Annotated in this window: 46 protein-coding genes and 2 tRNA genes (2 of these 48 cut by a window edge); 18 read left to right on the top strand and 30 right to left on the bottom strand. The window is 44.3% G+C overall.

Annotation, left to right across the window (positions count from 1 at the left end; translation table 11 throughout):
* Positions 1-44: the end of a CPBP family intramembrane glutamic endopeptidase gene (locus AACS92_RS18270; RefSeq protein ID WP_099109122.1), read on the top strand. Its footprint begins 787 nt before the window's first position; only the last 44 of its 831 coding nucleotides appear in the window; the start codon falls outside the window, past its left edge; it ends in the stop codon at positions 42-44.
* Positions 45-228: 184 nt separating this feature from the next.
* Positions 229-981, top strand: coding sequence for a 2,3-diphosphoglycerate-dependent phosphoglycerate mutase (gene gpmA, locus AACS92_RS18265; protein WP_099109121.1), 753 nt, complete (start codon positions 229-231; stop codon positions 979-981).
* Positions 982-1,033: 52 nt separating this feature from the next.
* Here gpmA and aroG read toward each other — a convergent pair whose 3' ends face one another.
* Both aroG and pnuC read right to left on the bottom strand, forming a co-directional pair.
* On the bottom strand, positions 1,034-2,086 hold the full coding sequence (gene aroG, locus AACS92_RS18260; protein ID WP_099109120.1) for a 3-deoxy-7-phosphoheptulonate synthase AroG: 1,053 nt from the start codon (positions 2,084-2,086) through the stop codon (positions 1,034-1,036).
* Positions 2,087-2,475: 389 nt separating this feature from the next.
* Positions 2,476-3,222: a nicotinamide riboside transporter PnuC gene (gene pnuC, locus AACS92_RS18255; protein WP_099109119.1), complete on the bottom strand. Its 747-nt coding sequence runs from the start codon at positions 3,220-3,222 to the stop codon at positions 2,476-2,478.
* An 837-nt stretch (positions 3,223-4,059) separates the two neighbouring features.
* On the opposite strand from pnuC, the gene AACS92_RS18250 reads away from it, so the two are divergent.
* The gene (locus tag AACS92_RS18250; protein ID WP_099109118.1) at positions 4,060-5,994 is read left to right on the top strand and encodes a beta-galactosidase; all 1,935 of its coding nucleotides are present in this window, start codon (positions 4,060-4,062) and stop codon (positions 5,992-5,994) included.
* Between the two features lie 38 nt (positions 5,995-6,032).
* On the opposite strand, the gene AACS92_RS18245 is transcribed toward AACS92_RS18250, so the two are convergent.
* The 21 genes from AACS92_RS18245 to sdhC all read right to left on the bottom strand — a co-directional run bounded on the left by AACS92_RS18245 (position 6,033) and on the right by sdhC (position 25,873).
* Positions 6,033-6,108 (bottom strand) — tRNA-Lys (locus tag AACS92_RS18245).
* A gap of 31 nt (positions 6,109-6,139) precedes the next feature.
* Positions 6,140-6,215, bottom strand: a tRNA-Lys gene (locus AACS92_RS18240).
* Between the two features lie 161 nt (positions 6,216-6,376).
* A complete protein-coding gene (cpoB, locus tag AACS92_RS18235; protein ID WP_099109117.1) occupies positions 6,377-7,141 on the bottom strand; it encodes a cell division protein CpoB in 765 nt (254 codons plus the stop codon).
* A 9-nt stretch (positions 7,142-7,150) separates the two neighbouring features.
* On the bottom strand, positions 7,151-7,657 hold the full coding sequence (gene pal, locus AACS92_RS18230; protein ID WP_099109116.1) for a peptidoglycan-associated lipoprotein Pal: 507 nt from the start codon (positions 7,655-7,657) through the stop codon (positions 7,151-7,153).
* Between the two features lie 43 nt (positions 7,658-7,700).
* The gene (tolB, locus tag AACS92_RS18225) at positions 7,701-9,008 is read right to left on the bottom strand and encodes a Tol-Pal system beta propeller repeat protein TolB (protein WP_099109115.1); all 1,308 of its coding nucleotides are present in this window, start codon (positions 9,006-9,008) and stop codon (positions 7,701-7,703) included.
* A gap of 169 nt (positions 9,009-9,177) precedes the next feature.
* Positions 9,178-10,251, bottom strand: coding sequence for a cell envelope integrity protein TolA (gene tolA, locus AACS92_RS18220; RefSeq protein WP_193756886.1), 1,074 nt, complete (start codon positions 10,249-10,251; stop codon positions 9,178-9,180).
* Between the two features lie 36 nt (positions 10,252-10,287).
* Positions 10,288-10,719 carry a colicin uptake protein TolR gene (gene tolR, locus AACS92_RS18215; RefSeq protein ID WP_086953752.1) on the bottom strand — a complete coding sequence of 144 codons (432 nt, stop codon included), beginning with the start codon at positions 10,717-10,719 and terminating at the stop codon, positions 10,288-10,290.
* Between the two features lie 19 nt (positions 10,720-10,738).
* Complete coding sequence (tolQ, locus tag AACS92_RS18210; RefSeq protein WP_099109113.1) at positions 10,739-11,428, bottom strand: Tol-Pal system protein TolQ; 690 nt, start codon at positions 11,426-11,428, stop codon at positions 10,739-10,741.
* Positions 11,425-11,829 carry a tol-pal system-associated acyl-CoA thioesterase gene (ybgC, locus tag AACS92_RS18205; protein WP_169926603.1) on the bottom strand — a complete coding sequence of 135 codons (405 nt, stop codon included), beginning with the start codon at positions 11,827-11,829 and terminating at the stop codon, positions 11,425-11,427. Before ybgC ends, tolQ begins: the two co-directional genes overlap by 4 nt.
* Before the next feature lie 124 nt (positions 11,830-11,953).
* Positions 11,954-12,244 carry a cyd operon protein YbgE gene (ybgE, locus tag AACS92_RS18200; RefSeq protein ID WP_099109111.1) on the bottom strand — a complete coding sequence of 97 codons (291 nt, stop codon included), beginning with the start codon at positions 12,242-12,244 and terminating at the stop codon, positions 11,954-11,956.
* Positions 12,244-12,360: a cytochrome bd-I oxidase subunit CydX gene (gene cydX / locus AACS92_RS18195; protein ID WP_099109110.1), complete on the bottom strand. Its 117-nt coding sequence runs from the start codon at positions 12,358-12,360 to the stop codon at positions 12,244-12,246. The genes ybgE and cydX overlap by 1 nt, the downstream gene beginning before the upstream one ends.
* Before the next feature lie 13 nt (positions 12,361-12,373).
* Positions 12,374-13,513: a cytochrome d ubiquinol oxidase subunit II gene (gene cydB, locus AACS92_RS18190; protein WP_099109109.1), complete on the bottom strand. Its 1,140-nt coding sequence runs from the start codon at positions 13,511-13,513 to the stop codon at positions 12,374-12,376.
* A 14-nt stretch (positions 13,514-13,527) separates the two neighbouring features.
* Positions 13,528-15,114: a cytochrome ubiquinol oxidase subunit I gene (cydA, locus tag AACS92_RS18185; protein ID WP_099109108.1), complete on the bottom strand. Its 1,587-nt coding sequence runs from the start codon at positions 15,112-15,114 to the stop codon at positions 13,528-13,530.
* Between the two features lie 640 nt (positions 15,115-15,754).
* On the bottom strand, positions 15,755-16,630 hold the full coding sequence (sucD, locus tag AACS92_RS18180) for a succinate--CoA ligase subunit alpha (protein ID WP_099109107.1): 876 nt from the start codon (positions 16,628-16,630) through the stop codon (positions 15,755-15,757).
* Positions 16,630-17,796, bottom strand: coding sequence for an ADP-forming succinate--CoA ligase subunit beta (gene sucC / locus AACS92_RS18175; protein ID WP_099109106.1), 1,167 nt, complete (start codon positions 17,794-17,796; stop codon positions 16,630-16,632). The genes sucD and sucC overlap by 1 nt, the downstream gene beginning before the upstream one ends.
* A gap of 369 nt (positions 17,797-18,165) precedes the next feature.
* Entirely contained in the window at positions 18,166-19,383 is a 1,218-nt protein-coding gene (odhB, locus tag AACS92_RS18170; protein ID WP_099109104.1) for a 2-oxoglutarate dehydrogenase complex dihydrolipoyllysine-residue succinyltransferase, read from the bottom strand.
* A gap of 15 nt (positions 19,384-19,398) precedes the next feature.
* Positions 19,399-22,206 (bottom strand): 2-oxoglutarate dehydrogenase E1 component, encoded by a 2,808-nt coding sequence (gene sucA / locus AACS92_RS18165; protein WP_099109103.1) that lies wholly within the window; start codon positions 22,204-22,206, stop codon positions 19,399-19,401.
* A 415-nt stretch (positions 22,207-22,621) separates the two neighbouring features.
* On the bottom strand, positions 22,622-23,338 hold the full coding sequence (locus AACS92_RS18160) for a succinate dehydrogenase iron-sulfur subunit (RefSeq protein ID WP_099109102.1): 717 nt from the start codon (positions 23,336-23,338) through the stop codon (positions 22,622-22,624).
* Between the two features lie 37 nt (positions 23,339-23,375).
* Complete coding sequence (sdhA, locus tag AACS92_RS18155; protein WP_099109101.1) at positions 23,376-25,142, bottom strand: succinate dehydrogenase flavoprotein subunit; 1,767 nt, start codon at positions 25,140-25,142, stop codon at positions 23,376-23,378.
* Positions 25,143-25,490 carry a succinate dehydrogenase membrane anchor subunit gene (gene sdhD, locus AACS92_RS18150; protein WP_099109100.1) on the bottom strand — a complete coding sequence of 116 codons (348 nt, stop codon included), beginning with the start codon at positions 25,488-25,490 and terminating at the stop codon, positions 25,143-25,145. It abuts the gene before it with no gap.
* On the bottom strand, positions 25,484-25,873 hold the full coding sequence (sdhC, locus tag AACS92_RS18145) for a succinate dehydrogenase cytochrome b556 subunit (protein ID WP_099109188.1): 390 nt from the start codon (positions 25,871-25,873) through the stop codon (positions 25,484-25,486). Before sdhC ends, sdhD begins: the two co-directional genes overlap by 7 nt.
* 646 nt (positions 25,874-26,519) lie before the next feature.
* On the opposite strand from sdhC, the gene AACS92_RS18140 reads away from it, so the two are divergent.
* Positions 26,520-27,803 carry a citrate synthase gene (locus AACS92_RS18140; protein WP_099109099.1) on the top strand — a complete coding sequence of 428 codons (1,284 nt, stop codon included), beginning with the start codon at positions 26,520-26,522 and terminating at the stop codon, positions 27,801-27,803.
* 143 nt (positions 27,804-27,946) lie between these two features.
* Entirely contained in the window at positions 27,947-28,951 is a 1,005-nt protein-coding gene (locus AACS92_RS18135) for a S66 family peptidase (protein ID WP_099109098.1), read from the top strand.
* 34 nt (positions 28,952-28,985) lie between these two features.
* Here AACS92_RS18135 and AACS92_RS18130 read toward each other — a convergent pair whose 3' ends face one another.
* The gene (locus tag AACS92_RS18130; protein ID WP_099109097.1) at positions 28,986-29,771 is read right to left on the bottom strand and encodes an AraC family transcriptional regulator; all 786 of its coding nucleotides are present in this window, start codon (positions 29,769-29,771) and stop codon (positions 28,986-28,988) included.
* Between the two features lie 122 nt (positions 29,772-29,893).
* On the opposite strand from AACS92_RS18130, the gene AACS92_RS18125 reads away from it, so the two are divergent.
* Entirely contained in the window at positions 29,894-31,012 is a 1,119-nt protein-coding gene (locus tag AACS92_RS18125; RefSeq protein WP_099109096.1) for a multidrug effflux MFS transporter, read from the top strand.
* Positions 31,013-31,065: 53 nt separating this feature from the next.
* Here the strand turns inward: AACS92_RS18125 and AACS92_RS18120 are convergent, their stop codons facing one another.
* Complete coding sequence (locus AACS92_RS18120; RefSeq protein WP_099109095.1) at positions 31,066-31,809, bottom strand: type 2 GTP cyclohydrolase I; 744 nt, start codon at positions 31,807-31,809, stop codon at positions 31,066-31,068.
* 218 nt (positions 31,810-32,027) lie between these two features.
* Positions 32,028-32,231 (bottom strand): YbfA family protein, encoded by a 204-nt coding sequence (locus AACS92_RS18115; protein ID WP_099109094.1) that lies wholly within the window; start codon positions 32,229-32,231, stop codon positions 32,028-32,030.
* Positions 32,232-32,581: 350 nt separating this feature from the next.
* On the opposite strand from AACS92_RS18115, the gene kdpF reads away from it, so the two are divergent.
* The 5 genes from kdpF to kdpD are packed head-to-tail and all read left to right on the top strand — an operon-like array spanning position 32,582 to position 39,808.
* Complete coding sequence (gene kdpF / locus AACS92_RS18110) at positions 32,582-32,671, top strand: K(+)-transporting ATPase subunit F (RefSeq protein WP_099109093.1); 90 nt, start codon at positions 32,582-32,584, stop codon at positions 32,669-32,671.
* Positions 32,672-34,378 carry a potassium-transporting ATPase subunit KdpA gene (gene kdpA, locus AACS92_RS18105; protein WP_099109092.1) on the top strand — a complete coding sequence of 569 codons (1,707 nt, stop codon included), beginning with the start codon at positions 32,672-32,674 and terminating at the stop codon, positions 34,376-34,378.
* A gap of 32 nt (positions 34,379-34,410) precedes the next feature.
* Positions 34,411-36,477, top strand: a complete 2,067-nt coding sequence (kdpB, locus tag AACS92_RS18100) for a potassium-transporting ATPase subunit KdpB (protein ID WP_099109091.1) — start codon at positions 34,411-34,413, stop codon at positions 36,475-36,477.
* A 44-nt stretch (positions 36,478-36,521) separates the two neighbouring features.
* On the top strand, positions 36,522-37,109 hold the full coding sequence (gene kdpC / locus AACS92_RS18095) for a potassium-transporting ATPase subunit KdpC (RefSeq protein ID WP_099109090.1): 588 nt from the start codon (positions 36,522-36,524) through the stop codon (positions 37,107-37,109).
* Entirely contained in the window at positions 37,106-39,808 is a 2,703-nt protein-coding gene (kdpD, locus tag AACS92_RS18090; protein ID WP_099109089.1) for a two-component system sensor histidine kinase KdpD, read from the top strand. The genes kdpC and kdpD overlap by 4 nt, the downstream gene beginning before the upstream one ends.
* 300 nt (positions 39,809-40,108) lie before the next feature.
* Here kdpD and pgm read toward each other — a convergent pair whose 3' ends face one another.
* On the bottom strand, positions 40,109-41,749 hold the full coding sequence (gene pgm, locus AACS92_RS18085; RefSeq protein WP_099109087.1) for a phosphoglucomutase (alpha-D-glucose-1,6-bisphosphate-dependent): 1,641 nt from the start codon (positions 41,747-41,749) through the stop codon (positions 40,109-40,111).
* A gap of 120 nt (positions 41,750-41,869) precedes the next feature.
* On the bottom strand, positions 41,870-42,403 hold the full coding sequence (gene seqA, locus AACS92_RS18080) for a replication initiation negative regulator SeqA (RefSeq protein ID WP_099109086.1): 534 nt from the start codon (positions 42,401-42,403) through the stop codon (positions 41,870-41,872).
* A 261-nt stretch (positions 42,404-42,664) separates the two neighbouring features.
* Between seqA and ybfF the strand changes: the two genes are divergently transcribed.
* From ybfF to AACS92_RS18050, 6 genes are all read left to right on the top strand, one after another.
* Positions 42,665-43,444 (top strand): esterase, encoded by a 780-nt coding sequence (gene ybfF, locus AACS92_RS18075; RefSeq protein WP_099109085.1) that lies wholly within the window; start codon positions 42,665-42,667, stop codon positions 43,442-43,444.
* Between the two features lie 307 nt (positions 43,445-43,751).
* A complete protein-coding gene (locus AACS92_RS18070; RefSeq protein WP_099109084.1) occupies positions 43,752-44,507 on the top strand; it encodes a class I SAM-dependent DNA methyltransferase in 756 nt (251 codons plus the stop codon).
* An 801-nt stretch (positions 44,508-45,308) separates the two neighbouring features.
* Positions 45,309-46,076 carry a 5-oxoprolinase subunit PxpA gene (locus AACS92_RS18065; protein WP_099109083.1) on the top strand — a complete coding sequence of 256 codons (768 nt, stop codon included), beginning with the start codon at positions 45,309-45,311 and terminating at the stop codon, positions 46,074-46,076.
* 32 nt (positions 46,077-46,108) lie between these two features.
* Positions 46,109-46,990: a 5-oxoprolinase subunit B family protein gene (locus tag AACS92_RS18060; protein WP_099109082.1), complete on the top strand. Its 882-nt coding sequence runs from the start codon at positions 46,109-46,111 to the stop codon at positions 46,988-46,990.
* Between the two features lie 8 nt (positions 46,991-46,998).
* Positions 46,999-47,991 carry a 5-oxoprolinase subunit C family protein gene (locus AACS92_RS18055; protein WP_099109081.1) on the top strand — a complete coding sequence of 331 codons (993 nt, stop codon included), beginning with the start codon at positions 46,999-47,001 and terminating at the stop codon, positions 47,989-47,991.
* Positions 47,992-48,030: 39 nt separating this feature from the next.
* Entirely contained in the window at positions 48,031-49,296 is a 1,266-nt protein-coding gene (locus tag AACS92_RS18050; protein ID WP_099109080.1) for a 4-aminobutyrate--2-oxoglutarate transaminase, read from the top strand.
* Positions 49,297-49,401: 105 nt separating this feature from the next.
* Here the strand turns inward: AACS92_RS18050 and AACS92_RS18045 are convergent, their stop codons facing one another.
* Positions 49,402-50,208 carry an inositol monophosphatase family protein gene (locus AACS92_RS18045; RefSeq protein WP_099109079.1) on the bottom strand — a complete coding sequence of 269 codons (807 nt, stop codon included), beginning with the start codon at positions 50,206-50,208 and terminating at the stop codon, positions 49,402-49,404.
* A 382-nt stretch (positions 50,209-50,590) separates the two neighbouring features.
* Between AACS92_RS18045 and AACS92_RS18040 the strand changes: the two genes are divergently transcribed.
* Positions 50,591-50,920, top strand: coding sequence for a hypothetical protein (locus tag AACS92_RS18040; protein ID WP_099109078.1), 330 nt, complete (start codon positions 50,591-50,593; stop codon positions 50,918-50,920).
* A 199-nt stretch (positions 50,921-51,119) separates the two neighbouring features.
* Here AACS92_RS18040 and rtxA read toward each other — a convergent pair whose 3' ends face one another.
* Positions 51,120-57,671: the 3' portion of an MARTX multifunctional-autoprocessing repeats-in-toxin holotoxin RtxA gene (rtxA, locus tag AACS92_RS18035; RefSeq protein WP_099109077.1), read on the bottom strand. 6,849 nt of this gene lie beyond the right edge of the window; the window shows 6,552 of its 13,401 coding nt (coding positions 6,850-13,401); its start codon lies off the right edge, out of view; its stop codon occupies positions 51,120-51,122.

Below are 57,671 nucleotides of genomic sequence, written 5' to 3'. Positions count from 1 at the left end.
ACCTGCTGTTTTACACTTATCCGATTAAAACGATCATCAGCTAATTTCCGCTATCTTATCTATACACATGGATTTCAAGTTGCAGCCAGTCAGGCTGCAACTCCTTCCATATATGATTTAAGACAGAAGTTCATCGACTATTGTTTGCTGTTTCAGTCTATCGCGCCATATAATGCCCGCAGCGAGCATTTCATTTTGTATTAAAAAGTAATGATAGGAGTTTAAGCTATGGCTGTAACTAAGCTGGTTCTTGTAAGACATGGTGAGAGCGAGTGGAACAAAGAGAACCGTTTTACGGGGTGGACTGATGTTGAACTGTCTGATAAAGGCCGCAATGAAGCGCAACAGGCTGGTCAATTGCTGAAACAGGAAGGTTTTGCTTTTGATTTCGCCTATACATCTGTTTTAAAACGCGCCATTCATACTTTGTGGAATATTCTGGATCAGGTCGATCAACAATGGCTACCAGTTGAAAAAAGCTGGAAACTGAATGAACGCCATTATGGTGCCCTACAAGGTCTGGATAAAGCAGAAACAGCAGCTAAGTATGGTGATGATCAGGTTAAATTATGGCGTCGTGGCTTTGCCATCACTCCTCCTGATCTGACCAAAGATGATGAGCGTTATCCCGGCCATGACCCTCGCTATGCAAACCTGAAACCAGAAGAACTTCCTGTCACAGAAAGCCTGGCAACGACTATCGAGCGTGTTGTTCCTTACTGGGAAGAAGTAATTAGACCTCGCGTTGCAAACGGTGAAAAAGTTATCATCGCTGCTCACGGCAATTCGCTGCGCGCACTGGTGAAGTATCTGGATAATATGGGCGAAGACGAAATTCTTGAGTTAAATATTCCAACTGCTGTACCGCTGGTTTATGAATTCGACGAGAATATGAAGCCAATTAAACACTATTATCTGGGTAATGCGGATGAAATCGCTGCAAAAGCAGCGGCTGTCGCAAACCAGGGTAAAGCAAAATAATTGAGAAAGACATAAAAAGCCGGAAATCATTCCGGCTTTTTTTCATACAAAATCATCCTCGGCGAGTTCTGACAGCCTGAGACAACTGCTGTAATAGCAGTTCTGTATCATCCCAGCCAATACAGGCATCTGTCACACTTTTCCCATAAACCAGTGGCTCATCATCATCTAAACTTTGGTTGCCTTCAACCAGATGGCTTTCAACCATCACACCGATAATCGCATTCTCTCCGGCAGAGATCTGGCCACAAACATCAGCCCCTACATCCATCTGCCTTTTGAACTGCTTCGCACTGTTTGCATGGCTGAAATCAATCATTACCTGCGGTTTCAATCCTGCTTTTAATAAACCTTCTTTCACCGCGCTGACATGTTCAGCACTGTAGTTTGGCTCTTTTCCGCCACGCAGAATAATATGGCAATCCTGATTGCCCGTCGTATTAACGATGGCAGAATGACCCCATTTAGTTACTGACAGGAAGCAGTGTGATGAGCCGGCAGCATTGATGGCATCAATCGCTACTTTTATTGTACCGTCAGTACCGTTTTTAAAACCCACCGGGCAGGACAGCCCTGATGCCAGCTCACGGTGAACCTGAGACTCGGTTGTACGTGCTCCTATTGCTCCCCAGCTCATCAGATCGGCAAGATACTGGGGGGTAATCATATCAAGGAATTCACCTGCTGCCGGTAACCCAATATTATTAATATCGAGCAGAAGTTTACGTGCTGTGCGTAACCCATCATTGATATCAAAGCTACAATCCATTTTCGGGTCATTGATTAACCCTTTCCAACCAATTGTAGTACGCGGTTTTTCAAAATAAACCCGCATCACGATTTCCAGATCTGCTTTCAATTCGCGGCGCAATTTATTCAGGCGCTCTGCATATTCCAGTGCAGCCTTTGGGTCATGAATTGAACATGGGCCAATTATTACCAATAAACGATCGTCTGCACCAATTAAAATGTTATGAATGCCTTCACGAGCTTCACGAACGGTAGCAGCAGTATCTTTTGTTGCAGGGAATTTTTCGAGTAATGCAACTGGTGGCAATAATTCTGTTATTTTTCTTATCCTTACATCGTCATTCTGGTAATTCATCGGCCTTTCACCTAATGTGTTTACAGTTATTTAAAATAATTTTGTGATCTCAATCTAACTGTTAGATGAAGTGCTGTAAATAATCTTTATGAGTAAATAAGCAGAATTTTTATAAAAGAGAAAAAATATATATCCAATGGATTCGGAGCTACATCACGCCAGTAGGAAAATCACGAATTAATCGAAAACGAATTTGCCAATCAAATACGAGCCGAGAGGAAAGGCTATAGTCCCTTATTAATTCCAGAAATTCAGGTAACTAAATGTTTATAAAAAGATAACCTGAACAAATAATGTCACTAACAAAGAGGACATTGGAAAAATAGCATGTATAAATGGAATATCAACAAACAGGCCATAATGACTTATGGCCTGTTCCGGGCTAGTTATTAATTTGAATTTTCAGTGGAAGTACGTTCTGTAGATGATGTTTCATGATTATTCTTAGCTACTTTTATCCATAGACGAGCACCGTTCAAAGCAATCCCTGTCAGAATAATATATTGCAACGACATCGCTAATACGCCTTGCTTGTAGTAAATGGCAACGCTGATCACATTAATAATCACCCACAACAGCCAATTTTCTACATGCTTACGGGTCATGAGAATCATAGCCACTATTGATAATACGGTCATAACAGAATCCCAGAATGGGAAAGCATCTGGCAGCAAGTCAGGCATGGTGATCCCAAAGCCCATTCCCTGTAAAGCAATCACAGAAACTTTTGCCATATAACCAAATATTTGGTCAATATTAAATGTCATTACCAGGATAAAAAGGAGGGAAATAGTAGCCACACTGAACATCTGTTTGGAGCTGAGCCAGCGGATCTTTAATTCTTTCTGTTGCTGTTCATCGACTCTGCTCCATGCATACCAACCATAAATGTTGGCAGCAAAGAAGAAAATTTGTAGCATAAGACTGGCATAAAGCTGGATCTGAAAAAATATCACCGCAAATAGGGAAACATTAATTAAACCAAATAAATAGTTAATAATTTTTTCCTGACTCGCAAGCCAGATACATAATAAACCTGCAATTGTACCAACAGCCTCGATATATGAGGGTTGATAACCAAAGATCTCCACAGGGATATGGTTATTTATACTGAAAAATCTGCTGAGAAAATCCATACTTTTTATCCTTACCGTAATTAATGTTTAGTATGTCAATAACAAAGGCATTAAATCAGGTTAAAAACCAACCTTATAGCCAGTTTTTGTTTTATATACTAAACAAGATAGCGAGTTTTTAAGTAAAAGTCTTTAAGTATTTTAGAAATTTTAATGTCAATTACCAGACGCTGATATGGTAAACATAAAAACCAATTATTAATAATTACACTTGGAAAATAGTTAGGGAATTATAAAAAAGGAATTTATCTTAAATGTGATTTAAATAAAAACAAAGTGATACCAATATATAAAAAATTAGATTAAAACATTAGCAGAAATAGTGAAATTTCATTTATAATTTTACTTTATGATTAAATATAAAATCATATAATTGAAATTATTTTCTTGACATAATAAAGAGTGACAACTAACTTTTATTATATATTTTGGATGAATAATTTTATCCGCATTAAAAAAACCATTCACATTGGATTATAATGATATTCATACCTCATATATTGCTAAGAAAAATCAGAGTATATGAGCATTAATTCATGCTTAACACATTGAATAATTTAGCTATATCATGATTAGGTGATTCATCAGAAATACGATTATTCCATAAGTTAAAACATATTACTGATATTTTTAAATATATTATTATTTTCAAATAATCATTTAAATAACATCTAGTTATGATAGTTGATATTATTTTACTTTCACAGAAATCACCTTAAAAAATAAATCCCGTTCAAATATCACACTTATAAATATAAAAATATTACTTCTGTATTTTTCAGATTGCTGTTATGACATCCATTCTTTATATTTCATACACATCAATAGGAAAGAATAATGGACAGACAAAATCCAACAGACGATACTAATCCCACATTTATTCCCGGTAATAAATATGTACTCTCTTGGGATAGTGCAGGTAATTGGATGATAAATGGTAAATCTTTCCAATTTTTCGGCGGAGAAATTCATCCTTCACGGGTTCCATCTCAATATTGGGATCACCGGATCAAAATGATCAAAGCTCTCGGGTGTAATACGATATCACTCTATCTAATGTGGAATTTTCATGAACTACCTGATGGAGCTTTTGATTTCTCATCGTCAGACAAAAATATCGCACACTTCATCGATCTATGTGCAACTAACAATATGTGGGTATTGTTACGTCCCGGACCATATTCTTGCGCAGAATGGGATTTTGGTGGATTACCACCACGTATGTTAGCCGATCCTCAGTTCCATGACTCTTCAGATAAGTTACAAATACGCGGCAATTTCCCAAATTACATGTCAGCCGTACTAAAATGGAATACAGCCCTTTATGAACGGGTCATTAAAGGACGGACGCTGACCTCAGGTGGCCCAATCATGCTGATAGCGCTAGAAAATGAATATACCTCTTGGGGTCCGGACGATCCCGCTCACCCAACTGCGCTGGCAGCACAATGGGTAAGTTTAGGCTATACAGAGAAGTTTTGTGTTTGTGAAGGCTGGGCGAACGCGTTTAAAAATAATCACATTCCACTACCGACCAATACGGCGTACGGGCTGACAGCTGAAGGAAATAGTGTTTCACATCACAATGAAGCTAAACAATACTATCAGGTCGCAAGTTTTGGTGCAGAATGCTATCCCGGTTGGATATGTCATTGGACCGAGGAAAAACAAACAATTTACATCGATACTTTTGCAGATATAGTCGCAAGGCTGGCAAAAGCAGGTTGTTCATTTGTCATTTACGTTGGGCACGGCGGTACTAACTTTGGCTTTACGGCTGGCAGTAATGGAAAGTCAACTTCATCAGTCCCAGTGATAACCTCTTATGACTATGGCGCACCAGTATCAGAAAATGGCCGACAAAATGCAAATTTCCAAGTTATTAAAACTGCTTATGCTAAAAATGCTTCATATATAGTACCTTCTAATCCAATTCCTGCGTCTATCCCCAGTATTACTGACGGCGAAATCTCGCCAATATCGAACAGCCAATTCGTTTTCAGTGATTTTCTATCTAATGTCATTCCGACCATTCCAAACCCCATACCACAGACCATTGAGTGGATCGCGTTGACTCTTAACAGCCAACAACCAGCCAGTACTGGTATTTATCCGGCTGGCATCGCTGTTTATCAAACAGAGCTACCTAAGTCAGGTTATGATCTCTCTGTGGAATTCAATCGGCCACCTGATTTTGCATTGGCCTTCCTCAACGGGGTTCGTGTTACAAGCGATGTATTAACAACGGTGAAAGGGGGAAAAATATCTCCTGTAACTTCATTCAAACTTGATGATGTGCCGCCAAATTCTATATTACAGATCGTCTGTATGTCATTCGGACGAGCAAATTATGGTGGTGATGAAATGAGAACGGATGGACGTGGTCTTTCTGGCAACGTAATTCTGAATGGTGATGTGCTGACAAACTGGAAAATGACTCTTTATCCGCTATTGGCATCACAACTGGCGAAACTGCCTTTCGGTATCAATAAACCCTCGAGCCCTCGTCCATTCTTTGCTAAAGCAATTCTTACTATCGATATTCCTAAAGACATGTATATTGATATGTCCTCATGGGGTACTGGCTACGTTTTAGTGAACGGACACAATCTCGGCCGTTATTGGACGTTGGCAGGCCCTCAGGCCCGGCTATATTGCCCCGGAGTGTGGTTAAACAGCGGCAGTAATACGATTATCATTTTTGAATTTACTCAGGCTACTGCCGGTACGCTTAGCTTCTTTAGTTCGAGTAATTTGCCATATAACCATTAGAATATAAGCTTATTACTATCAGAGATGATAGGTTTAGATGGTGGGTCGTGCAGGATTCGAACCTGCGACCAATTGATTAAAAGTCAACTGCTCTACCGACTGAGCTAACGACCCATCTGAGGTATGTCTGAATTGAAGATTTAAATGGTGGGTCGTGCAGGATTCGAACCTGCGACCAATTGATTAAAAGTCAACTGCTCTACCGACTGAGCTAACGACCCATTTACATCTTGTTTAGCAACACTATTGCTTGCCAACGGCGGCATATATTACTGATTTCTCAGCGCGGCGCAACATTTATTTTATTAAAACCCGTTCAAGCGACTACTAATCACCCAATTATCCCCAAAAAGACCGATATATAACCTTTTGGGGATAATTATTACATTCCAGCAATCTTTTTGGCAGCCATTTTTGCCGCGTTGGTACCGGGATATTGCTTAACTACCTGCTGATAAACTGCCTTGGCTTTATCCTTTTGCCCTTTTTCCTGCATGATCAAACCAACTTTATACAAGGAATCGCTGCTTTTTGATGACTTAGGATAATTTTTCACCACTGTCGCAAAATAATAAGCCGCATCATCTTTCTTGCCTTTGTTGTAATTCAACTGACCTAACCAATAGTTAGCATTCGAAAGGTATTTAGACTTAGGATACGCTTTAACAAAGTTCTGAAAAGCGACGATTGCCTTATCATATTCTTTGGTATTAATAGCCAAAGCGACGGCAGCATCATAATCTCCCTTCTCACTACCTGTACTCGTGGCAGTGGCCGGTTGATTATCTGCGCTTTTCTCTGCTGACGGAGTAGCATTATCAGTTTCAGAACCTGAAGGATTGGTGATTTTATCCAGTTGCTGATAAATGTCCTTCTGGCGCTCAATAACCTGATTTAATTGGTACTGATTTTCCTGAATCTGACCACGTAGCGTATCAATATCACGTTGGGAATCAGCAAGCTGCTGCTGAAGTTGAGTTAATAACTGACTGTGAGCGTCAGAAATACGCTCTAACTGGGAAAGGCGCTCATCGGTGGAGCCTGAGCCGACATTACTGATTGGCGCTCGGGCGGTAGCGGCCCAAGGAGCCGCTACGCCAACCAATAACGACAGACCCAATACAAAACGTCTGAAGTTACTGTTCATGCATTACTCTTAGTATACGATTACAGCGCGACGGTTTTTAGCGTATGCTGCTTCGTCATGACCCAGTACTGCTGGTTTTTCTTTACCGTAAGAAACAACAGCGAGCTGGTCAGCTGAAACGCCTTTGCCTTGCAGGTACATTTTAACTGCATTTGCACGACGCTCACCCAGAGCGATATTGTACTCAGGAGTACCACGCTCATCCGCATGACCTTCGATAGTCACTTTAACAGATGGATTGCTACGCAGGAATGCAGCGTGTGCATCCAGCATCTGAGCAAATTCATTGTTGATGTCGTATTTATCGAAACCGAAGTATACGATGTTGTGGTTTTGCAGTTCCTGCATTTGCTGACGTGCTAATTCTTCAGCAGACAGACCTGCTTTAGAAGAATTATCAACAGTGCTTACGCCTGACTGATCACTGTTACCATTTTTATTGGTATTACTACACGCTGCTACGGCCATGATTGGTAAAGCTAACATCAGCCCTTTTAGCACTTTGTTCAATTGCATCTCTTTGATCCTTTTATAGTTTGCCATACATACTTGTTATGCATCACAGATACGGCGACCAGGCAGGAGCTTTCACCTGTCCATCAGTAGCCGGAAGACGCGCTTTGAAACGTCCGTCAGTCGAAACTAGCTGCAATACAGTCCCCAACCCTTGGGTGGAGCTATAAATAACCATAGTGCCGTTAGGTGCGATACTCGGCGTTTCATCTAGAAACGTATCTGTCAAAACCTGAACAGATCCCGTTGCCAGATCCTGTTTGGCGATGTGCTGACTGCCACTCGCTGTGCTGACCATAACGATAAACGTACCGTCAGGACTCACATCAGCGTCCTGGTTCTGTGAACCTTCCCAAGTCAGTCGTTGTGGAGCACCGCCATTAATATCAATTTTATATAACTGTGGGCGACCGCCCTGGTCCGAAGTATAGACCAGCGTCTTATTATCCGGCATCCAGCTTGGCTCAGTATTGTTACTGCGGCCGTCCGTGATCTGATTAATTTGCCCTGAGGCCAAATCCATCACATATAAATTCAGGCTGCCCGTTTTAGATAATGCAAAAGCGAGCTTGGTGCCATCTGGGGAAAATGCCGGTGCACCGTTGTGACGAGGAAACGATGCAATCTGACGCACAGCCCCTGTTGCCAGAGTCTGGATCACCAGAGAAGAATGCCCGCCTTCAAATGTCACATAAGCCAGTTGAGAACTATCTGGTGACCATGCCGGTGACATTAAGGGTGCTGGTGAACGATGCACGACATTTTCGTTATAGCCGTCATAATCAGCGACACGCAATTCATACGGGTACTTATCTGTGGCTGTTTTCTTAACGACATAAGCTATACGAGTCGCAAATGCTCCCTTGATGCCAGTCAATTTTTCAAATACTTCATTACTGACTGTATGTGCAGCATAGCGCAGCCATTTTTTATCAACTTGAAATTGATTCTGAGCCAAGACCGAACCGGGCGTACCAACGACATCAACCAATTGATAGGAAACTAAATATTTACCATCAGCAGCAGGCTGAACCTGCCCGACAACCACTGAATCTATCCCAAGGGCAGACCATGCGGCAGGTGTAACTTCCGATGCCGTGGTAGGTTGTTGTGGCATACGATCCGAAGTGATGGGATTAAACTTCCCACTGTTTCTCAAATCAGCTGCAACAATAGAACCAATTGCTTCAGGTGGAGTATCCGCCCCAGTCCATTTGAATGGTACAACGCCAATAGGACGGGCTGAATCAACACCCTCTGTAATTTCAATGCGAACTTCCGCACGGGCAACTGTTGCCCACAGCAGCAGAAAACCCAATAATGCCTTAAACGTCAGTTTAAAAGTTTGCTTCATCATCTCTCCCTTATCGCGATCACCATGCCCGCAATAATCCGCCGGATTCTAACAAACGCCAACAAACAAAACCAGATACCTAAATAAAATCTGATGATTTTGTTTACATAGATAAATTATCCGCAGTTTTACCTAATAAATTATCCATTATTACCAAATATTTATCTTACTACGGCTTAAAGTCTAGTGAGAAACTCTTGAAATGTTCATAAACCTCTTTACTTGGTGGGCGGGGCATTTTTGTTTGGTTAGCCGCTGCAATTGCCGCTTGGCACAGAGCAGGATCGCCTCCATTAGCATGAATGCTAATTAACATACCATCCGGTGCCAGTTTTATCGTCAAATCACAGGTGCGCCCTAAGTACAAACTCGGATCAAGAAACTTACCCTGAATTGCCGCACGGATTTGTCCTTTATAATTATTGATATCTGATTCAGAAGCGCCACTCTTTTTACCTCCGCCCTTACCTGCTGCGGATGCCCCTCCCTGTTTAGGTGTGTCGGAAGTTAGCCCACCTAACAGATCATCGACTGTCTGAGCCTGTTTGGCGTCTTCTGCCTTGGCTTTCGCTTTTGCTTTGGCCTCTGCTTTGGCTTTAGCGGCTGCTTCCGCTTTAGCTTTTTCTTCAGCTGCCGCTTTAGCCTTCGCTTCGGCTTCTGCTTTAGCTTTTGCCTCAGCCTCTACTTTTGCCTTCGCTTCCGCTTCGGCTTTACGTTTCGCCGCTTCTTCAGCTTCTTTTCTGGCCTGAGCCTCTGCTTTTTGTCGAGCCTCTTCCTGTTCTTTCAGAATTCTTTCCTGCTCTGCTTTCGCTTTGGCTGCTGCTTCTTCTGCAATTTTCTGCTCTTGGCGAGCTTTAGCGGCGGCAGCATCAGCCTGTTTTTTCTGCTCTTGCGCAACCTGCTGTGCCTTTATCCGCTCTTCTTCCGCAGCTTTCAGGCGCTCTTGCTCTTCCGCCTGCTTAGCTCGCAATTCAGCAGCCTGTTGTTCGGCTTTTTTCTTCCGCTGCTGCTCAGCCAGCTTTGCATTAGCCTGTTGCTGTTGCTGCTGGTTATATTGTTGAACTACGGCATTTGGATCGACCATAACCGCATCAATAACTGTACCACCGACTCCACCACCGCCCATCTCAGTTTTTTGTTCTAAAGAACCCCAAATCAGAAACCCGAACAGGATAATGTGCAAAATAACTGAAATAATAATGGCGCGATTTAGCCTGCTGTTTTGCTTGTTTGTCTTTCCCACGCTCGACATCCAGAAACTTTAAGTGTAAGCCGCCATTCAGGCGCCAATAGGTTGAGTCATTAAACCCACTGATTTCACTCCCGCCTGACGAAGCATATTCAGAGCCTTGATGACTTCATCATAAGGAACTTCTTTTGAACCCCCAATCAAGAAAATTGTTTTAGGGTTAGCTTTTATCAGAGTTTGAGCTTCAGCAATAATTTGTTGCTCTGGTAATAATTCCAGACGCTCCTGATTAACAACCATGTTGTACCGCCCTACCCCAGAGACCTCTACTATAACGGGAGGATTATCAGTGCTGGAAACCGTTTTCGAATCCACTGAGTCAGGTAGATCAACCTCTACGCTTTGCGTAATAATGGGTGCGGTTGCCATAAAAATCAGCAGTAAAACCAGTAACACGTCCAGCAAGGGAACGATATTGATTTCGGATTTTAGCTCACGTCTGCGACTACGAGTGCGCGCCATTCGCTTTTCCCCTTACTTTTTACGACTTGTTAGTATTAGAAACAAAAGCCTGACGGTGTAATATCGCCAGAAATTCTTCCATAAAATTGTCGTAAGTTTGTTCCAGTTTATTGACACGCTGATTCAGACGGTTATAAGCCATAACGGCAGGAATGGCTGCAAACAGACCGATTGCTGTTGCAATCAGAGCTTCTGCGATACCGGGTGCAACCATCTGTAACGTTGCCTGTTTCACTGATCCCAACGCAATGAAAGCGTGCATAATACCCCAAACTGTCCCGAACAGGCCGATATAAGGGCTGATAGAACCGACGGTACCCAGGAATGGAATATGATTTTCCAGTGTTTCCAATTCACGGTTCATGGAGATACGCATAGCACGGGAAGCCCCGGTCAGAATAGCTTCAGGCGCATGGCTGTTTGCCTGATGTAAACGAGAAAATTCTTTAAAGCCAGAATAGAAAATTTGTTCAGTGCCGCTTAATGAATCACGATGTGACTGACTCTCTTTATAAAGGCGGGACAATTCAATCCCAGACCAGAATTTATCTTCAAATGCTTCCACTTCCCGAGTGGCGGAATTCAGAATTCTTGTTCTTTGAATAATAATCGCCCAAGAGACGACAGAAAAACCAATCAGAATTAACATGATCAGCTGTACTAAAAAGCCTGCCTTCAGGAATAAATCTAGGATGTTCATGTCAGTCACTGCTTAAACTCCGCGACAATAGACTTTGGAAGCGCAATAGGCTTCATTTGAGATGAATTTACGCAGACAACCAGACATTCTGCGTTACTGATAACTACATCATTACAATCAATTATCCGTTGAGTAAATGTCAGCGAAGCACCGCGGATATTCGTCACTTCGCACTCCACAACCAGCTTATCATCTAATCTGGCTGGCTTCCGGTAGTCAACGGTCATACGACTGACAACAAAACCAATTTGTTCATCCAACATATACTTCTGGTGGAAGCCCTTATCACGCAACATTTCTGTGCGGGCTCTTTCATAAAAAGCCAGATATTGAGCGTGATAGACCACACCACTAGCATCTGTGTCTTCGTAATAAACACGGATAGGCCAACGGAACAACATATTACTCACACATAATCCTAATCAGACTAATTGACGCTGCCACTATACTTAAGACAATAGCGCTTTGGAATGACTTGTTATTAAACTAGTCAAAAAAATTTATGGGCCAGTGTCCTGTAAAATTACAAATAGTTTACTTAAAGAAATGATATAAGCCAAAAATAAGGATTAAAAGTGCGGGTAATGGATGAAAAAAGAGACGCCAGACAAAATGTTTAGGATTAAATCCAACGCCGAAAATAACCCCGGAACAAATTGCCCAAATCAGTAAAATACCCTGCCATATCATCAACGAACTGGTGTTCGATGCAAATCGGGTCGGATCCCACAAAATACAGAAAGCAAGCCCTAAAGCCATAATGAGGATAAGGGCCCTCAACAGGCCCTTATTCATTATTAGCTGATAAAGTCTATCAACCAACATTATTTTTTGTCACTCTCAGTTACTTTTTTTGACTCACTGTGCTCAAGAGCTAAAGCCGCAATAATGGCAAAACTACAAGCTAAGAGCGTTCCGAGAATCCAGGCAAAATACCACATGTGCTATGCTCCTTTAGTACAGTGAATGTTTGTTGTTTTCAATGTAACCCTTATCCAGACGCCCGGAGGTTTTGTAGTAACACCAGATGGTGTATGACAAAACAATCGGAACAAAGATAAGCGCAACAACGAACATAATTTGTAGTGTCCACTGACTGGATGTTGCATCCCACATGGTCAGACTGACATTTGGATCAAGGCTTGATGGCATCACAAACGGGAACATGGATATCCCTGCGGTCAGAATAATGCAGGCAACCGTCAATGATGAGAACAGGAAAGCCCAGGCACCTTTATCCAGTTTAGTGGCTAGCATAGTCAACAGAGGGAAAACCACACCCAGTGCAGGTATCGCCCACAATATCGGCTGGTTATTAAAGTTGATCAGCCATGCACCTGCCTGTTGAACCACTTCTTTATGTAATGGATTAGATACGCCGTTTACATCCAGACCGCCAGTCACAACATAACCATCGATACCGTAAATCAGCCACACACCCGCCAGTAAGAAAGCCACCGCTGTGATTAACGCACAAACCTGTGTCGCAGTACGGGAACGAAGGTGCAATTCACCTGTAGTACGCATTTGCAGGTAAGTGGCTCCCTGCGTAATGATCATCATCAAACTGACAACACCGGCGAGAAGACCATAAGGATTCAGTAGCCCGAAGAAAGATCCTTCATAAGATACGCGTAAATAAGAATCTACCGCCAGTGGCACCCCCTGTAACAGGTTGCCGAATGCCACACCAATCACCAACGGTGGCACGAAACTGCCGACAACAATCCCCCAATCCCACATATTACGCCATTTTCTGTCTTCCAGTTTTGAACGATAGTCAAAACCGACCGGACGGAAGAACAGAGCCGCCAGTACCAGAATCATCGCGACGTAGAAACCGGAGAAAGCAGCAGCATATACCATTGGCCAGGCAGCAAATAATGCTCCCCCAGCGGTGATTAACCACACCTGGTTGCCATCCCAGTGAGGGGCTACAGAGTTAATCATGATACGGCGTTCAGTGTCATTTTTGCCAATAACCCGCAACAGGACACCAACACCCATGTCAAAACCATCGGTTACTGCAAACCCGATTAGCAACACACCAATCAGCAGCCACCATATAAATCGTAATACTTCATAATCAAGCATAAGTGGACTCCCGCTTACTCAATACTGTTCACTGAAGAATTCTTCGTTGAAGAAACGGCTTTTTGTTCAAAATGATAGCGCCCTGTTTTGAGGCTACTCGGGCCAAGACGGGCAAATTTGAACATCAGGAACATTTCAGCAATCAAGAACAAGGTATACAGACCACAAATCAGTGCCATTGAGAAAATCAGATCCCCGACACTGCGTGTCGAAGCGGCAACCGCGGTTGGTAATACTTCACCAATTGCCCACGGCTGACGGCCATACTCTGCAACAAACCAGCCTGCTTCAACAGCAATCCACGGCAGTGGAATACTGAACAGTGCTGCACGCAACAACCATTTCTGCTGACCGATACGGTTACGGATAACACTGAAGAATGCCAGGCCAATAACCAACAGCATGATAAAGCCACAGGCAACCATGATACGGAATGCAAAATAGAGTGGAGCTACACGTGGAATAGAGTCTTTCGCAGCTGCTTTGATCTGTTCTTCTGTCGCGTTTGTTACCTCTGGAGTGTAACGTTTGACCAGCATACCGTAGCCAAGATCTTTCTTACTTTCGTTGAATGCGCTACGTACTGCCGGATCAGTATTGCCTGCACGCAATTCTTCGAGTAACTCATAGGCTTTAAGTCCGTTACGGATACGTTGCTCATGCTGACTCATCAAGTCACGCAGACCAATCACAGGAGTATCAGTTGAGCGGGTCGCTATAAGACCTAAGACGTAAGGAATATGGATGGAGTATTTATTTTCCATCTTATCCTGATCAGGAATACCTATCAGTGTGAATGCAGCCGGAGGTGCCTGTGTTTCCCATTCTGCTTCAATCGCAGCCAGTTTGGTTTTTTGCACGTCCCCCATTTCGTATCCGGATTCATCACCCAGTACAATGACAGACAATACTGCCGCAATACCAAAACTTGATGCAATTGCAAAAGAACGCTTAGCAAACGAAATATCGCGCCCTTTAAGCAGATAGTAGGAGCTTATTCCCAAGACGAAAACCGCGCCTGTCACATAACCAGCAGCAACAGTATGAACGAATTTCACCTGAGCAACAGGGTTCAGCACAAGCTCGCTAAAGCTCACCATTTCCATACGCATGGTTTCAAAATTGAAATCAGATGCAATCGGGTTTTGCATCCAGCCATTCGCAATCAGAATCCATAAAGCAGAGAAGTTAGAACCTAATGCAACCAGCCATGTTACCGCCAGATGCTGTTTCTTGCTGAGGCGATCCCAACCGAAAAAGAATAAACCAACAAATGTGGATTCAAGGAAGAAAGCCATCAGGCCTTCAATGGCTAATGGTGCACCAAAAATATCACCAACATAATGTGAGAAATATGACCAGTTTGTTCCGAACTGGAACTCCATAGTCAAACCTGTTGCAACACCCAGAGCAAAGTTAATACCAAATAACTTACCCCAGAATTTCGTCATATCTTTATAGATTTGCTTGCCAGACAGGACATATACCGTTTCCATTATCGCAAGCAAAAACGCCATGCCGAGCGTCAATGGTACGAATAGGAAATGGTACATAGCAGTTAAGGCAAACTGTAATCGTGACAGTTCGACAATATCAAACATCTTGACTCCTTGCTCCTAGCAGGAAGACACCGACTTGCGGCAACCCGACTTCATTAAATGAAAGTCTCGTAACTACCAGCAATAAATGCCTCAAACACAACAACAAATTATTAAGTAAATCAAATCCAGTATAAATCTCAATAATATTACGCCTATATTCACACACAATAAATAGCTTTTACGTGACTCAGACTAGAATTCTGAATACAGACCAATAGTGCCGTTCATTTATGAGGTAATATCTCTTTATTCTAGATCAATTAAATCAATTTAAGCGAACGGAATTTATAGTAATAAATTGATTTTAGTCATTTTTTTCATTTTCTTGTTAAGTATTTCAGCTATTATTTCATTACAGTTGATTTAGTGTTAATTATTTGTTGCCAATAATGCCTGTTAATATATTTTTTGCTGTGGAAAACATTATAAAATTAACTTTTCATTTTCATTATTAGAAAAATATATTTTTTTAGCATTTATAATTAAATTAATCGATTAAATAGGACTTTCTAAAAACAAGTTAAATTTAATTTAAAAATATTACTCTGTATAAAAAGACTAACTTACTGTTTATATTATAAATAAAAATAAAAAGGCTGCTTAAAAGCAGCCTTTTTCTATAAAAATAGCTTATTTTGGACTATTTTCCTGCCAATAAACCTTTTACTGCATCTCCGATGTCAGCAAGGCTACGAACAGTCGTCACGCCAGCGGCTTCCAACGCTGCGAATTTCTCATCCGCAGTGCCTTTACCACCCGCGATAATCGCACCAGCATGCCCCATGCGCTTACCTTTAGGTGCTGTCACACCAGCGATGTAAGCAACGACAGGTTTCGTTACATGCTCTTTGATGTACGCAGCAGCTTCTTCTTCTGCTGTTCCACCAATCTCGCCGATCATGACGATAGCTTCAGTTTGTGGATCCTGCTGGAACAGTTTCAGGATATCGATGAAGTTTGAACCTGGAATTGGGTCACCACCGATACCAACACAGGTGGATTGACCTAATCCTGCATCAGTTGTCTGTTTCACCGCTTCATATGTCAAAGTACCTGAACGGGATACAATACCCACTTTACCTGCTTTATGAATATGACCAGGCATAATGCCGATCTTACATTCACCCGGAGTAATCACACCCGGGCAGTTAGGGCCGATCATGCGAACACCGGCTTCATCCAGTTTTACCTTAACAGTCAGCATATCCAGAGTCGGAATACCTTCAGTAATGGTAATAATCAGTTTAATGCCAGCTTCAATAGCTTCCAGAATGGAGTCTTTACAAAATGGTGCCGGTACATAAATAACAGAGGCTGTTGCACCTGTTGCTTCAACCGCTTCACGAACGGTATTAAACACAGGCAGGCCAAGGTGTTCAGTGCCACCTTTACCCGGTGTGACACCACCAACCATCTGAGTACCGTAAGCAATCGCCTGTTCTGAGTGGAAAGTACCCTGACTACCAGTAAAACCCTGACAAATCACTTTGGTGTTTTTATCGATTAAAATAGACATTATTTATTCCCCGCTGCTGCGACTGCCTGTTTAGCTGCGTCTGTCAAACTGGTTGCTGCTATAATGTTCAAGCCGCTATCAGCCAGTTTTTTCGCACCCAGTTCAGCATTGTTTCCTTCCAGACGAACAACTACCGGTACATGAACACCAACTTCTTCCACAGCACCAATAATACCGTCGGCAATCAGGTCACAACGGACGATCCCACCAAAGATATTTACCAAGACAGCTTTTACATTTTCATCTGACAGGATGATTTTAAATGCCTCAGTAACACGCTCTTTTGTTGCGCCACCACCAACATCAAGGAAGTTAGCAGGTGCACCACCGTGCAGTTTGACAATGTCCATCGTTCCCATTGCCAGACCAGCACCATTTACCATACAACCAATGTTGCCATCCAATGCAACATAATTCAGTTCCCATTGTGCAGCCTGAGCTTCACGAGGATCTTCCTGTGAAGGATCGTGCATTTCACGCAGTTCGGCCTGACGGAACATCGCGTTACCATCTGCACCCAACTTTCCATCCAAACAGATAAGATCACCTTCAGTTGTAATAACCAACGGGTTAATTTCAACCAGAGCCAGATCACGCTCAAGGAAAAGGTTTGCCAATCCCATGAAAATCTTGGTGAATTGACCGACTTGTTTACCAGTCAAACCTAACTTGAACGCCAGTTCACGGCCTTGATAGGGCATAGGGCCAGCCAGTGGGTCGATGATTGCTTTATGAATCAGTTCGGGCGTTTCTTCCGCCACTTTTTCTATTTCGACGCCACCTTCGGTAGAGGCCATGAACACTACACGACGTGTACCACGGTCAACAACAGCCCCGAGATACAGCTCCTTAGCAATATCAGTCGCTCCTTCTACCAGAATCTGGTGAACAGGTTGACCCTGTGCGTCAGTCTGATAGGTTACGAGCCGTTTACCCAGCCATTGTTCAGCAAAAGCACGAATATCTTCCTTGCTATTGACGACTTTCACACCACCAGCCTTACCGCGACCGCCTGCATGAACCTGACATTTAACGACCCAAGGACCTGAACCAATCTTGGATGCTGCTTCTTCTGCTTCGCGCGGCGTTGTGCAGGCATAACCAGCTGGTGCTGGTAAACCATACCGTGCAAAAAGTTGTTTTGCCTGATACTCGTGTAAATTCATGATGTTCTATCCATAATTTAATCTAAGAAAGGTAATTAACCTTCTATACCTGTGTATTACAAGCTACAGCCTTATTTACTGCATTTCGAAATTCACAGGGTATATTTTGTTGCTCGGATATGGCCAGCCCGAAAGCTGGCCGCATGGTTTGTTACATCAACACTTTTTACATCAACATCGTTTATACACTTCATCTCCCAAGTTGCCTCTTTGTTAGCTGCATTCGCTCACCCCAGTCACCGTTTTTATAAACATACGGTTATCTATACTCCTGAGGATTTACTCTCTTGCCGCCGCGACGCATCTTGAAATCCATTATGTATACTTCAGACTGGGCGGAATTTAACACCCTCCGCCCTGATGGTGATGCTATACATCCAGCAACAAACGTGTTGGATCTTCCAGCATTTCCTTGATGGTCACCAGGAAGCCTACAGACTCACGTCCGTCAATCAGACGATGGTCATAAGACAGTGCCAGATACATCATCGGAAGGATCTCAACCTGACCATTGACTGCCATTGGGCGATCTTTGATAGCATGCATGCCCAGAATCGCACTTTGTGGTGGGTTAATGATCGGAGTGGACATCAGAGAGCCGAAAACACCGCCATTAGTAATGGTGAAGTTACCACCGGTGAGTTCATCAACAGTCAATTTACCGTCACGGCCTTTAATAGCCAGCTCTTTGATGGTTTTTTCGAGATCAGCCATGCTCAGGGCATCTGCATCACGTAATACTGGAGTTACCAGACCACGTGGAGTCGATACCGCAATGCTGATATCAAAATAGTTATGGTAAACCACGTCAGTGCCATCAATTGAAGCATTAACTTCTGGATAACGTTTCAGTGCTTCAACAACAGCTTTCACATAGAAGGACATGAAGCCCAGACGAACACCATGACGTTTTTCAAACGCATCGCCGTATTGCTTACGCAGTTCCTGAATTGGTTTCATGTTGACTTCATTGAAAGTCGTCAACATTGCCGTATTGTTCTTCGCTTCAAGCAGACGCTCTGCAACACGCTTACGTAAACGTGTCATTGGTACGCGTTTTTCACTGCGGTGAGGCAGTTCAGACTGCTGAGCGGCTGGTGCAGATGCAGCAGGTTTAGAGCTCTCTTTTTTGTTCGCAGCGATATGTTTTTCTACATCTTCACGCACAATACGACCACCTACACCACTGCCTTTAATCGCAGCCGGATCTAAATCGTGCTCTGCAATCAGACGACGAACTGCCGGGCTAAGAGCATCGTTACTCTCATCTTCCAAAGAGGCAGTCTGGCGCTGTGCCGGAGTTGCCTCAGTGGTTTCTTTCACCGCAGCAGGCATGCCAGCACTGTTACTCAGGCTAATACGGCCAAGCAATTGCTTAGACAATACAGTGGCGCCTTCTTCTTCCAAAATAGCTTCCAGAACACCTGCTTCACTTGCTGGTACTTCTAAAATCACTTTGTCAGTTTCAATTTCAACCAGGATGTCATCACGCTCGACAGCATCACCCGGTTTTTTGTGCCATGTTGCAACAGTCGCATCCGCAACAGATTCAGGAAGGTCTGGAACCAGAATTTCTACGCTACTCATTTTCTATCCTTAAATTTATTCAACGTTCAGTGCGTCATTAACCAGAGCTTGCTGTTGCGTCTGGTGAACGGACGTATAGCCCACAGCCGGGGAAGCAGAAGCCGGACGCCCTGCATAACGTAAAGAAGCCCCAAATGGGATCGCTTCACGGAAATTATGTTGACTACAATACCAAGCCCCTTGGTTCAGGGGTTCTTCCTGACACCAAACGAAATCATGAACATGAGCATACTGCTCAAACAGATTCTGCAAATCTTGACGAGGGAATGGATATAGCTGCTCAATACGAACAATAGCAACATCACTCTGTTCATTCTTACGACGCTGTTCCAGCAGATCGTAATAGACTTTACCGGAGCAAAGTACAACGCGTTTCACACCTTTCGGATCTAAAGCGTCAACTTCGCCAATCACTGTCTCAAACTTACCGTCAGCCAGTTCATCCAGACTGGATACTGCCAATGGATGGCGCAGCAGTGACTTAGGTGACATAACGATCAGAGGACGACGCATACCACGCAGAGCCTGACGGCGCAGCATATGATAAACCTGAGCCGGAGTTGATGGCACACAGACCTGCATGTTCTGTTCTGCACATAATTGCAGATAACGTTCCAGACGTGCAGATGAGTGCTCTGGGCCTTGCCCTTCATATCCATGTGGAAGCAACATAACCAGACCACACATACGGCCCCATTTCTGCTCGCCAGAGCTGATGAACTGGTCAATAACTACCTGTGCTACGTTAGCAAAATCACCAAACTGAGCTTCCCAGATGGTCAGCGTGCGTGGCTCTGTTGTTGCATAACCGTATTCAAACGCCAATACTGCTTCTTCAGACAGCACGGAATCCCATACGTTGAATTCACCCTGACCATTGTGAACATTTGCCAGAGGCACATAAACAGAGGCATCAGTCTGATTATGGATAACCGCATGACGGTGGAAGAATGTACCACGACCAGCATCTTCACCGGACAGACGTACCGGAACACCTTCATCAACCAGAGTTGCATACGCCAGTGTTTCTGCCGCGCCCCAGTCAAATAATTTGTTTCCATTAGCCATTTCTGCACGGTCAGCGTAGATTTTTGCAACGCGGGAATGCATTGCGACTTCAGCCGGAATGGAGCTGATACGTTTGCCAAGATCTTGCAAGCGCTTCATATCCACCTGATGTGGATACTCTGCATCCCATTCATGATTCAGGTAAGGTTCCCATGTGAAGGAATGCAGGCCCATTGGACGCCACTCATCCACGACACAATCACCGTGATCTAATGCGTCACGATATAAGTTGGCCATTTCAGTGACATCATTAGGTGAAAGCAGATTTTCTGCGATAAGTTTATCTGCGTAGATCTTGCGTGGTGTTGGGTGTTTCTTGATTTTCTGATACATCAAAGGCTGAGTTGCGCTTGGCTCATCAGCTTCGTTATGCCCGTGACGACGGTAACAAACCAAATCAATCATCACGTCACGTTTAAACGTATTACGGAAATCCAGAGCAAGACGGGTGACGAAAGTAACGGCTTCCGGATCATCTGCATTAACATGGAAGATAGGTGCCTGAACCATCTTCGCAATATCAGTACAATATTCGGTTGAACGGGTATCTTTAGGATTAGAAGTTGTGAAACCAATCTGGTTGTTAACCACAATTCGAATTGTGCCACCAACTTCATAGCCGCGCGCCTGAGACATGTTCAGTGTTTCCTGAACAATCCCCTGCCCTGTTACTGCTGAGTCACCATGAATGGTCACTGGCAGAACCATGTTACTGCGGCCTTCATCAAGGCGGTCACGGCGAGCACGGACAGAACCAATAACAACAGGGCTGACAATTTCAAGGTGAGATGGGTTAAATGCCAGCGCCAGATGCACTGGTCCACCATCAGTTTCGAAATCAGAAGAAAAACCCTGATGGTATTTCACGTCACCCGTGCCAAGATGCTCTTTATGCTTACCAGCAAATTCGTCAAACAGATCCGCTGGTTTTTTACCGAATAAGTTGACCAGAACGTTGAGGCGCCCACGGTGAGCCATTCCCAGTACAACTTCACGAGTATCTTGTTTACCTGCGTGACGGATAAGTTCTTTTAGCATTGGAATCAGCGCATCACCGCCTTCAAGGGAGAAACGTTTCGCCCCCGGGAACTTAGCACCTAAATAGCGTTCCAAACCTTCTGCTGCCGTCAACTCTGCCAGAAAACGACGTTTTTCTTCCGTACTGAACTGTGACCCCACTGCCACAGATTCCAGACGCTGTTGGAGCCAGCGCTTTTCCTCTGTATTGGTGATATGCATATATTCCGCACCAATAGAACCACAATAAATGCGCTTCAGGGCGTCATATAAATCAGCCAGTTTCATCGTCTCTTTGCCGATAGCAAATGAGCCTACGTTAAATGTTTCTTCAAAATCTGCTTTGGTTAAATTATGGAAAGCAGGATCGAGATCTGGTACAGGTTCCTGTTTCCATAATCCCAATGGATCAAGGTTCGCATTTTGATGACCGCGGAAGCGGAATGCGTTGATTAGCTGCAAAACCTTAACTTGTTTTGCATCCATTGCTGGATCGCTGACTGAAGTGTGGTAACGAGTGGCATCCTTTGCCAGACGACGGAAGTAATCACGTGTCTGTGAGTGAAGTTGTTCCCCGTGAAGTCCCGCATCCGGTAATTGTTGGAATATTTCTCTCCAACCTGCATCAACAGAATTAGGATCGGTTATATAGTCTTCATAGATTTGCTCTATGTAAGACTGGTTTGCACCAGCCAGAAAGCTTGAATCCAGCCAGTCCTTCATTGCACCGTTCTGCATTGTGATCCCTTAAGCTTTAAAAGCTTTAGTTTTCGCCGTGGTTAACAAATTCCGCTTTATTAAGCGGTGTTGATAAAAGGTTCATTTGGACGTGCTTAATGCATGTTCTTTATTTGGGTTATCCTACCCTTCAAGGAACCTTTAAAAACTGAAGTCAGTTTTTAAAGGTTCCTTATTTTACTGAAACATGCGCCGTCATTAGCAGCAGGCAATTTATCATCTTTCATTCTTTATGCCCTCCACCAGATTGATATTTATTTCAAAAATGTGGAGGGCAACCTTATATGCATTATTTGCACACAATTTATGTGTTATTTATGCACTATATCTTTTGTCTTTCAAGCCGCTTCTTTGTTAACCGCGATGCAGCCTGAAATCCATTAGATATATATATCGACCTATCAGTAATATTTAATTAAGCACTGTGTCTTAACAACATAGACTTAATATGACCAATCGCTTTTGTTGGATTCAGACCCTTAGGACATACATTGACGCAGTTCATAATTCCATGACAACGGAACACACTGAATGCATCATTCAGACCATCAAGTCGGGATGAAGTTTCAGTATCCCGGCTATCAATCAGGAAACGATATGCCGCTAACAGACCCGCTGGCCCAATAAATTTATCCGGATTCCACCAGAATGACGGACAAGACGTCGAACAGCAGGCACACAAGATACATTCATAAAGGCCATCCAGTTTTTCACGCTGCTCTGGTGATTGCAGGTGTTCACGCGCAGGAGGGTTTTTACCGTCATTAATTAAATAAGGACGGATTTTCTCATATTGCGCATAAAATTGGCCCATATCAACGACCAAATCACGGACAACCGGCAAACCCGGCAGAGGACGGATAACAATCTTTTTGTTTCCACGGCGCAAGGCTGAAATGGATGTAATACAGGCCAGCCCATTTTTACCGTTCATATTCAAACCGTCGGAACCACATACTCCTTCACGGCATGAACGGCGGAATGACAAGGTTGGATCCTGCTCCTTCAACTGGATAAGGGCATCCAGCAGCATCATGTCACGCCCTTCTTCCGCTTCCAGCGTGTAATCCTGCATACGGGGTGCGTTGTCTACATCCGGATTATAACGATAAATTGAGAATTCAAGTTTCATAATCTATTTCTCCGCAACTGGAACATCGGCAACGCAATTAGTAAGAACGCACTTTCGGCGGGAAGGCTTCACGCAGTTTTGGCTGCATGTTAACTTCACGACGGGTCATGCTCTCAGTCTGCGGTAAATACAAGCTATGGCACAGCCAATTTGCATCGTCACGCTCTGGATAATCGAAACGGCTGTGTGCCCCACGACTTTCTGTACGATAGTTCGCAGCAACAGCAGTCGAATAAGCTGTTTCCATCAGGTTATCCAGCTCCAGACATTCGATACGCTGAGTATTGAATTCTGATGATGTATCATCCAGACGAGCATTATGCAGACGTTCACGGATGACTTTCAGTTCGTCCAGCCCTCTCGCCATTGCATCCCCTTCACGGAATACAGAGAAGTTGTGCTGCATACAGGCTTGTAATGCTTTACGAATTTCAACCGGATCTTCGCCTGAACGGGTATTATTCCAACGGTTCAGACGTTGCAGTGCTACATCAACATCAGACTCACTGGCATCACGGCTGGTTCCCTGCTCCATCAGGCACTCTTTCAGATGCAGACCAGCAGAACGACCAAAGACCACCAAATCAAGCAAGGAGTTACCCCCCAGACGGTTTGCACCATGCACGGATACACAGGCAATTTCACCCACGGCAAACAGACCCGGAATGACAACATCTTCGCCTTTCTCATTAATAGTCAGTGCCTGACCGGTAATCTTGGTTGGAATACCACCCATCATATAGTGACAGGTTGGGATCACCGGAATCGGTTCTTTTACAGGATCTACATGAGCAAAGGTACGGGATAGCTCAAGGATACCCGGCAGGCGGGATTCCAGAACATCTTTACCCAGATGATCCAGTTTCAGTTTCACGTGAGGTCCCCATGGGCCTTCACAACCACGACCTTCACGAATTTCGATCATCATAGATCGGGCAACGACATCACGGCCAGCCAGATCTTTAGCATTTGGTGCGTAACGCTCCATAAAGCGCTCGCCATCTTTGTTCAGCAGATAACCACCTTCACCACGGCAGCCTTCTGTGACCAATACACCCGCGCCTGCAATACCTGTCGGGTGGAATTGCCACATTTCCATATCCTGCACCGGAACACCGGCACGCAGAGCCATACCAACACCATCACCTGTATTGATATGTGCATTTGTTGTGGATTGGAAAATACGACCAGCACCACCTGTCGCCAGAATAGTTGCCTTAGCTTTGAAATAGACAACTTCACCTGTCTCGATACAGATAGCTGTACAGCCAACAATGGCACCGTCCTGATTTTTGACTAAATCCAGAGAATACCACTCAGAGAAAATAGTCGTGTGGTTCTTCAGGTTCTGTTGGTACAGGGTGTGAAGTAATGCGTGACCGGTACGGTCAGCCGCAGCCGCAGTACGGGCAGCCTGTTCACCACCAAAATTCTTGGATTGACCGCCAAATGGACGCTGATAAATACTGCCATTATCCAGACGAGAGAATGGTAGCCCCATGTGTTCCAATTCGAGAATGGCTTCAGGACCGGTTTTACACATGTATTCTATGGCATCCTGGTCACCGATATAATCGGAACCTTTTACCGTGTCATACATATGCCATTCCCAGTTGTCTTCATGAGTGTTACCCAGAGCAACTGTAATACCACCCTGAGCAGAAACTGTATGGGATCGGGTAGGGAAAACTTTAGAAATCAGGGCGCAGGACAGGCCCATTTGTGAAATTTGCAGTGCAGCACGCATACCTGCGCCACCAGCACCAATAACAACAGCGTCAAACTCTCTTACCGGCAGTTTCATTTATACACCCCACACCACAATTGTTCCGTAAATCAAATAAGCCAACAGCGCAACAATAATGACCAGTTGCAATACCAGACGCAGTGCCAGTGGCTTTACATAATCCGTCAGCACCTGCCACATCCCAATCCATGCGTGGACTAAAATGGAAAGCAGAGCCAATACGGTGAACACTTTTGTGAGAGAGAAGGAGAAAAAACCGCTCCAGACTTCATAGGTGATGTCTGACGTTGTTGCTACAAAACCAACTAGATAAAGAACATATAAAACAATAACGATTGCAGATGCACGTAACAACAGCCAGTCCTGAATACCCGTGCGCCCCAATGCGGATGCGTTGCTTACCATACTAATACCCCGGCCAGAATAGACAGAATAACTGCGATCACGATTGCCACTTTAGCAGAAGCTTTACCAGCGGCGAGACTCTCTTCCAAGAGACCAAAGTCCATCAAAACATGGCGGATCCCACCACAAATGTGGTAACCCAGCGCCGTCAATATCCCCCACAGGATAAATTTGGCGAAAAAGCCAGTCATGATTTCAGATGCATGCTGGAAGCCCTCTTGCGAAGACAGTGACATACCCAACAACCACAGCAGAATGCCGACTGCTATAAAGGTGATGACGCCTGAGATACGGTGCAAGATCGAAGCTATCGCGGAGACGGGTTGATTTATCGTCCGCAGATCGAGGTTGACAGGTCTTTGTTTTTTCACAATTTTGCCCACACAGCTTTTTTTATTTTCCATCCTCCGGCCCTGGGTGGGAATCAGACAGCGTTAAGAGGACACAAAGACACAACATAATTAAATTAACAATCCTTACTGTTTTCAACAAACGTTGTGATTTGATTACGCTGGGTGCTCCTACATCAGGTAATCCGGAGACCTTGACGCAGTATAAGTACTTCACATTGTTATTACAATTCCCACACAATATGATTATTAACATTTAGCTTGAACAGTGAGTAAGATCACGCTTCAAACATTTATCATAAAAACCATTATCTTGTTTGACAAAGATTAAACATTTATCTTACATATATGACGGTGCATAATATTTGCCGTCATTTTCCGATGAAAAAGTAAACTTCACGAAAAATGTGGGCTTTGTAAAAGTATCGTTACGACACAAAATGGTAACATTTTATGTTAGAAATACTTTAGATTGATATCCGGAAACTTTTTAACAACCTGAACACTATTGTCGTCCGTAAAATGAGATTTCAGCATTAAATCGATACCCGACAGAAACAAAGGGTATATACAGCCTGATTTTTAATTCTCTCCGGTAGCACAATGCCGTCGGCGCAGTAAGGATTACGCCTATTTAGGTTGTTAGGGGTTATAAGAAATAAGCGCTAAGGAGATGTAAATGGCTGATAAAAAGGCTACGTTGACCATAAATGGTTCAGCTGCTATCGAACTAGACGTACTAACGCCAACCCTAGGCTCTGAAGTAATTGACGTTCGTACCCTCGGCTCAAAAGGCTTCTATACCTACGATCCCGGTTTCACTTCCACTGCATCCTGCGAGTCGAAAATCACCTATATTGATGGCAATGAAGGCATTTTGTTGCACCGTGGTTTTCCCATCGATCAGCTTGCAATGAAATCAACCTATCTGGAAGTTTGTTATATTCTGCTTAATGGCGAACCACCAACTCCTGAGGAGTATGAAAAATTCAAAACAACGGTGACTCGTCATACTATGATTCACGAACAGATTACCCGCCTGTTCCATGGTTTCCGTCGTGATTCTCACCCTATGGCTATACTCTGTGGTGTTACAGGTGCTCTCGCTGCCTTCTACCATGATGCGCTGGATGTTAATAATCCCCGCCACCGAGAAATCACCGCATACCGTCTCATGTCTAAAATGCCAACTGTAGCGGCAATGTGTTACAAATATTCCGTTGGTCAGCCTTTTGTTTATCCGCGTAATGATCTCTCTTACGCCGGTAATTTCCTGTACATGATGTTCTCAACTCCCTGTGAGGAATATAAGGTCAATCCGGTACTGGAACGGGCAATGGATCGCATTTTTATTCTTCATGCAGACCACGAGCAGAATGCTTCAACTTCGACAGTACGTACAGCAGGTTCTTCTGGTGCTAACCCATTTGCCTGTATTGCTGCGGGGATTGCATCATTATGGGGGCCAGCACACGGCGGAGCAAATGAAGCTTGCCTGCGCATGCTGGAAGAGATTCAGACCGTTGATCACATTCCTGAGTTTATTGCCCGGGCCAAAGATAAAAATGACGCTTTCCGCCTGATGGGCTTTGGTCATCGCGTCTATAAAAACTATGATCCACGCGCAACCGTAATGCGTGAAACCTGCCATGAAGTACTGGATGAACTGGGTCTGAATGATAGCCTGCTGGAAGTTGCCATGGAGCTGGAACGCATTGCCCTGAATGACCCGTACTTCATTGAGAAGAAACTGTACCCGAATGTCGATTTCTACTCAGGTATTATTTTGAAAGCGATGGGAATTCCGTCATCCATGTTTACAGTGATCTTCGCTATTGCCCGCACAATCGGCTGGATTGCACACTGGAATGAAATGCATGATGAAGGTATGAGGATTGCTCGTCCTCGCCAACTGTATACGGGTCATGCAGAGCGGGATTTTAACAGTCAGTTAAAAAAATAATCTGACGAGTTCGCTGGCACACTTCACACTGAAGTGTGCATTTTGCTGTACCTTAATGCCATTAGTATTGGCCTCCTGTCTGGCGGTTAAGGTACAGTATTCGTTGTGTGGTACCCATTATTTTTCGAATAAAAGGTAGCGCCATGATCCTTCCTAAAAAATTATCCATTGGTGAAACTATCGGTTTTTTCTCCTCTTCATCTCCTGCAACTGCTTTTGCTCCGACTCGTTTTGCCAGAAGTGTCCGTTATTTAGAAAGTAAAGGTTATAAAACAAAAGCCGGAATACTCACTGGTAAAAGCGACTTTTATCGTTCAGGAACCATTATGCAACGAGTGGAAGAGTTTAATACCCTGCTTCGTGACCCAGAAGTAAGGTGTGTTATGTCTACTATGGGAGGTAACAATTCAAACTCAATGCTGCCATATATTGATTATGATGCCATCAGAAAAGATCCTAAAATCATTATTGGTTATTCTGACATAACAGCACTTTTACTTGGAATATATCAGAAAACCAATGTAGTCACTTTTTATGGCCCTGCATTAGTTGCTTCATTTGGTGAATTTCCACCTTTAGTTGATGAGACATTCAATCATTTTTCTCAAATAGTAAATAATAATCATTCTCTCCCTTTTATCTATAAACAACCTGAACATTGGGCTGATGAATATATCGAATGGGAAACGCAGATAACCCCTAAAAATACATATCCTAATAAGTGGGTTTTTGATGGAAAAGGAACGTTCCGAGGCAGATTAATTGGTGGTAATTTAAATACGCTTTGTGGGATTTGGGGAAGTGAATATATGCCTGAAATTAAAACAGGTGATATTTTACTTATTGAAGACTGTTTCAAAGGAATAGAGCTGGTTGAACGCGCTTTTTCCCATCTGCTGTTATGTGGGATCTTTGATAAAGTTTCAGCAATTATTCTTGGAAAACACGAACAATTTGATGATAAAGGAACAGGAAGAAACTCTCTGGATGTGCTGAAAGAAGTTCTGAATGGGAAAGAAGTTCCTGTTCTGGCTGATTTCGATTGTTGCCATACACACCCAATGTTTACCATGCCACTTGGCGTTGACGTTGTTGTCGATTTTGATTCAGAGTCCGTTTATCTACCTGAACCATATTGTGTAAATTAACTATTTTTAAATAATTCAGAGTACAAATTAATTGTTAATCTCTATATGCCTTCCTTTCTGAACCCGCCATATACTCCCGTGGCGGTCTTCCCATTATTTTACGGAAAAAAGTCACAAAAGCACTGTCACTGGTAAATCCCAGCTCCTGCGCAACATAAGATAACGGTTTGCCCTGAGCCAATAATTCTATTGCTTTAACCAATCGCCATTGCTGACGCCATTGCTGATAATTCATTCCCGTTTCACGCTTAAATATACGGGTAATCGTTTTTTCACTGGCTCCAATGTAAGTTGCAATCACCTGTAGTGAAGGAGGTAATTGTTCAAAGGATAAACTCGCAAAACGGCGATCAGAAGGTAATGGTAATAACGTTGGCTCCCGCTGTGATTCGCAAATTTCATCAAGAAATACTGCCAGTAAATTTGCGTTTTTTCCCTGCTCCCAATCAGTATCAAACGGAGATATTGCGATACGTTCCAAAACAGCCTGTAACAACGGAGTGGCTTCCAGTATCGCACACTGCTCCGGCAGACATTGTACTTCAGAAACATTGAGATAAATTGATCGATATCCGATGGAGCCTCGCATTTCTGCCCGATGCCGAGTCTTTGGTGGGATCCATGCCACTCGGGTTGGCGGCAAAATAGAGATCTGGCTGGCTAGTGTGATTTTGATACAGCCACGCTGAGTAAACAACAATTGTCCCATACCATGTTGGTGAAATCCGGAATCATGCTGTCCCATATCTGCTGCAATACCCGCAACGAGTACATTCAGATTATCCGGATCAAACTGATCACTCTGCCTCAGCCATGCCATATATAGTCCTCAAGTGTGAATGTCTGATTATATAAATATATTGTCTTTATTATCATAAATAGACAACCACTAAAATGTTAGCCTTCTGCTCACAAATTATTCACTGTCAGAAGAAAAATACTATGCAAATCCAACCACCACTTTGGTTAGCCATTGCTCTGATGATGTTTCCTCAGATTGTAGAAACCATCTATAGCCCGGCATTAACCAACATTTCCCGTGGATTTTCCGTCAGCGTGGAACAAGCTTCTCAAACCTTGTCACTCTACTTTTTCGCTTTTGCAATTGGCATAGTCGTATGGGGCCGCTTATGTGATGTTATTGGCAGGCGCCCCACCATTATTACCGGGTTATTATTGTATGGTGGTGCCTGTTTGCTGGCTCTATTAACTACACATTTCTGGCTACTACTTATTGCCAGAATGTTATCTGCTTTTGGTGCAGCAGTGGGGTCAATCGGAACACAGACTATGATGCGCGATAGCTATCGTGGTGAAGAGCTAACCCGTGTTTTCTCTATTATGGGCATTGCTCTGGCTGCCAGCCCAGCCATCGGTATGATCAGCGGTTCCATGTTGAATCATTTTGGTAATTATCAGGCGGTATTTGCAGGTCTGGCGATTTTGGCCGTTATCCTTACTGTGTGGTCTATGGCTCGTTTACCTGAAACACGCCCTACCACTGTTACCAAAGTCGTTTTATCAGAAACAGCCCGTATGATGCTGAAAGATATTTCAATCTGGCGAAGTGCTTTTCTTATCGCTTTATTTAATATTTGTCTATTTAGCTACTATCAACTGGCACCTTTCCGTTTTGATCAACTCGGAATATCACCAACACTGTTCGGCTACACCGGCCTGATTCTTGCTTTCGGAGTCATGTTAGGCTCTGTATTGAATAAGCTGTTGTTGAAAAAGAAGTGGAAAACCGAAAAACTCACTTTTCTTGCGGCATGTCTTACCCTGTTCAGTGGAGTTTTTGTTTATCTACTCGAAAATAGCTGGCTGTTTATTTTTCCCATGCTGGGAATAGTTATCGCCTACGGCGTCTCTATCCCGAACCTTCTCGCATCTGCGTTAACTCACTATACAGACAGGTTGGGCACAGCAGGCGCTTTATTGGGGTTATTTTACTACATGCTCTTGGCGGGAGGTTTGACAATTGCCGGCTGGAGTCAGGCTTTGGGTAAGACCCTTATTTGTAGTGGATTAGCTGTTGTATTTTTATCACGCGGTAAATAAACACACTGAGGCTATCAATTAAATAGCCTCTTTAATTAAAAATCAGTAATACATCAAGCCGGATTAGGAATATCAACAAAAGTGACATCCAGCCCATGATGATTAGCCAGCCATTCACCAAGTGTTTTAATGCCATAGCGCTCAGTTGCATGGTGCCCTGCTGAGTAAAAATGCATCCCCATTTCACGGGCAACATGGATAGTCTTCTCTGATACTTCCCCCGTCACAAAAGCATCAACACCAAAGTCAGCAGCCTGCTCAATAAAACTCTGCCCTCCTCCGGTACACCATGCAATAGTACGGATCTCTTCCCGTGCATTATCGCCGCAATGCAGCACCTTACGTTCTAGTCTTTGCTCAAGACGTTCAGTTAATTCTGCCGGGGTAATCGGTTGATCAAATACGCCATGAGGTAATAAAGCGTCAATGTTTCCTATGATCTTCACTCCCATCTGGCGGGCCAGCTGAACATTGTTTCCCAAAGTGGGGTGTGCATCCAGCGGAAGATGGTAGCCATACAAGTTAATATCGTTACAGAGTAAAGTCTGCAAACGGCGGCGTTTCATGCCACGGATGACAGGTGATTCATTTTTCCAGAAGTACCCATGATGTACGATGATGGCATCCGCCTCCAGACGCACAGCTTCATCCAGCAAAGCCTGACAGGCTGTCACTCCCGTTATAACACGCTGAATATGGGGACGTCCTTCTACCTGTAATCCATTAGGGGCATAATCCTGAAACTCCCGAACATTCAATTCCGTATTAATTACATGTTCTAATTCAACATTATTCATTACACACTCCCCATTATTTAGCATTTTCACAATAGAATCCGCACCAATTTACTTGCCTATAGTGATATTGTCTGTTAGTAGTAATAACACATCTGCAGCAATAAGCGATAAAAGTAAAACACCCTGCCAGCTTAAGCAGGCAGGGTGCAAGAATACTATATCCGGAAAACTATATCAGGCAGAAAAACGAAGAGCAGGACTCTGCCAAGAGGGGAAATTTAGGGGTTTAGCGTATCTGAAGCAACTTCTGTGCGTTCCAGCCAAACTGGTTTATCACTGGTTTTTACCCATACTTTATGTAAGTAGCTGTAGAAACGGGCACGCTCACGACTAAACAGCATAAAAGGAAGTGCAATAACGCCTAATGCGACGGCACCAATGCGCCGCAAGAGAACCTGATGCCGGGAATATTCACGATACATAGAGACCTCCTCAAATGGGCAATAACTCAATAACTGTAAGACCTGATAAATTTTACTCGATAAAATGAAAATTTACTACTGATCCGACCACTTTTTTACTGCTTAAAATCACTGTTTTTTTATCTTAGCGTAATTTTATTACAAATAAATGATCTAAACAGAAACAAAACCAACATATTAAAAACATAAAATTAACCTGTCAGGTTTTGCTAAACTTACTTTTCACAGAGTCCAATTAATCAGTATTACTTATATTTACTTTGTGCTTTCAGGTTCTCTTTTTATCACTTCTTGATTGGTCATTTTATTTTAATCCGGTTTGTTATTAAGAAGTAACAAGGAGATAAATAGTGAATAACTTACTTATTATTGGCGCTATTCTGGTAGTGTTATTACTTTTCTATCTGGTTTATGCATTATTGAATGCGGAGGATTTCTAGATGGAAACCTCTGCTTTTTTACTTGTCGCTACTTTCTTATTATTACTATTTATATTAAGTAAACCTCTTGGACATTTAATCGCAAATCTTATTGAGGGCGATTTACCTCATCGGCTCACCAATGCCGAAATGATTTTATGGCGTTGTTGTGGCCTAAAAAAACCGGGTGACAATGTTAAAGAAATGAACTGGTGGCAATATTCATTTGCTATTATTGCCTTTAACCTTGCAGGTTTATTATTACTATTTATCCTATTGATAAGCCAAAAATATCTGCCTCTTAATCCCCAGCATTTTGCTGGTATGAAATGGGATTTAGCTCTCAATACAGCAATCAGCTTTGTCACCAACACGAACTGGCAGGCCTACAGTGGCGAAAATACCCTCAGTTACCTGAGCCAGATGGCTGGGTTAACCGTTCAAAATTTCCTGTCTGCTGCAACAGGTATTGCTATCGCTTTTGCACTGATACGGGCGTTTTCCCGACAAGGTGTGAAAACTCTGGGAAATGCCTGGATTGATATCACCCGCATTACACTCTATCTACTACTTCCTTTAGCGATCATTATCGCGTTGATCCTTGCCAGTCAGGGGGTGATCCAAAACTTCTCTCCATATATTTCTGTTCATACCCTTGAAGGCCATCAGCAATTACTTCCGATGGGACCGGTCGCCTCTCAAGAAGCCATCAAAGTATTAGGAACAAATGGAGGTGGTATATTTGGCGCGAACTCAGCTCATCCTTTTGAAAATCCGAATACGATCAGTAATTTCGTACAGATGATTTCCATCTTCTTGATCCCCAGTGCGTTGTGCTTCGCCTTTGGTCTGGTTGTTGGAGACAATCGGCAAGGGTACTCCCTGTTATGGGCTATGGGGATTATCTTTGTGATTTCTGTCGCCATCGTGATGTGCGCTGAAACTATGGGAAATCCCCATTTCATGCCATCCGGCATTAACAGCAATATTAATATGGAAGGAAAGGAATCCCGTTTTGGTATTCTTGCCTCTTCCCTTTATGGCGTAGTCACCACTTCAGCCTCCTGCGGAGCGGTTAATTCAATGCATGATTCCTTTACAGCATTGGGAGGCATGATACCGCTCTGGCTCATGCAAATCGGCGAAGTCGTCTTTGGCGGTGTAGGTGCCGGGATTTATGGCATATTGTTATTTGTCCTGCTGGCTGTCTTTATTGCCGGCCTGATGATTGGCCGTGCCCCTGAATATCTGGGCAAAAAAATTGATGTTCATGAGATGAAAATGGTCGCGTTGGCGATTCTGGTCACTCCTTCCCTTATTCTACTGGGAACCGCACTGTCCGTTTCATTCGAGGCAGGAAGAAGTGCTGTAGCAAACCCAGGGGCACATGGTTTCACCGAAATACTCTATGCTGTTACATCTGCGGCTAATAACAATGGCAGTGCTTTTGCCGGTCTGGCAGCCAACAGTGTATTTTACAATCTGCTTTTAGGCACCATCATGCTCCTCGGGCGATTTGGCATCATTCTGCCTGTCCTGTCCATCGCCGGATCGATGAGCAGTAAAAAACGGCAGCCTATCAGCAACGGTACCCTGCCCACTCACACCACATTATTCATTGGCTTATTGATTTTAGTCATCTTATTGATTGGAGCACTCACTTTCATACCCGCACTGGCTCTTGGTCCTATTGCAGAGCATTTACAGCTTTGGCAACTATCACAATAAGTGAAGTTGTGAAATAAATTGTGAGATAAGTGATGAGAAATAAAAAGCAGGCATTATTTGAATCCGGATTAGTTCGTCAGGCAATTATCGATTCAGTAAAAAAATGTCATCCTGCCGTCCAATGGCATAATCCGGTTATGTTTGTCGTTTACCTCGGTAGCTGTCTGGCTACTTTATTATGGCTCAGTATTCTGACCGGGCAAACGACTGGTGATGCCCTCTTTACCGGCTCCATTGCTTTATGGTTATGGTTCACTGTATTGTTTGCCAATTTTGCAGAAGCGCTGGCAGAAGGACGCAGTCAGGCTCAGGCCTCCAGTCTGAAAGGAGTCAAAAAAACAACGTGGGCAATCAGGCTTTCATCCCCCAGCCGCGATGCGGCAAAAGAAAAAGTCACTTCCGATTGTTTACGCAAAGGCGATATTGTACTGATAGAAGCGGGTGAAATTATCCCCTGCGATGGTGAAGTCCTTGAAGGTGGTGCATCTGTTAACGAAAGCGCCATTACCGGCGAGTCAGCACCAGTGATACGGGAATCCGGCGGTGATTTTTCTTCCGTGACGGGAGGAACCCAAGTACTGTCAGACTGGTTAATCGTAGAGTGTTCCGTCAATCCGGGAGAAACCTTCCTCGACCGGATGATCTCAATGGTTGAGGGAGCTAAGCGGCGTAAAACCCCGAATGAAATTGCCCTGACCATTTTACTTACCGCGCTCACCATCATTTTCCTGCTAACCTGTGCCAGCTTACTTCCCTTTTCCCTATTCAGTGTTGAAGCCAACCACACTGGTGCACCGATCACAGTTACCGTTCTGATTGCACTTTTAGTGTGTTTAATTCCCACCACTATTGGCGGCCTGCTTTCTGCTATTGGTGTTGCAGGAATGAGCCGCATGCTGGAAGCCAATGTCATTGCCACCAGCGGACGTGCCATTGAAGCCGCAGGTGATGTCGATGTGCTGTTACTGGATAAAACCGGAACAATTACTTTGGGAAATCGTCAGGCCTCTCAGTTTCTGCCCGCTCCCGGCGTTACAGAACGGCAGTTAGCTGATGCTGCACAGCTTTCTTCTCTGGCAGATGAAACACCGGAAGGTCGCAGTATCGTCATTCTGGCAAAACAGCGCTTCAATATGCGTGAGCGTGATCTGCGGACATTAAATGCTACATTTGTTCCTTTTTCTGCCATGACCCGCATGAGCGGAGTCAACATCAACGATCGCCTGATCCGCAAAGGTGCTGTTGATGCCATCCGACGCCATATTGAAGCCAACCGCAGCCAGTTCCCTGAAGCCATTAATCTGTTGGTGCAACAGGTTGCCAGCAAAGGGGGAACACCGCTGGTTGTCGCTGAAAATCAGCGGGTTTTGGGTGTTGTTGCCCTGAAAGATATTATTAAAGGCGGAATTAAGGAGCGTTTCAGTGAAATGCGCAGGATGGGGATCAAAACGGTGATGATCACCGGTGATAACCACCTGACAGCCGCGGCCATTGCGGCTGAAGCCGGTGTCGATGATTTTCTGGCGGAAGCGACACCGGAAGCAAAACTGACTTTGATTCGCCAGTATCAATCTGAAGGGCGTCTGGTTGCCATGACCGGCGATGGAACAAACGATGCCCCAGCACTGGCTCAGGCTGATGTGGCCGTTGCCATGAATTCAGGAACTCAGGCCGCAAAAGAGGCCGGTAATATGGTGGATCTGGATTCCAATCCCACGAAATTAATTGAAGTGGTACGTATTGGTAAGCAAATGCTGATGACCAGAGGCTCTTTAACCACATTTAGTATTGCCAATGACATTGCTAAGTATTTCGCCATTATTCCGGCTGCATTCGCTGTCACTTATCCGCAACTTAATGCACTGAATATCATGCACCTCCATTCACCGCAATCAGCAGTGCTGTCAGCAGTTATTTTCAATGCGCTTATCATTATTTTTTTACTGCCACTCGCTCTGAAAGGCATCAGTTATCGTCCGATGAATGCTCTGTCACTTCTGAGACGTAATTTATGGATATATGGTCTGGGTGGTTTGCTGATGCCTTTTGCGGCGATCAAACTGATCGATATGTTACTCACTCTATTAGGCTTTAAATAGATCATCATCCTCTCGGGATTTGACTATCAGGTAAGGTGAAAAAAATGACTTGGTTACGTTCTTCCATTGTTCTGTTGATATTTCTCACCCTGATCACCGGGATCGCATATCCGTTGCTGATCACTGGCCTGTCCACAACCTTGTTTCACCATCAGGCGACAGGTTCACTCATTGAACAGGATGGTGAATTGCTTGGTTCAGAGTTAATCGGTCAGGAATTTACCAAAGCGAACTATTTTCATGGACGGCCTTCAATGACTGCTGAACAACCTTATAATGCACAGTCATCCGGGGGGAGTAATCTCGCACCAACTAACCCGTTTTTATTCCAGAAAATACAACAGCGCATTATTAAAATACGTCTATTTAACCACCCGGAAAATCATCCTATTCCTGTCGATTTAGTCACCGCATCCGGTAGCGGCCTTGATCCCCATATTTCACCTGAAGCTGCTGTATTTCAGGCTCATCGTATTGCTACAGCCCGGCACCTGCCGGTAGATTTAATCAACAAGCTGATTGAGGAGAACATCGAATTTCCACCAATACACTACTTAGGTCAGCCCGTTGTCAACGTACTGAAACTCAATCTGGCGTTAGATAACCAGCGAGCACAAGGTAAGTCGCGATGACTGAGACAGAACCACAGCGTCCTGATCCAGACAATTTGCTGACGCTGGCAAATGAAAAGCCACGGGGCAAACTGAAAATTTTCTTCGGAGCCTGTGCCGGAGTAGGAAAAACCTACGCCATGTTACAGGAAGCTCAACGTTTGCTGGCTCAGGGGCTGGATATTATTGTCGGCGTCGTTGAAACTCACGGACGGCAGGAAACCGCGGCACTCTTAAAAGGTCTGCCACAGTTGCCGCCAAAATATATCTACTCAGCTCAACGCAGAGTCCCGGTATTTGATATTGATGCAGCTATTGCCCGTCATCCTGCCATCATCCTGATGGATGAATTAGCCTACAGTAATCCGAAGGGTTGTCGTCATCCCAAACGCTGGCAGGATGTGGAAGAACTGCTGGAAGCCGGTATTGATGTCCTGACTACCATTAACGTACAGCATCTGGAAAGCCTGAATGATATCGTCGGTGGTATTACCGGTATCCGGGTGAGGGAAACTATTCCCGATCATATCTTTGATAATGCCGACGATGTTGTCTTAGTGGATCTTCCACCCGATGATCTGCGCCAGCGCCTTCACGAAGGTAAAGTTTATATTCCGGCTCAGGCTGAACGGGCTATTGAACATTTTTTCCGTAAAGGAAACCTGATCGCTCTGCGTGAACTGGCCTTGCGCCGTACCGCAGATCGTGTGGATGATCAGATGCGCGCTTTCCGCGATACACGGGGGAAAGAGCCTGTCTGGCATACGCGGGATAACCTGCTGTTATGTATCGGCGATAATCATGGTAATGAGAAATTGATCCGCAAGGCAGCCCGGCTTGCCGCGAAACTGGACTGTACCTGGCATGCCGTTTATGTTGAAACGCCTAAATTACACCGGTTGCCGGAAATCAAACGTCGAACTATTTTAAAAACATTGATGCTGGCACAGGAACTCGGAGCAGAGACAGCCACACTTTCGGAGCCTCATAAAGAAAAAGCCATCCTCCGCTACGCCAGAGAACACAACCTCGGAAAAATCATCGTCGGGCGCTACCATAGTTTATATTCCACCCTCTTTAGCCATCGATGGCGTTCTGATTTTGTCGGGCGTTTAGGTAAACTTGGTCCCGATCTGGATATCATTATTATTGCCCTTGAAGATAAAAAACAGCACTGGATCAAAGAGCCGGCTGAGCAACGCTTATCCAGTGACAAGTGGATAAACCAGCTTCAGGGGTTCCTGATCGCAATTATCCTGTGTACCTTTATTACCTTATTTTCTCGAACAGTTTTATTCCCTCTCGATAAAGCCAACCTGATCACCCTTTATCTACTGGGTGTTGTTGTTATTGCGTTATTTTACGGGCGCTGGCCTTCGGTATTTTCTGCTTTTATCAACGTTGCCAGTTTCGATATCTTTTTTGTCAAACCTCATCTGTCACTGGCCGTTAATGATATGCAATATCTGCTTACCTTTACGGTCATGCTGATCGTGGGAGTGGTCGTCGGGAACCTGACCGCAGGTATACGCTATCAAGCCAGAATTGCACGCTATAGGGAGCAGCGGACACGGCATTTATATGAAATCACCCGTGAACTCGGCCGGGCACTGAATGAAGAAGACGTTGCCCGTATCAGTTATCATTTTTTATCCAATAGCTTTCAGGCAAAAACAGGGTTATTACTGCCGGATGGCAATAATCATCTTTATCAGGTGAAATCCTACAATGGTGGGCAGATGTTAGTTGATGAAGCCATCGCCAAATGGTGTTTTGATAAAAAACAACCCGCGGGAGCAGGAACAGATACTCTACCGGGCGTGCCTTATCAGTTAATTCCCATCGCCACGCCGTCACAAATTTTTGCTGTCCTTGCGATTGAATCATCGAACCCCCGACAACTATTGGTGCCTGAGCAACAACGGTTACTACAGATTTTTACCGGAATTATTGCTAACGCGCTGGAGCGATTACATCTGGCCCGTGGTGCAGAATCCGCCAAGCTGGAGAGTGAATGGGAACAATTACGTAATTCATTTATGACAGCCCTGTCACATGATTTGCTGACACCATTAACCCGCCTGTCTGAACAAACAGAAGTACTCAGACAGAATTTATCGGTTACAAACTCTCAGCATGCTAAACAATTTCAGTATATTCATCAGCAGATCCTTAATATTTCACATCTGGTGAATAACATGCTGGATATCGTGCGTATCCAATCAGGCAGCCTTCAGCCTAATTTTGGCTGTTATTCACTGAAAGAAATCATTGATAGTGCTTTACGCTCACTCGATTATGCTTTAAGCCGTTATAAGATAGATCTTTCCCTGCCTGCTGATTTGTCCCTACAGTGCGACGCCTCTTTATTAGAGCGTGTATTTGTCAACCTACTGGAAAATGCCATCAAATATACAGATAAAGGTTCAGCACTGGGTATCAGAGCAACAATTGAAAAAGAAAAGGTCAATATCGAAGTTTGGGATACCGGTTCAGGATTACCGGGCGGGAAGGAAAAATCCATTTTTGATAAATTTTCACATATCCCCCATAAACATCACAAACCCACGGCCATTAATTCCGGGTTAGGGCTAACGATTTGTTATCACATTATTGAAATTCACAATGGAAAAATATGGGCGACAAATAATGAGAAAGGTGGAGCCAGTTTCCATTTTTCCCTGCCGATTTGTTCCACCAATGATAATCGAGAAAAATGACATGCAGATCTAATTAAATGATAAGGAAATAACCCTATGAAGCAGCTAATAACCCTATCGCTATCCACCATTCTGGTATTAACCTCATGGAGTACACATGCAATACCATCAGGGTTATCTAATACACCGGCACAATGTCAGGACCGAGCATATACTATATGTAAAAAACATATCGATCATCCTAAAAAATACCAATTTTGTCTTGAAGAAATCTATGACACATGCATACGTCAATAATGTTTGTTTTAACAAAAAGCCGCAGCAAAAGCAGCGGCTTTTTTCATCAGTATTCAGCGCTAATTAACCCGCAGCAAATACTTGGTTAACAATCTCCTGAGCTTCCTGCTCGATTTTTTCACGGTGTTCTGCACCAAGGAAACTCTCGCAATAAATTTTATATGCTTCTTCTGTACCTGAAGGGCGCGCCGCAAACCAGCCGTTATCACTCATCACCTTCAGGCCACCAATGGAAGCACCATTGCCGGAAGCAGTTGTCAGGCGAGCCGTAATTGGATCACCTGCCAGCGTATCCGCTTTTACCATTTCCGGTGACAACTTAGATAACTGTGCTTTCTGCTGATGACTTGCCGGAGCCTGAAGACGGCTATAACTCGGCGTACCAAAACGAGCCGCCAATTTGTCATAGCGCTGCTGTGGATTTTCACCGGTCACTGCCATCATTTCCGCCGCAAGCAGGCAAAGAATGATGCCGTCTTTATCTGTTGACCACGGAGTACCATCAAAACGCAGGAAAGATGCGCCCGCACTTTCTTCTCCACCGAAGCCCAGCTCACCTTTATATAGCCCGTCAACAAACCATTTAAACCCGACCGGAACTTCCACCAGTTCACGCCCCAGATCAGCCACAACCCGATCAATCATGGCACTGGAAACCAGCGTCTTACCCACAGCCACTTTCTCAGACCATTGCGGACGATGACGGAACAGGTAATCCACTGCGGTCGCCAGATAATGGTTAGGGTTCATCAGGCCGGCTGGGGTAATGATGCCGTGGCGGTCATAATCAGGATCATTGGCGAATGCCAAATCGAATTTATCCCGCAATTCCAGCAAGCCGGCCATCGCCCAGCGGGATGAACAATCCATCCGGATCACACCATCGCGATCCAGTGTCATAAAGCGGAAAGTCTGATCAATGTTATCATTCACCAGCGTCAGATCGAGATTATAATACTCACCAATACGCTGCCAGTAAGCAATACCTGAGCCACCCAAGGGATCAATCCCGATTTTCAGACCCGCTTTCTGAATTGCTGCCATATCGACAACTTCACCCAACGCGGTGACATAAGGATCAACTAAATCCTGAGGGTGCAAATATTCACTTTTTAATGCCTGTTCGTAAGGCTGGCGTTTAACGCCTTTCAGATTACCAGCCAACAATTCATTAGCCCGATTTTCAATAACGGAAGTCAGATCCGTATCAGCCGGGCCACCATTAGGCGGATTATATTTAATACCACCGTCTTCCGGTGGATTATGAGAAGGGGTAATTACAATACCATCCGCCAGATTTTTTCCCTGACGGTTATAAGACAAAATGGCATGTGAAATAGCAGGCGTTGGCGTAAAACCATTATTCTCCTGCACGACCACATCAACACCATTCGCTGTCAGTACTTCCAACACGGAAATAAAAGCGGCTTCAGAAAGTGCATGTGTATCTTTCCCGATATAACACGGGCCAGTAATATCATATTGCTTACGTACTTCTACAATCGCCTGAGAAATTGCCAGAATATGCGCTTCGTTAAAGCTATTACGCCCGGCACTGCCACGATGGCCGGAAGTACCAAACTTGACTTTATGGGCCGGATTTTCGGGATTGGGTTGTAAGGTGTAATACTGTGAAGTGAGGAGTGCAACATTGATCAAATCATGCTGCTGGGCCAGTTGCCCTGCCCTAGGATGAATCGCCACTTTATTTCTCCTGAAAGGCTGCACCGGACAGTCGCCAGTGCAGTATAAAACAGATACGCTGAACGGTTTAGAGAGTTAATTGATTAACCGCAGACTGCTGATTAAACCTAAACGCCGAATCTAAATAGTGCCACACACTTTTTCAATCAAATTTACCGGTAAACTCATATCCTGCATAACTTGCTCAATCATGCTACGTTTACGGTCAGTATTGGTATTGGTGATCACCCAAAAAGGTGTGCCGGGGATATGGCGAGGTTTGGTTTGTTTACCGCTGGCCAGCAGCGTATGTTCATCACCGGCAAAATACGTGCGGGTACGACCATGCATTGCTTCTGTTGTTCTGGCGAAACTTTCGCTGTCCAGACTATACAACGTAGACAGCACTAACATGAAACGCTCAACGGATTTTTTCTTTTCAGCATATTCATCGGAAAGCAGTAACTCGCGTATAACGCGGACAGTATCTCGGGGACGTACAGCTGGTATTTTGTTAACGGGTACAGGTTCACTGGCAGGCTGTGTAGTTTGTACTGGCTGCCCGGCGTCCAACTTCAGTATGCGCCGTAAAATATCAGATGCACTTTCACCGATATGCAGGGTTTGGCTTGCAATAAAGCGGTAAAGGTCTTCATCAACTTCTATCGTTTTCATTTCTATCCAGTACTGTTCTTAATGAAAAAATTATCCCCAGATTATAAGATATAATGCAACAAAACAAAACAATTAAACTTTCAATAACTTAAAGTGATTCTTTCTTAAATTGAGAATTGAAAAGAAAGAAACTTTTCCCCTAAAATAAATCAATTAGTTACAGCCAATATCCCCTCATTTTGTTTGTCTCTGCTGATGTGTCATGATATTAAACTCTACAATATTAAACATTGTATGAACGTCATTAAACTCAGGCAAATTATGAAGTCAAACAATCAATTAAATTATCATTTACACAAACCCGAAAATCCGTTGTCTTCCACTCCCATTATCCTTATCCATGGACTTTTTGGTGATTTAAACAACTTAGGAATATTAGGGCGTGATTTACAGCAATATTATCCGGTGATTCAGATTGATGTACGAAATCACGGTATTTCTCCCCGCATGGAAAATATGGATTATCGTGACATGGCACAAGATGTGCTGGCACTTCTTGACGAACTCGATATAGCAAAAGCCATCATTATAGGTCATTCCATGGGGGGAAAAATCGCCATGAGCATGACAGCAATTGCCCCGGAGCGCATTGAAAAAATCGTGGTGATTGATATGGCTCCGGTTGCTTATCAGGCAAGGCGTCATGACAGTATTTTTGCGGCACTGCACAAAGTAACGGAAGCAGGTGTACAAACCCGGCAGGCGGCTACAGACATCATGCTTGAAGATATTAAAGAAGATGGCGTGATTCCATTTCTACTAAAATCATTCCGTCAGGGGGAATGGAGATTTAACCTACCCGTACTGCAAAAAGAATACGAAAAAATTATCGGCTGGGAAACAATTCCGGCATGGCATAAACCAGCTTTATTTATTCGTGGTGGGAACTCCGATTACATTACGGAAGAATACCGTCAGGATATTATTAATCAATTCCCACAAGCCACTGCCTGGGTTGTCGCGGGAGCCGGTCATTGGGTTCATGCAGAGAAACCTGAAGCAGTACTACGGGCAATTCACCGATTTTTAGGCACTGAATAAAAAAATAGGATATCAGTCTAGCGAAATATATGGGTTGATATCCTTACTAAACTTACCCGATATTATTATAGAATAACAATATACTTAAAATAAAATATCCAATTTATTTATCATGTTCCATTAAAACAACATACCTGATATAAAAATAATCATATTAAACTGGGTATTTATATATTAAGGTAAAACCCAGAAAAAAAACATCAAATATTATATCACTAACAAATTTAATTCTTATAAAACAGCAAAAAATTCCGCTTATTTTTTACCTTAGTTTTGTTTCTTTTATCTTAGTTAAGGACAGAAAGTAATGAATGAAAAAAACGTATATAACGCTATCGCTGATGTTTATGAAAGATTTTCAGATTCTGCTCCGCAGATAGAGGTAGAAATCAGGACGGTTTTTGAGCTGGCAGGTGAGATACAAGGAAAATCAGTATTAGATTTAGCCTGTGGCTATGGCCTGTTTAGCCGGCTTTACAAAAGTCGTGGGGCATCAAAAGTTGTCGGTGCCGATATCTCAACTAACATGATTGAAATTGCAAGAAACAAATCTCGGCAATATGGTGATGGTATCGAATTTCATGTCAGAGATGTCTGCAATATGGAATCACTGGGTAAATTTGACATCATTAACGCATCCTGGCTATTTTGTAATGCTATCTCACTCGAAGAACTTGAAATGATGTTCCGCACTGTTGCTAATAATCTGGCACCTTCCGGTAAATTAATTGCTTACACTATTGAGCCTGACTACCGGTTAACTAAAGGCAATTGTTCCAATTATCTCTGCGATATTCTTAGCGAAGAGCACTGTAGAGGCGGTCTCCTCTTTAAAGCCGAATTTACCTTTCCATCACGTAATCCTCCTCTTCCTCCTGCGCCTTTTACAATGTACAGCTGGAGCCGTGAACAACACGCAGAGGCAAGTCATAAAGCGGGTTTACAGATTGAGTGGCATAAACCTATGCTGTCACAAAGTGATATTGATAACCAGCCAGCAGGTTTTTGGGACACTTACCAGAATAACTGCCATGAAGCCGCGTTTGTTTGTAAATTCCTATAATATCAGTCAATCAAACTCCTCACTTATCAACATAGGTCATCAAAATGGCATATTGAAGAGTGAAGAACATAAGCGGTATTCATCGCGATAAAATAAAATTCAATCTCACCATTGAATGCAAAATCTAAAATAGAATATCAACCCGAATATTAATATGGGTTGATATTCCTTCTAAAAATAGATGGTTATCATTAATAGAAATAGCTTACCAGAATAACTGCCATGAAATAGCCCTTGTTTGTAAGTTACGATAATATACACTTGGTCTTTCAAGTTGCCTCTTTGTTGGCTGCGCTCGTTCACCCCAATCACCGTCTTTATAAACATACGGTTATCTATGCTCCCGGGGATTTACTCCCTTTCCGCCGCAATGCATCTTGAAATCCATTGTGTATACCAATTAATTATTTTCTTCATCTTTCAACTTGTACCAATAAAATGGGAAATTGGAGGATGAAGAATATAAATCTATAACCTCTGATAATTATATCTTGCGATAAAATTTCCCATTCTTGGTAAAGAAGAAGCCATTTTATCTCAATAAATATCATCCAAAAGCGCCCCATTGTGCGGAAAAACCAAAGTAAATTCCGTGACATTATTCCTATCTGATTAATTTCATAATATATCCAATCGGTTTGCCATAATATTTAGCAAGATCATGTGCCGGCTTAAACGAACACATGGCCTATACTCAATGGGATTTCAATATGTATCGCGTGGGCATCAGAAAAAAATTTCTTCTTTTTGTCATACCATATTATATTTTTGACATTCAGTTCACAATTTGAGCGCATGACTATGATAAACATCGATCTCAACTCAGACATTGGCGAAGGCTTCGGCCCGTGGACTATCGGCGATAATGTGGATGAATCAATTATGGCATTAATCAGCTCAGCCAATATAGCCACCGGTTTTCATGCGGGCGATCCCTGCATTATGCGTAAAACCGTGGAGCTGGCACACCAAAAAGGTGTGTCCATTGGTGCCCATCCCGGGTTCCGCGATCTTGTCGGATTTGGCCGCCGCCATATCAATACCACCCCACAGGAATTAACCAACGATGTGTTATATCAGCTCGGTGCATTACGCGAATTTGCTGCGCTGTATAACCTTCCGCTAAGGCATATAAAACCACATGGTGCCTTATATATGCATCTGGCCCGTGACAGCGATGCCGCGCATTATTTCGTCTCCACACTGCATAAACATGCTCCTGAACTGGCCATATTCTGCATGCACGGTTCGGCTATCTGGCGTGAAGCTACCACACTCGGTCATCCTGTGGTTTGTGAGTTCTACGCTGACCGCGATTACGATCTCAGTGGCTCTATTGTATTTACCCGTCTGGTTGAGCCGCTCGACCCTGAAATAGTCGCTAATAAAGTGTTACGAGCCTGTCAGGAGGGTAAAGTCCATACCGTAGAAGGAGCCGATATTGACGTTGAATTTTCCTCTGTCTGCCTGCACAGCGATACCCCCGGTGCACTCCCACTACTTCAGGCAATAGTCACCCGTTTACAGGATGCAGGCATCACGATTACACCTCCACACCAGCACAAATGACGGTATAAATTTTAATGAGGAGGAGTGCTGATATGTCTGACCCAAATTTACGCTACACCTTCGGCGGCGACGAACATCTTTTTATTGAAATCAGCGAAGCAATGTCTCTGAAGGCATTCTTTCGTAGTATGTCGTTAACAAAAGCGATTAAAAACCTTGCATTACCGGGCATATTCGATATTTGTCTGGCAAATGCATCATGCCAGATACGCTTCAACCCGGATATTTTGCCTCCCCTAACATTACTGGAGAAAGTTAAGGCCGTAGCGGAACAAGAAAACACCGATAAAAAGCTCTCTACGCGTATTATCGAAATTCCGGTGCTTTACAATGATCCCTGGACGCACGAAACCCTGATGCGTTTTCGGGAACGCCATCAGGACCCACACTCCACCGATCTGGAATATGCAGCGAGAATTAACAGCTTGCCTGATATTGATGCATTTATTGCTCAGCACAGCGGTGCTCCCTGGTTTGTATCTATGGTCGGTTTTGTTGCCGGATTACCCTTTATGTACCAGATGGTAGAACAGGAACAACAAATTCAGGTGCCTAAGTATCTGATCCCCCGTACGGATACCCCACAGCTTTCACTGGGACACGGCGGGTGCTTCGGCTGTATCTACTCTGTACGGGGTGCAGGGGGTTATCAACTCTTTGGCGTGACTCCTGCCCCCATTTACGATACCCAACAGCGCCTGCCTTATCTTAAAGATTCAATGGTATTTTTCCGCACAGGCGATATCGTTCAGTTCAAACCTATCAATCGCGATGAATATGCTCAGGCTATTTCACAAGTTGAACGAGAAGAGTTTACATTGCGTATTCGTCCTGTTGAATTTGACCTTGCAGCCTTTGAAGCTGATCCACAATCTTGTACTGCAAATTTGCAGGAGGTGCTATATGGCGATTGAGGTGTTATATGTCAATTGAAGTGTTATATGGCATTAAGGTGCTGAAACCGGGGCTATCAAGCTCAGTACAGGACGCTGGCCGGGAAGGCTATTATCACGTAGGTATTCCGCCTTCCGGCACACTGGATCGTTTTGGGCTGGCCATCGCAAATCTGCTGGTAGGGAATGCGCCGGATACAGCGGGATTAGAATGTACTCTGATGGGGCCGGAACTGCTCTTTGAGCAGGACACCGTTTTTGCTGTCAGCGGAGCACCAATGGGCATACAACTGGATGGGCAGTCCGTTCCCCTTAATACCTGCCTGCTGGCGCAAAAAGGGCAGCAACTGAAAATAACCGGCTCATCTTTAGGTGCCCGTAGTTATCTTGCCATCGCAGGTGGTATCGATGTCCCTCTGGTACTGGGTAGCCGCTCCACATACAGTCTCGGCTCACTGGGTGGATATCAGGGCCGCCGGTTACAGGCCGGAGATACGCTTCCTGTAACGGCGTATTGCGGACAAGGCCCTGTTGGTCATCACCTGCCGGAAGAATTTAAACCGGAGTTTCATAAACATGCCGAACTTCGGGTGGTTCCCGGTATGTATATCCATCGCCTGACGGCAGAATCCGTTGACAGTTTTTTCAGCGATGAATGGAGGATCAGCTCTGAATCTGATCGCATCGGTTACCGCTTTCTGGATGGGCGTCCACTAAATTTTGTGGAGCGTACACCGCCGTTTGGCGCAGGTTCTGATCCCTCCAATATTGTGGATGCCTGCTATCCTATTGGCTCTATTCAAATTCCCTCGGGGCGTACGCCCATTGTCTTACATCGGGATGCCGTTTCCGGAGGTGGCTACATGACTCTGGGTACCGTCGTCAGCAGTGATCTGGATATTCTCGGGCAGTTACCTCCCGGTGCCAAAGTAAAATTTACCCAAGTGACATTACAACAAGCGCTGGCTATCCGGCATACGTTTCAGGAAAAACTGCAACGGCTGGTCACCGCACTATCCTAGTAACCCTACAAATTTATGCCATTTTCAGGAGAATAATTGATGAAAAATACAGAGTTGAATCAACGTCGTCTGAATGCTACTCCACGCGGAGTAGGTGTGCTGAGTGACTACTTCGCGCAAAAGGCGGAAAATGCTACTCTGTGGGATGTGGAAGGTAACGAAATCATCGATTTTGCGGCTGGCATTGCTGTACTGAATACAGGTCATCGTCACCCTGAAATCGTATCCGCAATTGAACAACAACTAAAAGCATTCACCCATACCGCATATCAAATCGTACCTTATGAAAGCTATGTGACACTGGCAGAACGTATTAACGCGCTGGTGCCTATCAACGGCCCGACAAAAACCGCGTTCTTCACCACCGGAGCGGAAGCTGTCGAAAATGCCGTGAAAATCGCCCGAGCTTATACCCGTCGGCCGGGAGTGATTACTTTCAGTGGTGGCTTTCATGGTCGTACTTTTATGGCAATGGCGCTCACTGGCAAAGTAGCACCGTATAAAATCGGTTTTGGCCCATTCCCCGGCTCTGTTTACCACGCCAAATATCCGAACGGGCTTCACGGAGTATCAGTCGATAATGCTCTGGCAAGTCTGGAACATATTTTCAAAGCCGATATCGCACCGGATCAGGTTGCCGCTATTATTATTGAGCCAGTACAGGGTGAAGGCGGATTCAACATGGCACCCACCGAGTTTATGCAGGCGCTACGCACATTGTGCGATGAGCATGGCATCCTGTTAATCGCCGACGAAGTGCAAACCGGCTTTGCGCGGACTGGTAAACTGTTTGCGATGGAACACCACAATGTAAAAGCAGACCTGATCACGATGGCGAAAAGTCTCGCGGGAGGGATGCCGCTTTCCGGTGTAGCTGGCCGTGCAGAAGTGATGGATGCACCGGCACCCGGTGGGCTTGGCGGCACCTATGCGGGCAATCCACTGGCGGTGGCAGCCGCCCATGCAGTACTCAATATCATCGAAAAAGAGCAATTGTGCGAACGAGCTAATCAGCTTGGTCAGCATCTGGTGGAAATACTGGCACAAGCGCGCACTCAGTGCCCGGCAATCGCCGAAATTCGTGCACTGGGTTCCATGGTTGCGGTGGAATTTAACGATCCACAAACCGGTAAACCCTCACCAGAATTTACCCGCGAAGTACAAACCAGAGCTAAACGCGAAGGGTTGCTATTATTGAGCTGCGGTACTCACGGTAACGTGATCCGTTTCCTCTACCCCCTGACAATACCGGAGGCTCAATTCGGTAAGGCACTGCAAATTCTGTCACATATTCTGAAGAATTAAGCTTCATGGCCCCGGATGTATTATCACATCCGGGATTTTCTATTTCGGGTTGTATACACTTCGTCTTTCAAGTAGCTCTTTGTTGGCTGCGCTCGTTCACCCCAGTCACATAGTTATAGGAGAGTTCATTATCTCTACCACCTGATCCAGCAATGCTGAATTACAGGCCGAAACTAGGCTGCCACCAAACATGGCCCTTTTCCGACTGCCGTTCAGTGCACAAAAATCACCACCCGCTTCTTTAATACAGGGCAAAATTGCCGCGCTATCCCAGGGTTTCATTATTGTATCAATAGCACAGTGCAACCTTCCGGCTGCAACCATCGTGTGCTGGTAGCAATCATTAACAAAGACAAAATCACGGGCAGATTTCACTACCCCATCCAGATTATAAACCACAGTGCCATTTTCCAGATGATAACCGGAACTGTGTATACCGGAAGCTGAAATCACAGCATTGTTAACAGATGTTGGTGAGTTATCCATCACTTTAAGCTGGCGTAACGGCTTGCCTTCCACATTCATCCAGCACCCTTCCCCTTGTGAAGCATAAACAACGGTGGAAATTGCCGGAAAACTGATTACCCCAAGTTTTGGTTCACCATTTTCGACAAAAGCCAGCAACGTACTAAACAAGGGTACGCCATACAGAAATGCCCTTGTTCCATCAATGGGATCAATGATCCAGCCCGATTCGAATTGATCACTGCCATCCTGCCCAAACTCTTCTCCCAGAATGGGAACACCCGGGCTGCGTTTTTCCAGTATGTTACGAATCTCTGTTTCCAGCATTAAATCAGTTTGAGTGACAACAGAACGATCCGGTTTGTAGTCAAACTGTCCGGCTCCGTCAAACGCATCCTGAGTCCGTTTTTTGATTGTATTTACTGCTTCAAGGGCAATTTCTAACATTTTTTTGTCGCTCCTCAAGGTATCGTTTAACGTCATTTCAACGTGGCAATTCTATGATAAAAGCCATAATTATGTCTTGTTAAAAACATATTTTTAGAAAAAAATAGAAATACATTAAGAATGTAAAAAATAGAAATAGAAATAGAAATGATTTCCACTTTATATTCATTTGAAGATTTTATTATTTAACAATCATTAAATTAAATTAAAAAATACAGCATCATACTTCTCTTGATTTTTTAAAAAAAAGAAAGAAATAAAATTTAAATGTATAATTAATTATAAATAAATTTCTCAGTAATATTGACATATTGGTATAAGTGCTATAATTAAAAATACACACAACCAAGTTGTTTTTTTAAAATCAAGCAAGGAAAATATTATGAGGACTAATAATATATTTAAAATTATTGTATTTTTATTAACATGCTCAATTGGTTCCGCCTATGCTGAATACTCTTGCCCACCTGGAAATCCTTCTGTACTACAGGGATACGTAGGCGCTATTTTATATTTTGATGATTATCAATCTATTTTTTTTACTATAACAAATCAGCCCAATTATTATATAAAATTAAACAGATTAGATGGAAAAATTACTGATGAACAAAAAAAAATAGCTCTTAATCTATTAATAGATGCCAGAAACAATGATCACATGGTTAATGTGACCTGTAGGAATGGATGGGCCACATATATATCTACATTTTAATAAAATAACACATCGTCATTATTTATAAATTTATTTAACAAAAATCAATAACATTATTAAAAGTTGATGATTTGATATAGCTATAATAGTAACAAATAATTTATCAGAAACTTTTTAATATCATACCGTATTTCTCTATTCATTATGATATAAAAATGGCCCACCAATGTGAGCCATTTTTATTACTTAAATAAAACTATCAAACCAGTCTGGATTTACCCGTTGTCGTATCCGACCAGGCCATCATAATGGAAGATTGTGTTTGTCCATCCAGTGCGTCAATAAAGCCACTGTCACCAATTGTTGGTGCAAAGCCACTCATTGCCTGAACCAGCGAATCCACTGCATTGGCAGAAAGCGCGGTATATTCACGCTCACCGTGGGTATTTTTATCGCCCATTCGGGTAACAATATCCGCACGGTTGCCATTGAAGTAATCCGAAAAGGTCACAGAGCCGATTGCTTCAAACTGCCCCTGTTCAGAACTGTCTTCCACATTACGGTTGGTGAGCATCACCAGATCGTAACCACTGCGCTGGAACCATAAATCCTGCCAGTTGAGTTCATTGAAGACAATCTTGTCACCGCGTTTGATATCTTCAACCACGTTATCGATCACATCTCCGCTGATCACATAGCTATTCACGCCAGCACTGCCTTTAAAGCGGTTCTGGTATCCTCCCAGCACCAGCAAGTCATCACCATCACCGCCGTCAAACTGGCTGAACTTGGAGATAACATCCGCAATCAGATGATCATCTCCCGCTCCGCCGTTAATCAGAGCATGGTAACCCATCAGTTTTATGGCATCGTTACCTGCCCCGCCATCGATCCGGTTATAGTTGCCGAAAACCGTGGCAAAGTCATGATCATCACCCAAATCGGCCTGATTATTGTTGCCGATAGCAACGACATAATCCTGACCTTCTCCGCCTTCAATACGGTTGAAGTTACCGGAAGCCACAATGTAATCACGCCCTTTACCGGTTTCGATGACTCCGCCTTCACCAACTCCGCCTTCACCAAAGGCAAAGACCTGATCATCCCCCTCTCCCATGTAGGCGTAGTTTATGCGGCCAGCAACTACGGCAACATCATTGCCCTGACCACCAAACATGATGTTTTCGCGCCCCATCAGAACACCGGTGTCGTTGCCTTCACCGCCAGTGAAAATATTGGAGGTTCCCAGAGCATAATAAACATCATCACCACGACCGCCCCAGAAGTTGTTATTATCACCTAAATAAGCACCGAGATCTTTGCCGTCTCCACCCCAGTTAAAGTTATAGTTACCGAGGGAAACATGGATGTCTCCATCCCCTTGCAAATGACCGCTGGTACGCAGGAAATCAAAGGTTTTTTCCTGCATATGCAGCAGATCATCAGTCAGGTTCTGTTTCAGATCAGAAACCAGATCTTTCATCTCTTCCTGCTTATTCTGCTTCAGCAAGGTTGCAAACAAGTTTGGCAAATTGAGGGAATTAAAGCCGAAAGTGCGCTCTGATTGAGTATTTTCCTCATCGGTATTTTCAGCCGATGTAATCTGTTCTGTCGGGGCTTTTTCTTTGATGCCATGACTTTCAAGGAACGAATTCACCCCGTCTGCACCGGCTGCCAGATGGGTTTTCAGACCATTACGCAGTGTTTCCGGATCAACAAATGCCGACAACTGGTTACCACTGAATTCGCTGATCACCTCCAGCATTTCCCGCACAATGGCAACACCATCTACCGCTTTATTTGAACGGGAAATAATAGCTCCATCTGCGGTGTAATCCACGCCAAAGATATCACCCAGTGTGGTATCAGCATTCACGCTGGCAAGGTTTCTCAACAGCTTATTTTTAAGCTGACGAGGCAGATCCGCCGGATTAAATGTGAATGTGGTTTTTGCTATCCCTGTTGAGGTGTATTGCTGAGTCATCAGGCCAAACAATGAACCGAGGTTAATATCCAGAATCGAATGAATATTGTCGCCGAACATCAGGTTCCAGTTACCGGTTGTTACCTGAATATCAGCACCCTGACCACCAACGGCAAAATTGAAGGCCAGTTTTTCATTCATCTGGCGGAGTTTATTGGCTCTGCTGAAGTTAGCCATTTCCGGCTTATTCCCGGCTCCACTCAACCACTGGTTATATTTCTTGTTCAGTGTGCTTTCAATATCGCTCTTCAGGCCGCGGCCGCTGCGTTTATACTGAGAGTCGAGATCCGTCAGCGATGTGTAATCCACGCTGCTGGTCATATCCAGCCCTGACATATCCTGTAGATATTTCTTCACGCTTTCGGTTGTCCACTGTGCTTCCTGTTCCGACAACCAGTCAGAAGTGAAGTACGAACCAGCAATGTTTTGCAGAATGCCCGAGACGCGGGAAACATTATCAAACGGGTTAAGCATCGGTGGTGTCGGGATGGATTTATCCATCATAACCAGCAAATCATTGCTGCGTCCCTGATTAAAGCTGATATTCCGGTTCCCGATGAACAGTTGTGCTCCTTCCAGTGCCTGATAACCGGCAATGTTGACGCTGTGTTTGCTGTCACCGTCTCCCAGATGAACCATGACATTATTATCGCCAAACGCCAGTGACTTGAATCCTCCCGTGCCAACTTTAATACCCACGTTGGTGGTTCCCCAGTTAATAGAGGTAAATTCGCCATCACCCGCCTGTACCTGTACATTGCCGGAATAGCTCAGTCGGTTATCGGAAGACGTCCCGACCGGATAATCCTGATGCTGATGTTTTTTCGGCGCATGGAAAGTTTCGGTATTGTCTGCAATCGCATTCTTCTCTGTCATCACCTCATGCGGGCGATGCTTCCGGCTATTGGTGCTACTACGCAGGCTACCTACACGGACAAGTGAAACGTTGTTTTCAGAAACATTATTGCGTATACGTTCGGCATTGCCTTCAACTTCTCCTTTATCGTTCCAGCTCAGAACGATTTTATTTTCCGTGATCTTATTTTCCGCTCTATTGTGCTCAGAACGCGTATATTTACGACCTGATTTACCGATCACTACTTCGGTTCGACGGGCAGATACTGTAGTGCGGAGCCCATTTTCATCAAGAGCAGAAATCAGGCGATAGGCAAAACCATCGCGCTTGTCATCACTGAGCAGAGAACAGCCGACCAGACTGATATAATCCAGCTTTCCGCCATACTGGAAACTATTCTGGAACTGCTTTAACCGCATTGCCAGTTCAGATGCCGTGTAATCACTCATTGTCGTGCTGTTGTAGCCATCAATCTCATCACCACCGTGACCAACAACCTGCCAGCGTATTGTGCCGCTCAACTGACTCGGATCGCCATATACCACTTTATACTGACCATTGCGATCAAGCTGGACAAGCACACTCTCTTTCGGATGCTTACCCGCCAGATAAGAGACAGAATCAGCCACATGGGGATCATCTTCGAGCTGAATAATAACCTGACCATCAAAACGCATTTTTTTGCGTTCCAATCTCGGCAACACCTCAATCTCTTCCCATTCACTCAGATCGTGGTTATTCAATGGATGAAGCCTGTTCAGCGCATTTCTCATCGGTGAGCCATCAAAGATTTCCATGGCCAGAATATCTTTCATGGTTGTTCTGTCACCGAATACCGGACGATAAGCTGCCAGTGCCTCTCCATCCAGAACAACGACACGCCCGAACATTCTTTCCCGCTGGCTGTTTTTAGCCATGTTGTAGCTTTTTGCCATGTTCAGACCGGATTGACCGAAGAAACGTGTGACGTAATCGCTGAATTTCTCTGCCGAGGAGAATTCGACAATCCCGACATTAGGATCATAGAAGCCGTATGTCCGGTTCTCACCGCTACCTTTTGACCACGCCGCCATCGCGTGTCCCAGAGTATTCAGCTCCAGCAGAATCGGTTTTTGCCCTGCATTGGCAGCCGTGATTTTTTCAATCACACCTTGTACACTCAGCGCTTGTTCACCGCTCAGTTTCTCTTTCCATATTTTCGTGGTGCTATCCAGCATCGGATCTCTGGCATAGAGCGCAGAGAGTGTCCCCAGTAACTTACTGGCGTTAACCTGTTCACCTTCAGAATACAATTCAGGATTGTTGAGCACTGAAGCCGCAGAGTACATTTTATTCAGCAGGCTACGTCCTACGTTTTCCTGACCGTCATTTTCCAGCTGTTTTGCCAGCAGAACCAGTTTTGACAGTGGTACACAACGCCCACCAAAACCATCATTAGACAAGTTGAGTAACAGCAGTTGTGGCGCCAGATGTTCGCTGGCTTTTGCATCTACCGCCCCCATAGAAGCGACATCACGGAAAAGGCGGCTATATTTCTCTACTTTTGGTCGCAGAGTCATTTTCAGTGCCCGGTGCTCAATTTCCCACGCCAGTGCACCTTTCTGTTCCGCAGTCCAGTTTCCTTTAACCAGCATATCCACCAGCTGCCGGATATCCATATCCGAATGGAAACCATCCACAATTTGGTTAGCGTGATTATGCCGGTAACCTGATAGGAAGGCTTTTGTCGCGCGCAAATCCTGTTCCCGACCCTGATTATCTATCTGAGGTTTCAGCACCTGCGTGTAGCGCATCAAATCATTTTTGATGCCTTTGAGAATATTGCTGTCTTCCTGCTCGTGCACCTGAGAAGCAGCTTCAGATAAATTGGCAACAATTTGTCCGGCATATTTCACCATTATCTGATAACTGGATGCATGGCTATAGTACGTGTGTTCACCAGAAACGTTATAATCAGAGGCCACCAGTCTGGTTCGGAGTTTTTCGCCTTCATTGCCCAGACCTTCATTATCTGTCAGCAACATAATCGGCATCTGTTTCGAGACCCCGCGCAGATTGTGCTCCACAGAGAATTTACCATTGACGGCTTTTGCCAGTATTCCGGTAAGGCCGGACGGATTCGATATTCCATGAGCCGTGATCGCTTTGGTCATACTTGGCATCGGTCTGTCCAACAGTAAGCCGGAAACCGTCATTCCTTTACTCTCCGCATAACGGGCCAGATCAGCCGCAATCGGTGCTCCCATTGAATAACCGTGGATAATGATATTTTCCGGGCTGATATCACGTTCATTAACCAGATAATGGAACATGGTACGTACATCCTGATACATTCCCTGTTCATTCGGATACCCGTCGCTGGTGCCATAACCGCGCATATTCACCGACAACACATCAATACCCTGCTGTCGGTAATGTGGCTGAATTTTACCCGCCTGATCTTCCGCCGATGAACCGGAGCCGTGGATAAACAAGACGACTTTTTTATCCGAAGTATCCCTCTGTGATGCGTTTTGCCCCTGATGGTAATAGCCTGCCAAACGTCCGGCTTCCCCCTTTAGGGTCACTTTTTGGGTAGTACCGAGATTGATTGCTAAATTAATTCTGTTCTGCATCTCCCGACTGATTTGGCGACGCTCTTCTTTTGTGCCGTACAGTTCACTGTTCATGAAGCGGGTTACAGGATTCTTCGGCGATCGCTCATGCGGTGCTGAGCCATCATTAGGAATAGCTAATTTCTCTGATCTTTCCGGTTGCTGTCCGGTTCCGCCATGATTTAACACAGTATCAAGACGGTGATGTTTTTGCTTAACCCGCTTGCTCTGAGTTGCTTCCTGCAATGACTGACCGAAATCAAACAGCTCGCTTGGTGTCCAGACACCAAAACCAGGCCGCCATGCTTTGCCAAGCAGTTTCTCTGCTCCGCCAGCTTTGAGGATACGGGCAACAACACTTGAACAGTTTTGCGTCATAAGCTGATAGCGGGCATCCGGATCACTGCTGATTTTGCCCCATTCGGCCTGCATTGCCGCTACATCAAGGCCTTCCAGATTGATGCGATAGACTCGATCAGGGTCAACTGTGCTATTTTTGAAATTGGCAATCTCTGCCAGCTCTCTTTCAGCAAACTGGCTCATAACACTGGCAATGGCTTTCTCCATGCGTCTGGAATTTTGTAGTCTCGCTGCCAGACGTAAAGCTTCCGCAAAATTACGGCCGACTTCATGCATATCCATGCCGGGATCAGCCCATTGAGCAAGGTACGGGCGATAAATGTATTGCGGTATTTCAGCGGATTTGAGCAGCTCCGGATTAGCAAGCGCCGCCATCGCAAATCCTTCGCTGACATCGCTGAATTTAACATCCACACCTTTGGCGATTTTCAGTTTTTCAAGGAATTCTTTCAGCTCAGCTGAGCCATCTGCCAGACCAAAGCCATCATCTTCTTCAGCCTCAACATCAAATGTCAGGGTGGGTGCCTGAAAAGCAGGTTGGCTCAGATCACGCCAGCGAAGTCGCAGATCGGGCTGATCCGGTGTGGCGATATTCAGAAGTTCTCGTATATCCGTCGATTTATTCCCTGCCGGCCACCAGCTCACATAGTTGATTTGATTGAGATGAGTCGCATCTTCTGCATTAACCAGAACACGGCCCTGACCAATCTGCATTGCAACATGGCCCAGCGTACTGTTTTCACTCGGCCGCCAGACATACAGTGTGGCACTGACAGGAGACAAGTGTTGTTCAATTGCCAGATGAACTTTTTTCAGACCTGCAATATCAATACCTTTGCCATCTTTCGCGAGATCATGGACAGCCAGACCGGCGAAAACAGCATTCGTGACATCCTGACCATACTCTTTGGTTACAGCGGCCATTACCTGTTTCAGCCCGGCATCTGCGGTATTTTTACCAATATGCAAACTGAACTGACCGTGAGTAACAAAATCGCCCTGAGGATCTAAATAGAG

Source organism: Xenorhabdus sp. KJ12.1 (assembly GCF_963876495.1).
Lineage (GTDB): Bacteria > Pseudomonadota > Gammaproteobacteria > Enterobacterales > Enterobacteriaceae > Xenorhabdus > Xenorhabdus stockiae.
This window is presented reverse-complemented; position numbering and strand designations above follow the sequence as displayed.

Excerpts from the sequence above, each read along its gene's own strand:
- gpmA (WP_099109121.1), top strand. The coding sequence starts at position 229 with ATGGCTGTAACTAAGCTGGTTCTTGTAAGACATGGTGAGAGCGAGTGG.
- aroG (WP_099109120.1), bottom strand. The coding sequence starts at position 2,086 with ATGAATTACCAGAATGACGATGTAAGGATAAGAAAAATAACAGAATTA.
- pnuC (WP_099109119.1), bottom strand. The coding sequence starts at position 3,222 with ATGGATTTTCTCAGCAGATTTTTCAGTATAAATAACCATATCCCTGTG.
- AACS92_RS18250 (WP_099109118.1), top strand. The coding sequence starts at position 4,060 with ATGGACAGACAAAATCCAACAGACGATACTAATCCCACATTTATTCCC.
- cpoB (WP_099109117.1), bottom strand. The coding sequence starts at position 7,141 with ATGAACAGTAACTTCAGACGTTTTGTATTGGGTCTGTCGTTATTGGTT.
- pal (WP_099109116.1), bottom strand. The coding sequence starts at position 7,657 with ATGCAATTGAACAAAGTGCTAAAAGGGCTGATGTTAGCTTTACCAATC.
- tolB (WP_099109115.1), bottom strand. The coding sequence starts at position 9,008 with ATGAAGCAAACTTTTAAACTGACGTTTAAGGCATTATTGGGTTTTCTG.
- tolR (WP_086953752.1), bottom strand. The coding sequence starts at position 10,719 with ATGGCGCGCACTCGTAGTCGCAGACGTGAGCTAAAATCCGAAATCAAT.
- ybgE (WP_099109111.1), bottom strand. The coding sequence starts at position 12,244 with ATGTTGGTTGATAGACTTTATCAGCTAATAATGAATAAGGGCCTGTTG.
- cydX (WP_099109110.1), bottom strand. The coding sequence starts at position 12,360 with ATGTGGTATTTTGCCTGGATTCTCGGAACGCTCTTAGCTTGTAGTTTT.
- cydB (WP_099109109.1), bottom strand. The coding sequence starts at position 13,513 with ATGCTTGATTATGAAGTATTACGATTTATATGGTGGCTGCTGATTGGT.
- cydA (WP_099109108.1), bottom strand. The coding sequence starts at position 15,114 with ATGTTTGATATTGTCGAACTGTCACGATTACAGTTTGCCTTAACTGCT.
- sucD (WP_099109107.1), bottom strand. The coding sequence starts at position 16,630 with ATGTCTATTTTAATCGATAAAAACACCAAAGTGATTTGTCAGGGTTTT.
- sucC (WP_099109106.1), bottom strand. The coding sequence starts at position 17,796 with ATGAATTTACACGAGTATCAGGCAAAACAACTTTTTGCACGGTATGGT.
- odhB (WP_099109104.1), bottom strand. The coding sequence starts at position 19,383 with ATGAGTAGCGTAGAAATTCTGGTTCCAGACCTTCCTGAATCTGTTGCG.
- sucA (WP_099109103.1), bottom strand. The coding sequence starts at position 22,206 with ATGCAGAACGGTGCAATGAAGGACTGGCTGGATTCAAGCTTTCTGGCT.
- AACS92_RS18160 (WP_099109102.1), bottom strand. The coding sequence starts at position 23,338 with ATGAAACTTGAATTCTCAATTTATCGTTATAATCCGGATGTAGACAAC.
- sdhA (WP_099109101.1), bottom strand. The coding sequence starts at position 25,142 with ATGAAACTGCCGGTAAGAGAGTTTGACGCTGTTGTTATTGGTGCTGGT.
- sdhD (WP_099109100.1), bottom strand. The coding sequence starts at position 25,490 with ATGGTAAGCAACGCATCCGCATTGGGGCGCACGGGTATTCAGGACTGG.
- AACS92_RS18140 (WP_099109099.1), top strand. The coding sequence starts at position 26,520 with ATGGCTGATAAAAAGGCTACGTTGACCATAAATGGTTCAGCTGCTATC.
- AACS92_RS18135 (WP_099109098.1), top strand. The coding sequence starts at position 27,947 with ATGATCCTTCCTAAAAAATTATCCATTGGTGAAACTATCGGTTTTTTC.
- AACS92_RS18130 (WP_099109097.1), bottom strand. The coding sequence starts at position 29,771 with ATGGCATGGCTGAGGCAGAGTGATCAGTTTGATCCGGATAATCTGAAT.
- AACS92_RS18125 (WP_099109096.1), top strand. The coding sequence starts at position 29,894 with ATGCAAATCCAACCACCACTTTGGTTAGCCATTGCTCTGATGATGTTT.
- AACS92_RS18120 (WP_099109095.1), bottom strand. The coding sequence starts at position 31,809 with ATGAATAATGTTGAATTAGAACATGTAATTAATACGGAATTGAATGTT.
- AACS92_RS18115 (WP_099109094.1), bottom strand. The coding sequence starts at position 32,231 with ATGTATCGTGAATATTCCCGGCATCAGGTTCTCTTGCGGCGCATTGGT.
- kdpA (WP_099109092.1), top strand. The coding sequence starts at position 32,672 with ATGGAAACCTCTGCTTTTTTACTTGTCGCTACTTTCTTATTATTACTA.
- kdpB (WP_099109091.1), top strand. The coding sequence starts at position 34,411 with ATGAGAAATAAAAAGCAGGCATTATTTGAATCCGGATTAGTTCGTCAG.
- kdpC (WP_099109090.1), top strand. The coding sequence starts at position 36,522 with ATGACTTGGTTACGTTCTTCCATTGTTCTGTTGATATTTCTCACCCTG.
- kdpD (WP_099109089.1), top strand. The coding sequence starts at position 37,106 with ATGACTGAGACAGAACCACAGCGTCCTGATCCAGACAATTTGCTGACG.
- seqA (WP_099109086.1), bottom strand. The coding sequence starts at position 42,403 with ATGAAAACGATAGAAGTTGATGAAGACCTTTACCGCTTTATTGCAAGC.
- ybfF (WP_099109085.1), top strand. The coding sequence starts at position 42,665 with ATGAAGTCAAACAATCAATTAAATTATCATTTACACAAACCCGAAAAT.
- AACS92_RS18070 (WP_099109084.1), top strand. The coding sequence starts at position 43,752 with ATGAATGAAAAAAACGTATATAACGCTATCGCTGATGTTTATGAAAGA.
- AACS92_RS18065 (WP_099109083.1), top strand. The coding sequence starts at position 45,309 with ATGATAAACATCGATCTCAACTCAGACATTGGCGAAGGCTTCGGCCCG.
- AACS92_RS18060 (WP_099109082.1), top strand. The coding sequence starts at position 46,109 with ATGTCTGACCCAAATTTACGCTACACCTTCGGCGGCGACGAACATCTT.
- AACS92_RS18055 (WP_099109081.1), top strand. The coding sequence starts at position 46,999 with ATGTCAATTGAAGTGTTATATGGCATTAAGGTGCTGAAACCGGGGCTA.
- AACS92_RS18050 (WP_099109080.1), top strand. The coding sequence starts at position 48,031 with ATGAAAAATACAGAGTTGAATCAACGTCGTCTGAATGCTACTCCACGC.
- AACS92_RS18045 (WP_099109079.1), bottom strand. The coding sequence starts at position 50,208 with ATGTTAGAAATTGCCCTTGAAGCAGTAAATACAATCAAAAAACGGACT.
- AACS92_RS18040 (WP_099109078.1), top strand. The coding sequence starts at position 50,591 with ATGAGGACTAATAATATATTTAAAATTATTGTATTTTTATTAACATGC.